This is a genomic window from Desnuesiella massiliensis (genome assembly GCF_001403615.1).
GTDB classification, from domain to species: Bacteria; Bacillota; Clostridia; order Clostridiales; family Clostridiaceae; genus Desnuesiella; species Desnuesiella massiliensis.
The window spans coordinates 115,344-173,014 of record NZ_LN879454.1 but is presented as its reverse complement, the minus strand read 5'-3'; the positions used below and the strand labels follow the sequence as shown (position 1 = coordinate 173,014).

Sequence of the window (57,671 nt, the reverse complement as noted above, 5' to 3'; positions counted from 1 at the left end):
GGCTGCTATATCTAAAAATGGCTCTAAAGCTTCTATTTTCTCCTTAGCCATATCTGACAAGGCATAGCTTTTTAATATTTCCTTTATTTTATTGTATTCTAATAGTTCTATGGTATTTTTATTCAATTTGTTTCCCTCCAAAATATATATTTATATTCTCTCTTTAAAGTTTTGTTGATCTCTAATACACTGCTTACACTTAACATAAACGCACCTCCTTATATTCTTAAATAAGGTGAGCCTTAAAATTAGGACGGATAAAAACAAAAAAACCACAAGCAAACACTAGGTTTACCTGTGGTTCACGGGGAAACAATACGAAAACTCAACTTATACATGTTCCAAAATGGCATCTTCGAGCCATTATGGTGCATGTATAAGTTAAAAGCTTACGTTGTTTCCCCATGGAAATATAATCCTTACATGCACTACAAATCTGATAACTCTAATGCAATGTACATAGTTGAAGCTCTAAAGCCTAATAGAAAATAGAGACAACTATTTTAGGGCATAAAAATACCGTGCCAAAGCACGGTTAATATTTCCATATAAAAGGATATAGTTTTACCCGTGTTCTTATCTAAGTTCGAGCTAAAAACACCAACACAAATAAGCCTACTTTTAGCAGGATTTTTGTAAAAGTTTTTAGACTCTTTATTAAATTACTTAGTTAAGAACAACCTCACTCATAAAACACACTCCTATTTTTTTATAGCTTAATTTTATCATAATAATATTTTGTAATCAATAGCCTTTTAAGATATCATTTAAAAAGCAACTAATCAAAAATAATTAACATATTTATCAATATTTATTCTATGCCAAATCAAAATAGGGATTAACTTTTTTCGTTAATCCCCACTTTTCACTACTCCGCTATTCTATTCATCTCTTCTTTTGAAGCTGTCCTATCTAGCATAAGATTATAGGTCAATCCACCTAACACTAAAATTCCACCAACAATTTTTCCTACGGGAATACTTTTCAAGCTAAAACTATCGATTATAATTCCTACAAATAATTGCCCAATAAACACTATAAGGGCTAAGTAAAAGGAAGATATCTTTGGTGTAATATAGCTGGATAGTACCACTACTATAACCCCTGTAATACCACCTAAGTAGGCCCACCAAGGCACTGCACTAATCTGTAAGCCTACAATACTTTCGCCACTCACAAGCAAAAATATGATAGCAAAAACTAATCCAACTATATAATTAACAAGGGTTCCTTGAAAAAGACCTATTTCCTCTGCTAGTTTATAGTTTATAATTCTTCCAATAACTATGGATGCTCCAGCTAAAACAGCAATTAATATATAAAACATTTAGTGATACCTCCTTAAAAAACAGTCATTATAAATATGCCCAAGCTAATAACTGCAAAACCAATTATTTTCTTTTTATCAAACTTAACTACCTTCATATTAAATAGCCCAAAATGATCGATTACTATAGAGAGAAGAGATTGTCCTAAAAGTCCTAGGGCTAAGGTCAAGGATACTCCAAGATTTGAAAAGCTTAAATTATTAAAAAGCACTGTAAAAACTCCTATGGCGCCAGCACTATACAGGTATAGGGATATGTCCTTATGAATTTTAAACTTACTCTTAGATAATAATATCACTAAAGCTATAGATAAAAGTCCCACTATATGGATAATAACTAATGAGGTATAATTACCTGTGGTTTTTGACAGAGCTCCATTGAACATAATCATTACTGCTATTAGAGCACCTATAAAGGTTGAAATCAAATTATACATACTGCTCCCCCTTTTTAAATATCTATATTTTAAATTTATCATGAGGGGGTTGAAAAGGATTATGCCATATGTCATATTAGATAAAAGAAAGTATATATATTAAGGGTGTTTTATGAAAAAGATAAAGGATATTAAAAAATTAAATAACTTTATAAAAAAATATAATATTGATGAAATCTTTAGTAAGGATATGAGACCTGCCATGGAACTTTTTCTATACGAAAAGAATGAGTACATCTGCAAGGAAGGGGAACCTATCAATTATCTTTATTTCTTTTTAGATGGGAAGGCCAAGGTATATAATAATTTAAGCAATGGTAAGGCCTTATTACTATGCTTTTATCATGGACTTATGCTCCTAGGGGATTTAGAGATGATTAATCCTCAGCCTACCACCTGCAATGTTCAAGTTATAGAAAAAACCTATTGTATTGCCATTTCCACAGATAATATAAAGCTATATCTTATGGAAGATCCAAAGTTTTTGAAATTCATCTGTAAATCCTTAGGAGAAAAGCTCAACAATCTGTCAAAGAATAGCTCCATCAATCTCCTCTACCCCCTTGAAAACAGGTTGGCCAGTTATATTTTAGCTACAGCAGAAACCAGCCTTTCAAATAATAAGACCACCACTATATTCAGAGGTAATCTCACGGAGATATCTGAGCTTTTAGGTGCAAGCTATAGGCATTTACTGAGAACCTTAAACACCCTCTGCGTTAAAGGCTGTATAAGAAAAAAAGGCTCTCACTACGAGGTCATTAATGAAGACTTGTTAAAGGAATTAGCAGCAGATTTATATAGATAATTTCTTTAATTAACAGTAAAAAATAACTATATAAGTTGCAAAGATCTAGATATCTTTCTTTATTGCAACTTATATAGTAAAAACTACTAGCAAAATGACTAGCCATCTTTAGGGAAATTCTTAATAAAAAGTAATTATTATCTGTGTAATATCTAAAGGGTTTGCTTTGCGGATGTAACTGTTATCTCTAACACTCTGCTCAGAAAAGAAAATTTTTCTTTCATCATATCAAATTCTGAACCTGCTTCAAGGAATTTTGCTGTTCCTTCAATTAAGAAACCCGTTCCCAAGCGCTTATATCCCATGACCTCTTTACTTCCTATAGTAACCTTAACTTTATTATTTAGCTCTACGTTATTCTGTGTCTTGCGCATTCCTGCAGCTGGTATTAATAATCTACCATCTTCTCTGACATTAACATATGAATTCCAAGTATTAACTAAGTGAGCTTCATTATTGCTGCAAGATGCAATAGCCACCACTCCCTCATGTGAAAGAACTTCAAGCAATTTTTCATTTAACATTTATATTCCTCCTTAATTAAATCATAAATTATTGCATTTATCATAACACTTATAAGTGCCTTCATTTCTTTTAAATACAGCGCGAAGTGGAAAGTGCTTATCTACAGCTCTGTTCCGAAGGGTATATTACAAGTAAAGCAGGTAGTGGGTTTATAGTTGAAAATTTAGAAAGCAATATAATCTCTAAACTAAAGCGAGAGGACTTTGAGCATATAAAAAAACATAAAAAGACACTGCCTAGAGCTAATTCAGAGGATAATTATAAATATGATTTTCAATATGGAAGCCTAAGCGCTTCTGATTTCCCTTTGAGCCTATGGAAGAAAATCTCAAATAAATGTTTATCAGCTTTGAGCCCTGAAAGTATGACATCATACAATAGCAGCAAAGGTGAGCTAGAATTACGAATAGAAATTATGAAATATCTAAATAGATCAAGAGGTGTTTCCTGTAGTCCTGAACAAATCATTATTTCTTCAGGTATTGAACACTGTTTAAGCTTAATATGCCAGCTGTTTAGACATCATTTTAAGGAAATAGCTTTAGAAGATCCTGGATATATGGGTGCAAGAGATATATTTATCAATAACGGTTATAACATTGTTCCTATTGGATTAGGTTAGAAAAATACTCTAATAATATGGTTCTACTTGGTTTTGGCAGCATGTCCGAAAGTGATATTGTTGAAGCTATAAAGCTGCTTAATGATGCATGGTTTAAACATTAATGATAAATTTGATAAAAGTATTTATTTTAAATTACATAAGGATAGGAAAAATTATAGAAATTAATATGTATTTAAATAATTATGGAGTGCTTTCTACTAAGTTTTACAATAACTCTTTTACACAATAACTCTTTTGTAAGTATTGACCCTAACACCACGTCATAGTGTAATATAAAAATATAGCTTGAATATATTAACAAAAGCCCATAGCCGGCTGAGTATTAGATAATATTGATAGCTGTAAAATCAAACTTTGAGGTGTAGCAATGAGAACAGTAAAACAAGTTTCGGATTTGACAGGAATAAGTGTGCGCGCACTACATTACTATGATGAAATAGGATTATTAAAACCAAGTGAAATTACAGAGGCTGGATATAGACTTTATAACGATGAAGCCCTTAAAACTCTGCAGCAAATTTTATTTTTCAAAGAGCTTGGTATACCTTTAAAAGATGTTAAAGAGATAATGTTGAGTCCGTACTTTGATAAAATGCAAGCACTAAAAAATCAGAAAAAGCTGCTTATGTTAAAACGCAAAAGATTGAGTGGTTTAATAGAGCTTATAAATAAAACATTAAAAGGAGAAAGCACGATGAATTTTAAAGAATTTGATATGAGTGAATATTATAATGTATTGGAAGAATTTAAAACAGAACACAAGGATAAAGTAATTAAATTTTATGGTAGTGTAGATAAATATAATGAACTTATTGAAAAATGTAAATCTAGGGAAGATGAGATTGCTAAAATGGCTATAAAGCAATATGGAAGTATTGAGAAATATGCTAAAGCTGTAAAGGAAAATCTTAATAGTGACATGTTAACTTTAGCAGAACAATATGATAAGTTTAAAAAAGATTGTTTGGAAGATAAGCATCCAAAATTAAAAGAATTATATAAAAAGCTTGTATCTGACTTAAGTAAAGATCCTTCTTCAAAGGAAATTCAACAAATTGCTGAAGAAATAACAAATACAGCTAAAAAAGATTATGAAATTTTCAAAATGGATAATGGAGATGATCATTGGTACTATATGGTGCAAATTTATTTGGTATATCCCCAATGGATAGAAGCAGTGGATAAGAAATATGGAAATGGGGCATCTAAATTTATCGGTGGAGCTCTAAAAAATTATTTAGGAAATAAGCAACCTAAATTAGAAGAACTATATGAAAGGCTTGTATCTGACTTAAGTAAAGATCCTTCTTCAAAGGAGATTCAACAAATTGTTGAAGAAATATCAGACGCAACTAAAAAAAGTCAAGAATTTTACAAAGTGGATGAGGGAGAGAATCATTTGGGTTATACTGCAGAGCTTTATTTGTCAGATTCTATTTTTATAAAAGTAACTGATAAAAAATATGGCAGTGGTGCATCTAAATTTATTGGAGAAGCTTTAAAATTTTATTCTGAAAATAGTAATTCATGAATTAAAAACTATGAACGATTTGACATACAGAACCAAAGTTATAAGTATTAACGTAGATACTCAAAAAATAAGCTGCAATTAAATAATTAGGAATTAAAAATCGCGTAATTCAAGAAAGTGAATTATGCGATTTTTCGTAATACTACTAACGGATGCATTAAAAGTGTTATCAATTGCTGTTGATATGGTGAACTGTACCATAAATAACGTAGACTCTTTTGAAAAACGTTGGTATAACCGCTTTTAGGATATATAATCGCGGCATATATGGTATCACATCTCAAATAAATTACAAAAACATTTTATGTATATCTTTGATATAATATATAGATAATTGTAAATATTGCTTATTAGGGATCTAATACCAATAATTTTAAAGGAGTATGAATATGTGTAAAAGAATTTTACTTATAGAAGATGATGTTAATTTAATAAAATATATAGAAGAATACTTAAATACTTATGATTATTTAGTTGAAACAATTAAAGATTTCAATGATGTTGAGAAGAAAATATTTGAGGGAAAAAATGATTTAATACTTTTGGATATAAATCTTCCAAAGTTTGATGGGTTTTATTTTTTGAAACTAATTAGAAAAAAATTAAACATACCTGTTATTATAGTTTCCTCAAGAAGTGAAGAAGCAGAACAAATTAGAGGGATAGATTTAGGTGCAGATGATTATATAACAAAGCCTTTCAGCATAGGAATACTTTTAGCAAAAATAAATGCGGTATTAAGAAGAACAAGTAGTATTAATGAAAATGTTATTGAGATTAATAAAGTAAAGCTTTATTGTGAGAGCATGGAGATAAGAACTGACAATGGAAGCATGCCATTATCAAAGAATGAGTACAAGCTTCTTAAAATATTCTTTATCAACTATGAAAAAGTGGTCACCAGGGAAGAATTGTTGGAAGAGTTATGGGATGAAGATGAATTTGTAGATGATAATACTTTAACAGTTAACATTACGAGATTAAAGAAGAGGCTTAAAGAAAATAATATACAATTGACTATAGAAACAAAAAGGGGTGTTGGCTATGTCCTTAAGTAAGCTAGTTAGAGTTGTTTTAAAAAAGGAGAAGGTTTCAATTTTTATTTATTTATTTAGCTGCCTTTCTATAATGCTATTTTATTACTTATTATATAATGGGAAATTTATGTTATACCCTGTTTTGTTATGCTTCTTTTGCCTAATGGTATATTTAATTTATAAGTTTTATGTATACAATTCATTTTATGAATCTCTTAAAGAAATAAAGACAAGTCCTTCTTATAATTTAGATAAGGATAGTAATTTTGAAGAAGTCTTTGATGAGATTAGGAAGATACATAACGATTATATTTCAAAGATATACGCTTTAGAGACTAACTATGAAGAAAAGGAAAAATTACTTATACAATGGATTCATAATATGAAAACCTCTGTGGCAGTAATTAATTTAGCCATGGAAAAGCTACCAAATGAAGATGCCGCTAAGGATATAAGGAATGAAAATAGTTTGTTGCAAAAGAATTTAGAAGGCGTATTAAATATATTTAGGCTAGGAGAGTTTTCTAAAGATTATGTACCAGAAGCAATAAATTTAAAAAAGCTGGTGAAGGAAAGTATCAATTCACAAAAAAGAAATTTTATCTATTCTAATATATATCCTGAGGTAAATATACCTGAGGACTATTTTATTTTGTCAGATAAAAAATGGGGCAAATATGTTATTGAGCAAATCATAAGCAATGCAATAAAGTACTCATTATTAGGCGGGAAGGTGTATTTCTATGCTGAAGAAAGTGATTGTAAGATTACACTTTATATACAGGACTTTGGTGTAGGAATAAAAAAAGAAGAGCTTTCTAGAGTATTTGATGTATTTTTTACAGGAAGCAATGGAAGAAAAGAGGAAAAGTCTAGTGGCGTTGGTCTTTATATGTGCAAGTCCATTTGTGATAATCTAAATAATAAAATAGATATAACTTCTGAGCTTTCAAAAGGTACAATTGTTAGTGTAACTTACTTAAAACAAAGATAACCTTACATTGATGCAAGGTTAGGTAAGGAAAATCGATTTGAGAATATAGAAATAGCTAATATACTTTAGATATAGTTTTAAAAAACATAGGAGGTATAAAATGAATAAAATTATTAGCTTTTCTTTAATTGTATTTTTATTATTAAACCCAAGTTACATTAAGACTGGTACTCATATAACTTTTCCTTACATATCTAGTCACCCCTCAGAAATGGGATCTGATAGAGGCAAGCTACTTGACCTTCCAAAATATGATCCTCAAAGACCTAAAACACCATGGCAGGTTGATTTGCGTAGTTATGATTTGACAGAGCTTAAACTTAAAGATAGATATGAGGACTTAATCCACGCTGATTTTGATAGTAACACTAAATGGCCCCTCGAGCTTCCTGAAAACTATAATCCAGATAAAATAATGGAACTTGGTAAAAACCCTGGACTTGGAATCAGGCAATTGCATAAGGATGGTATAACAGGAAAAGGTATAGGTATTGCAATCATTGACTCAGTACTTCTTGTTGATCATGCAGAATATAAGGATAATTTAAAATATTATGATGAAATGCACTGTCTAGATAACAAAGTAGAAATGCATGGTCCAGCTGTTGCATCTATTGCTGTAGGAAAAAGCATTGGTGTTGCTCCAAGTGCAGATTTATATTATATAGCAGCAGATGCTATGGATTGTATAAATGGTGAATATATCGTAGATTTTAAATATTTAGCGCAATCAATAGATAGGATTCTTTATATAAACAAACAGCTTCCTAGTGATAAAAAGATAAGAGTAATTTCAATTTCTATGGGCTGGTCTAACCAAGAGAAAGGTTATGATGAGATCGTTGCTGCAGTAAATAGAGCCAAAGAGGAAGGAATATTTGTTATTTCGTCTTCTGTTGATGAAACCTATGGATTTAATTTTAATGGCCTTGGAAGGCAGCCATACAGCGATCCTGAACTAGCATCATCCTATGAAGCAGGTACCTTTTGGGCAGATTATTTCTTTAAAAAGAAGGATCATACTCAAGATATAAAAAATCTTTATGTTCCTATGGATTCTAGAGCTATCGCAAGTCCAACAGGTGCAAATGATTATACTTTTAGCAAAGATGGCGGATGGAGCTGGTCTATTCCATACATCGCAGGACTTTATGCTCTATCTTGTGAAGTAAAACCAAATATTACTCCAGAAGAATTCTGGAATAAGGCATTAAGCACTGGAGATGCTATTAAAATAAATCATGAAGGAAAAGAATATAAACTTGAGAATGTTATTAATCCTAACCGACTTATTGATGAATTGAAAAAGGAGAAAAAATGAGAAATCGTTAGCAATTTCCTTGATGAATGTTGATTACAAGCGCAATCTTAGATACAAGAACTGCAATAAGGAGGAAGAGTGATGGTAAATAACATCAAAAAATTTAGTCTTAAAAAGAAAATATTTTTTATACTTGTTGCTATTTTAGGAGTATTTTTAATATTTGCTTTTAATTTTCCACTAGGCGAATATGTAGATTCTAAGGTGAATGGAAATAGTGGAATAGCTAGGGTACCTAATGTTGTGGATTATAAAAGAGGAAAGCTTAAAGAGCTCCCTAAATATGATGAAAACTCAAAAAAACAGTGGCAGGTCGATTTAAGAAGCTATGATCTATCAGAACTTAATGTTAAAAATAATTTAAAGGATTTAATGTATGCACATTTTGATAGTAAAACAAAATGGTCTTCTGATATTCCAAAAGAATTTGATAGGCAAGCTATTATGGAATATGGAAAAAACCCGGGATTGAATTTGAGAAAACTTCATGAAAAGGGTATTACAGGAAAAGGAGTGAGCATGGCTATTATTGATCAAACTCTTTTAACCGAGCACGAAGAATATAAAGATAGATTAAAATTTTATGAAGAGATTCATAACAATGAAGAGGGCGGTGCATCTATGCATGGGGCGGCTGTTAGCTCTATTGCAGTAGGAAAGACTGTAGGTGTTGCGCCAGAGGCAGATTTATACTACATTGCAGAAACTCATGGAAAATTCACTTTAAGTAGTATGGTAACTGGTCTTACCTCTGATTATAAGTATTTAGCAAAATCTATAGATAGGATTATAGAGATAAATAAGACTCTACCTAAAGAAAAAAAGATAAGGGTCATTTCTATGTCTATAGGATGGAATAAAGGGGAAAAAGGATTTAATGAGATAGATTCAGCAGTAAAAAGGGCTAAAAATGAAGGGATGTTAGTGGTTTCTACAAGCTTTAATAGATATTATGGAGTCAATTTTTGGGGACTTGGAAGAGAAAGTATGAAAAACCCAGAGGATTTTAAAAGTTATGAACCGGGAGAATTTTGGAAAGATGAATTTTTTAAAAATGACGAAAAATTTCATAATGAAAGATTTGATGTAGGAAAGAACTTTATGGTACCAATGGACAGCAGGTGTACCGCATCACCTACAGGAAAATCAGATTATGTATTTTATAGAGAAGGTGGACTTAGTTGGACTGTTCCTTATATAGCAGCTTTATATACTTTATGCTGCCAGGTAAATCCTGATATAACTCCAGATGAGTTTTTAAAAGCAGTATTAGATGCAGGAGATGTAGTGCAAATAGAGAAAGAAGGTAAAAAATATAATTTAGGCAAAATAGTAAATCCAGAAAAGCTTATAGAAAAAATATCATCTAAGGAGGTATATTCATATGAAGGCTTTAGAATGTAGAAAACTAATAAAAGTTTATGATGCATTTAAAGGTGCACAAGCCGTAAAAGCACTTAATGATGTGTCCTTCAAGGTAGAGGATGGAGAATTTTTAGGAGTTATGGGACCCAGCGGAAGCGGTAAAACAACCTTGCTAAATATTTTAGCCGGAATTGATAAGGCCACTGCAGGTGAAGTTTTTATTGACGGAAAAAATATTCTAACCATGAAAAAAGATGATATGGCTATTTTCAGAAGAAACAATATTGGCTTTATATTTCAGGAGTTTAATCTTTTAGACAGTCTGACTGTCAAAGAAAATATAGGATTCCCATTAACCTTAGACAAGATAAAGCCAAAGGTTATTGAAGACAAGGTTAATGAATTGATAGAATATTTTGGATTAAAAGATGTTGAAAATAGTTATCCCTATAATATTTCAGGAGGCCAGAAGCAAAGAACAGCAGAAGCCAGAGCATTAATAAAGGAACCAAAAATAATATTAGGAGATGAACCTACAGGAAATTTAGATTCGAAATCATCCATGAATATAATGGAAAACTTTAAAAAAATAAACGAAGAAAAAAAGGCTACTATTGTCATGGTAACGCATGATCCTTTTGCAGCATCCTTTTGTAGGAGAATTATATTTATAAAGGATGGAGCTATTAAGCTTGAGATAAACTCTAATGGAAACAGAAAAGAGTTTTTTGATAAGGTAATAGAAGCACAATTGGTTATAGGGGGGCAGGAATAGTGGATTTTTCTTCAATGATTATAAAAAATATTAAGCATAATATTAAAAATTATATGGCATATCTTCTTGGTAATAGTATAATTCAGTGCATATTGTTTATGTTTTTTACTTTAGTTTTTAGTCCTAAGTTTATGGAGAACAAAAAATTCCTAGGCTTAAAGGAATATTTAATCGCTATAGTGATTTTTATGATAGCTTTTTCAGCAGCATTTATAATCTTTACCACAGTTTCATTTACAAAATACAGAGGGAGAGAATTTGGAGTATATTTTACAATAGGATTAACTTCAAAGGAAATAATAAGAATACTTTGCTATGAAAATATTATAATTTCTTTAGCATCATTTCTATTTGCATCTCTCGCAGGAAGTATATTTTCAGAACTCTTCCATATGGCTATAGGAAAAATACTGAAGATTGACAATATAGCAATCCCTTTAAGCCTTAAGGTTTATGGAGCAGTATTATTAATCTCATTTGTAATATTTTTATTTACTACAATGTACCAGATGATATTTTTAAACAGATATTCAGTTGTAAATATATTAAAGTCAAAGTCAAAGAAAGATATAGGAAGTACAAGCACTGTTCTAGGTGCAATAGGGATAACAATTTTTATAGGTTCTTTTGTCCTTTTTAAGATGATGGCTGACAGGAAAATAAATAGCAATGGGAATATATTCTCTGTACTTCCTGTAGTGGGTATAATAGTATCGAGTTACTTATTGATAGGCTTTTCAATGACAGTAGTAGTAAAGGTTATAAAAAAATTTAAGAAAGCCTACAATAATAATATTTTATTTATTAATTCTCTTTCACATAGGTTTATATCTTATAGAATAGTCTTATATGTGGTTACCTTAATGGTTTCTGGAGGAATGATATTTATTTCTTTTGCTTACAGCATGTATAAATCAACCGAGAAGCAAATAAATATACAGTATCCGTATGATATGAGTTTTATAGTTGATAAAAGCGGCATTAAAGATACAAGCATTAAAGATTTTGTTGCCAAGAATTTAGGAGAGGTAAAAAGCTACAGTGAAGTAGAAGGACTAAATATTCCTAATATTAGAGTAAATGATGGCGCTTGCTTATGGCGTAGACCTAATATGCTGGTTATAAGCGAAGACAGCTATAAAGCTTTGGAGAATAATGAGTTAAATTTAAAAAAAGGAGAAATTCTTTATTGTCATGCCGAAAAGACAGGCAGCTTTTATGATGGAGGCTTTATGCTGGATTTATCTAAAAAGGTAATGAATGATGAGGCTATGTCTCTAGCTGAATATAAAACTCAGCGTAATACTGATGAGTACAGATATGTACCTAAAGAGAAAAAAGAGGAGAAAGTAGCTGCTATAGTAAATTCCTCTTTCAATGAGGATTATTTCAGAGGCGACGTTGTGGTTGTTAATAATGAGGATTACAAAATTATGAAGCAAAAGCTGGGGGATGAAGCCATTACTTATGATGTACTTATCAATTTAAAAAAAGGGAAAAAGTATGATGAGCTCTATAAAAAATTAGAAGCTACTTTTGGAAAAAAGGCCCTTAATTCCTTAAGTATTAAGGAATTAATATTAGACAATGGTATAGAATCAAATGGTTTTATGCTATTTATCTGTAGTTTTATGGGAATGATGTTTTTAGTAGGAAGTGCAGCAGCTTTATACTTTAAAACAATAACGTCTATTGAAGAGGATAGAGAAAGAAATAAGCAATTAATGAAAATAGGTTTATACAGAAAGGAAATTAACGCTTTGATTATTAAAGAATTAGGCTCAGTGTTCCTTGTGCCTCCAATTATAGCTTTAATATGTATAGGGCACTATTTATCTGCTGTTTATAATGTGGTAAATGATGGGGAGTATATGTGGAAAAATAGTTTGTTTGTTTTTGGAGTATATTCTGTTATTCAAATCATATTTTATTTAATAACCTCAAATAGATATAAAAAACAGATTGCATTATAAATAGAATGATTAACAAATTAATATTAAGTTTAATATAATGTAATATTAATTTAAGGAGAAAATTATAATGTATAATAGTATAAAAAAAGATTATAAGCCAATAGGTCCAGCCAATTTATATACTTACTTTATTGGAGAAAATCCAGTTACTTCATTTAATCCTATAAGTGTATATCCTAAAATAAGTGAAAGTGCATTTATAGGACCTTTTTCAAGTGTAATAGGTGATGTACTAATAAAAAGTAATGTATTTGTAGGTGCTAATGTAGTGCTAAGAGCAGATGAGGGAACACCATTTTATATAGGTTATAACTCTAATATACAAGATGGAGTGATATTTCATGGGCTAAAAGATGCTAAATACTCTGTAAATGGTATAGGGTATTCAATATATATTGGGAATAAAGTAAGTATAGCGCATGGAGCATTAATTCATGGACCAGCTATTGTAGGAAACAATACATTCGTCGGATTTAATTCAATTGTATTTAACGCTATAGTAGAGGACGATTGCTATATTGATACTGGAGCAATTGTAACAGGAGGAATTAGGATAGCTGCAAATAGATATGTTCCAATTGGTGCAATTATAAATACACAAGCTAAGGCAGATAATCTTTTAGAAGTACCAAAGGAACAATCAGATTTTGCAGAAAAGGTTATTAAAGTTAATGTAGAGCTTTCAGAAGTTTACGACTTGAAATTTGGTGATACAAGTTGTAGTTGCGGTCTTTGTTGTAATCATAATACCTTAATTCACAATTAGACAAAAATCATAATAAATTATAAAAATATAAGCTGGCTTACCTCAAAGAGTGTAAGCCTATATTTATATATTATTTCTAAAATTACCCCTTCTAGCTTATTAAGCAGGATAAAAATTTGTTATTGTAGCTTTTAAAGTTCCCTTTCCACTATTGATATATATATGCTGATTAGATGCTTGAAAACTTATAGAATCATTAGGATTTAATTTATAAGTTTCATTATTTACTTCTAATGTTAATTCCCCTTCCAGCAACATAATATATTCCTCTGACCTTCTAGAATGACCCACAGATTTATATGAGCAGCCTTCATCAAGTTCAATTTGAAAAAATTCAAAATTGCGATATGGTGTGTTATTGTAGTAGCAATATACACGATAATGACCTTCTTCAGAAGTCTGAGCTTCAATATCACTTTTCTTTATAATACAAGTATCATGTTCCTTTTGTTCAAGTAATGAAGTATAAGGAACTTTTAATCCCTTAGCTATTTTCCATAAAGTGTTTATTGTTGGATTAGTATCCCCTTTTTCAATCTGAGATAACATGACCTTGCTAATATCAGATAACTCCGCAAGCTGACCTAAGCTTAAATTTCTTTCAATACGAAGTGCTTTTAGGTTTTCTGCAATAATAGAATTTATATTCATTAGGATAAAACCTCCTATAATCATATTGACAATTATAATTAACAAAAGTAAAATAGAATAAACATTAAGTATACTTAACGTTCGTAAATTATTATATCGTAACCACTTAAAGTATACAATAAGAATGAAAAATATTTAATCGGACTAAGGAGGATACTATTATGATAACAAGAGAAAAAGCATGGAATTTGCTTAATAAATACAATAAAGAGACATTTCACATTCAGCATGCTTTAACCGTTGAAGCTACTATGCGCTATTTTGCAGAAAAATTGGGCTATGGAGATGATGCAGACTTTTGGGCCATGGTTGGTTTGCTACATGATTTAGATTTTGAAATGTATCCAGAACAGCATTGCAGCAAAACTCAAGAGATTATGAGAGAACATGATGTTGATGAAAGGTTAATAAGAGCGGCAGCTAGTCATGGATACGGACTTTGTTCAGAACCTCAGCCTAAGCCAGAGCACGAGATGGAAAAAGTATTATTTGCAGTGGATGAACTTACAGGATTAATTGGTGCAGCTGCAAGAATGCGACCGTCTAACAGTGTTATGGATATGGAACTTTCAAGTCTTAAGAAAAAATTTAAGGATAAGAAATTTGCGGCTGGCTGTTCACGTGATGTAATTAAGCAAGGTGCAGAGATGCTTGGCTGGGAATTAGACAAATTGCTTGAAGAAACAATTCTAGCAATGCGTTCTTGCGAAGCCTATGTTAATGATCAAATGAAAGCCTATAATAATTAGTTGATTCATACATATGACATCTGAGCACAGCAAAAATTATACATTATAAATAAAACCAGTACTTTAATGGCACTGGTTTTACTTACTATATTAAAAATGATTATAGAAAACAGTTTGTAAAATATCCTTCCTCTTCATATGATTAGGATGAGGTTTAGAATCCTCACTTGGATATCCTATTGGAAAAATGCATACTGGTTCAAGATTTGAAGGTATATTAAAAGCATTACGAATAGCAATTGGGTCAAAATGTCCAACCCATGTTGTACCTAATCCAAGCTCAGCAACTTGCAGCATCATATGTGTGGCAACGATACTACCATCTATATCAGTATGAACTTTTCCATCATAACTACGCTTCCAGGCTTCATCTTTGTCAGCGCACACAAGCAAAGCCATAGGTGCATTAAAATGATAAACCGTGCACTCTTTTAGTTTTTTAAGCGCCTCCTCACTTTCAATTACTAAAATTCTTTGAGGCTGATAATTTACAGCGGTAGGCGCTAATTGTCCAGCTTTTAAAATTAAATCTAGTTTTTCTTGTTCAACCTTTCTATTATCAAAACTTCTTAAAGAATACCTTTCTTTTGCTAACTCTATAAAATTCATAAAAATACCATCCTTTCATGTTATAATAAAATATAGTAGATTTATATACTACTTTGTTTAACAAATCTTATTCCCATATCAAAAGCATTATTGCAGTCTTTTGGAAATTGCTCTTCTCTAACTTTTGCTTTTTTCTTTTTATCAAATGCTGTAACAACATATTTTGAATAATCATCAAACTGGTATGTGTCGTTGGCAATTAATGATTCAGAATAGCCAAAGAGTCTTTTCATAGTCATTTCTGAGGACTTAAAACCTTGTTCATATCCTAAATCTTTCATTCGTTCATCAGTCACATTCATAGTATAAATGAATCCAGTTGATACTTTTTTCCCAAAAAGGCTTGAATAATCAGTGTCATAACCTAAATACTGAAACATAAACCTTTCTAAAAAAGATCTCATAGCTCCAGTGACTGATCCAAAATATATTGGAGACCCAAAAATAATGGCATCAGCATTTGCAGCCTTTTCAAGTATAGGTGATAAATCATCCTTTAAAGCACACTTCCCATAACTTTTACCATTTTTCATTTTGCAAGCAAAACAGCTCACGCAACCTTTATAATTTATGTCATAAAGATGGATAAGCTCTGTTTCAGCTCCTTGTGAAGCTGCCCCTTCAAGTGCTTTATTAAGAAGGATAGCAGTATTCTTATTTTTTCTGGGACTTCCGTTAATTGCTATTACTTTCATTAAATATACCTCCATAATTGCTGTTTTTAACCTTAATTGGATTTAAAATTTCCATTATGATTTCATCCCCCTATAAGTTTATGAAGAATATTGGGCATTTATTTTTCTTCTATTTTTTATTATAATAAGCTTGAAACAAAAAGAAAGTATGCACTTTTTTGTAGCATACTTACCATTAGGAGAGTGTAACTTATATGGATGCATTATGTCGTAGTAAACAAGCCCCTTTTGAATATACCCTTGCCATTATCGGTGGTAAATGGAAAATGAAGATAATCTATGAGTTGGCCTGTGGATCTACATTACGCTATAGCGAACTCAAACGTAATATATCTTTAATCACTCATAAAATGTTAAGTTCACAACTCAGAGAATTAGAGAGTGATGGAATAGTTACCCGTAAGGAATATCCTCAAATTCCTCCAAAGGTAGAATATTCTTTATCTGAAAAGGGTTTGTCATTAGTTCCTTTAATGAATGAAATGTGCAATTGGGGTAAGAAGCATAAAGAAAACAGTCAATTCTGTGTTAAGCCATCTCCAAAAAAATAACTAGTCAGTCTACTCGTCTATTTTGCGTAATACTGCGTCCACTATTAATGGAACCTGTGTCCTTGTCTTACGCAAGATATACTTTGCATCTTTGACTAGTTATTTTTTTACGATGCCTAATTAAATAACTCCTGTCTTTGCTCCTCCTTTAAATAGAGAAAATGGAAGCTTAAATTGTGGAGCGCCCGTTGAATATGGAGCAATCTCATAGGGGTCAAAATAAATAATCACATTACCATCTTCTATTCCGAAAGGTTGATCTGATCTAATGGAAGCAAAGCCTTGATCTTTTTCACTAAAATATTCCGTTGGATTTAATTTTATTTGTTTTTGAATTTCTCCATTAATAACAGAGAGATAGTTTTCATTTTCATCAAATAGATCTTTTAAAGCAAGTTGTTTTCCAGTGTTTAAATCAAAGTTAAAAGTTTTTATTTCAGAGTTTCCATGTGCTCCAAGGGTATCTCTATAGTAAGTACAAGCTATACTTACTATATTTTTTTGCTTGTAAGTAACTTTGTAGCTAGTAGAAGCTTCATATGGTCTTACTTTCCAACCTTGCTTCTTTGAATCTATTGCAAATTCAAGCCCTTGAATTTTTATCTCCTCTGCAAAAGCAAGTGCATCTTTTTCTATAAAAGTATTAATAGAAGTTTGAATTTTAGTATCTTGAATTCCTTCTAATACCGGAATCTGCAAATTAATTTTGTAGGCTTCTTTACTGTCTTTTACTTCTTTTGTTGAAACTTTCACTTCAGATTGAACATTGATATGTGCACCTTGTACATATGGATTTGACATAGGCTGAGATGTAGGTTCTACTTTTGTAAATGAGGATGCTCCAAAGCTTAGCATTCCAATTAACCCTAAACAAAATATTTTTTTCATACATATTCACTCCTTAACTTTTACTATTTATAGCTTACTATCATGTTTATACTATAACTCACAAATTATACAGATGTGTTACAAAACACTTACAAATAGTAAAAATTTGGTTAAACGGTTATAGATAAAGGCGCACTAATAAGTAATGCACCTTCTTTCTTTTTAGCCTATGCTTCACGCAATAAAAACTCTAATACCTTAACATTCAGTTCATGGTGGAAGCTTTCTCGATTAAAGCCAGATGGATCTTATGAAAGAGGAAAATCATTCCATCTTAGGAACCTTTTATCTATCAAGACCCTCTTCTAGATATTCAGCTCCAAATTTATGCATCATTTCTAAAATAGGAATCATTTTTTTACCAACCTCTGTTAGACTATACTCCACTTTAGGCGGTACAACAGGATAGACTCTTCTATGTATAAGATTATCTTCTTCTAAACTTTTTAACTGTCGTGAAAGCACTTTTTGAGCAACATTGGGTAGCTTTCTTTGAATATCACTGAACCTAAGTTCCTTATAGCTCAAGTACCACAAAATCAGTATTTTCCATTTACCAGAAATCATATCCTGGATTAGAACCATTGGGCACTTTTCATATTGAACACATTTTTCCCTCATATAGCATTCTTCATGTCTATTTATTAACTGCTCCATTTTAAACACCTCTCTAGGTAGTGGTTACTTTTTTGTCACTACATGACAAAAAAGTGCCTAATTGATAAAAGAATAAATAAATAATATTATAATATCATAGAAACCTCTTAAGAGATAGCTATCAAAATAAATGTATTAATAAATTCATGATTAATTTATAAACATTGTAAATAAATTTTAAAGGAGCAAAAAATATGAGCAAAATATTGTATATTAAAGCAAATTCAAAACCAGAGGGAACATCAAGGACTTTTAAAATCTCTGATAACTTTGTTAAACAATATAAAGAACTCAATCCTAACGATGAAATTATAACTTTAGATTTGTATAAAGAGGGTATAGGATTTTTATCAGAAGAAGACATGAGCCTTCATAAACCAGCTTCTGGGGAAGGTAAAGATCATCCTATTCTAAAATATGCCTATCAATTCGCTGAGGCAGATAAATATATAATTGCAGCACCGCTGTGGAACTTAAGTATCCCTGCCATATTAAAGGCATATATAGACTACATATCTATCACAGGAATCACATTTAAATATACCGCTGAGGGTCCAGTGGGCTTATGTCAAGGAAAAAAAGCCATTCATATTGTTGGAAGAGGTGGAGGATATTCTGAAGGACACGCCTCAGAGTATGAAATGGGTGATAGATATTTAAGAACCATCTTTGGATTTTTTGGAATCACTGATTTTTCTACAGTAGCGGCAGATAAGTTAGATGTTATTGGTGAGGATGTAGAAGCAATTTTAGAAAAGGCCATTGAAAAGGCTAGCCAAGCAGTTAAGAACTTTTAGCCATTACATTAAAACTATAATGTTAAGAAAAAGATAGTTAAGTTTTAATTATCCTTATTAGCCATTAATGCTTAATAAATAATAAATATATTATATCCTTAAGAAAGAGGAAAGTTATGAAACATAATAATGATGCCATTAGTACTTTAGAACAAATATGTTTGGACTGTAAAAATTATCAAACGGTGCACTGCGTTAAATGGAAATGTAATATTGGCTTTGCTTTAGATGCACTAAATTTAACTCCAAAAAACGGGCTGACAATAATAAAGGACGGTTTGCAGCTTATTCCAAAAGATGATATGAAGCATTATGACAGGCTAATGGCAGCAAGATGTATAGCAGCTATATGCAAAACATGTAAACAGTGTATGAAAGGCCATAATGAAAATTGTAATATTTCATTAGCTAGAAGATCTATTGAAAGTATAGTATTAAAAGAAATAATTGATTATCCTGGCAACATACTAACATATATTGTTAAAGTAGCAGAACAAGACCAAGATTTTGCTGATTTAATCCAAAAAGAAATTTTATGATTATTGTGTTATAAGGTATTTGTAGCTCCATAGATTTGGTTTGCCCAAATCTATGGAGGTTCTAAAGAAACCTATATTCATAACTCATGAGCCTATCTCATATATCAGGGCAATGCTTTTTCAAAAATAATATTGGAGTCCTTATCAAATCCAGTGATTTTAGCAGCCTGAAAATTTACTACATCTCCCTCCAAGGTAAATAAAAACATACTATCATAAAGTTCCTTTTGCTCGAAGATTTTCATTTCATCCTTCACATTCAGTGCCAATTTAACAGATTTAATATTAGGATCATTCACTATACCATAAAATTTTCCTAATCTATAGTTGTCTTTAATGCTGCTTATACCCCAGCTATAGTTAATGGCATTTTTAATGTCATTTTCACTGCCATGTACTTGATCTCCCGCATACCATAGTCCCAAAAAACCTCTTTTTACGGTGTTCAATGAGAACCATTTGTCATATTTACACAGATATAACATGCCCCCTTTTATCTTTTGTGATTTTATAATTGTAGAGGGGCCATAATTCGCTGTTCTTTCTGATCTTTTATGGGCAGAGAGAGGAGTAAAAGAAGCACCTAAAAAGCTTGTAGAAATTAGAAGTAGCAACACTAAAATAAGTGTATTTCTTATAAGTTTTTGCTTTTTTATCATACACCATCACCTCCGCTAAGGGGTAACTCAAATCTCATCTTCCTGTTGTAGTAATCATAATCGAGAATTAACTTTTTTGCATCCTTGTTAAAATTATCAATGCGGATTAAATGCCTATTACCGAAAATATTGCCTTTGCCCTCTCCTCCTCCATAATATCTATTTCCTTTATCATCATATATTTGAAAATCCAGCATTGACCATCCCTGAGAAAATAGCTTGCTGTAATCATCATAACGTATATATACGCTGCCATTTTTATCTACCACAAGCTTTTTTACTACCACAGTTCTGTCATCAATTCTATCCTTCTCATTAATGTTCACTGAGTATTTTATATCCTTACCGCTAGGGATTGAACCAAAGGGTTCGAAAATACGAAAAAAGCTAGGAATAATTATTAAAATCGCATAAAAACCTACTAATACTATTAAAGTATTAATAATTGATAGAAACCATCCTACATAAGGTCTGTGAAGCTTGTTTAATTCCTTGCCAATCTCCACAGGATCTCCCATGCTCTCCACTGCTTTTCTGATAGCTGTTTCCTCATCAAAACCCCTGTCAATAAAGTCATGGATGCGATCTTGAATATGATTTTGAAGCTCTTCACTTATGGTATCATGAGCTCCCTTGTATTTTACATTCTTACATACCTCGTTTAAAAACTCGTCTACCTTATACCATGGCATGCCCCTCACCCCCAAGTACCTTATTAATCTTTGAGGTGAAAAAATCCCATTCATTTTTCTTATCAGTCAGAAGCTTCTGTCCCTTCAGGGTTATTCTGTAATACCTTCTTTTCCTTCCATTCTCTGTTTCATGCATGTAGGATTCAACCATACCATCCTTTTCAAGTCCATGTAGAATAGGATATAGTGTGCCTTCTTTTAAGATGAAGGTATTATCTGACCGTTCTTCTAATTTTTTTATCATTTCATAGCCATACTTATCCCCTTCATTCAACAGCATTAATACAAGCATGGTAGTACTGCCGCTAATTAAGCTTTTATCAATCTTCATTATATTCCTCCTCTAACAAATTTCACCTCGGCAATCTATGTATTTATTATACATAGATTGCCGAGGCAATTCAATGAAATTTAAATAATAAAAATTTATATTCAATAATATCGCAATGCATATGTATTCCTTTGCTATATTAAAAAAATAGCAAGTGATCAATAACCACTTGCCATCTTTTAATCAAGTATCCCTTTTAAATGATATATTTCTCTTTCTCTTCCAAAAGCTAATTTTTTTGCCCAGGAGGTATCTAACTCTTTAAGACTATCATTGTTACAAATTTTAATCTTCTTTATTTCTATTCCATAACGACTGTATTGGTATCTTAACTCTGTGTTAATATACTCCAGGGATAACAGAGGAAGTTGCCTTGAGCTAATTTCCTTTGCTTCATACAATGAACTGTAGGTAACAAATATATCTAAATTCGCTTTAGCCTTACCTATTTTTCTTATACCCTGTAGAAGCTTATCTTCCCCTTTAACTACCCCATCTCTAAGACTGCCCCAAGGCAAGTTTATATATATATTATCTGCAGAGCTTGTAAGCTCCTCTGAAATATTTAGGGCATTATCAATAACATACAATACATTGCTCAAGCCGCCTTTTGCAGGCTTTCTGTTAGCCTTCACTGCGCTTTCCATCATGTTATTAGCTACAGCATCCAAGCCTATATAGAAATGTTCTTTATTCTCCTTAGCTTTCTTGTATGGAAAACTACCATCTCCAGTACCAATATCTATTGTTATGCCTTTATAAGCTCTCGTTATATTTCTTAATGTTTCACCATCTAAATTTTCAATTTTATTTCCTTTTAATATTTTCATTTATATCTCCTCCGCTTTCTTTTCTATTTGAAATAAAAAAGAAAACCATGGAGGACCTCGGAGTAAGATAAGTTTTTTACTCCAGTGTTCTATAACTGAAAATATTAATTTGTGGCGTTAACCGTAATCAGTTTTAAATATTAACTGATATTAACAAGGATCACGCATACCTTTCATCCTTTCACTATTTTTTATCACTGTTTCTTTTTATACTAGGAATAAATTGCATTTTTATAAGCATTTGCAAAATACCTTAGTGTACTGATTATACCACTATAATTAATTTTTTCAATATTTTCAGAATATGCTGACATTATAAAAAATGCAGATATTTAAAAGACAATGTAAATTAATGGATAAATATAATTAGATATGCTATAATTGTAAATAATATCATCTCGCCTAGTTAAATGAAGCCATAAAAACACTAGTTAAAAAAGGGGATTTTTATATGAAAGAAAAATACAAAATTGAGATAAAAAATGGAAGTATGCATCTATTTAAGGAAGGATTAATATTTTATGAGGATTGTGGTGAATTACATAAAACATTTACAGGTAAACTTAAAACCAATAATATTATTGCTACTAATTACGAACTGGAAGATATATCGGGCATATTTTCTTCCGGACAAAAATATAAAGTCAAGAAGTCAAATGGAGAGCAAGGAATTATGACAAAATGTACCTTTGGAAATTATTATCATTATGAGTGATGTAATAAAGCTAATTTACTTTCATTTAAGGAGGATAAGCCATGGTTGCAAAAATTGAACCTTATAAGGGAATTTCGGTCATATATGATGAAATAAGACCTTCATATCCAGAAAGATTAATTCAGGATGTTATTTCTAAGACTGGCATAAAAACAAAAGACAAGCTGTTAGAAATTGGTCCAGGAACTGGGAAAGCCACTATACAATTTGCTGAAAAAAACTTTACCATCCACGCCGTAGAACTAGGTGAGGATATGGCGGAAATACTTAGGAATAAATGTACCAATTATCAAAAGGTTACCTTGGACGTAGCTCCATTTGAGCAGTGGAACTGTCCTACCAATGAACAGTATGACATGATTTATTGTGCTCAAGCATTTCACTGGCTTGACGCTAGTGTTAAGTATAAAAAATGCCATAACCTTTTAAAAGATAATGGCCATCTTGTTCTGTTTTGGTATAATCCTTGCCATGATGTCTTGCCTGCCACAATGGAAATAGAGGAAAAGACTAATGCCATAGTTGCGCGTTATGCTTCTGACTATTCTTTTGATAATGGAAAGCCTGAGAGGCGCACAAATGATGGAGTATCAAAAGGAGATGAAAGAAGAGCAGAAATAGAAGCATCGGGCTTATTTGAGTTAGTTGAAAAAATAGAGTACACAGAAGAAGTAAGAAACAATGCCAGTCAATATTTAAAAGTAAAAAAGACAATACCTGCCTTTGCTTCTATTCTTGATAAGCTAAATGATAAAATTATTGAAAAAATGGATAGCGAAATTGAAGAAGTTATCAATGATTATGGTGGATATGTAAGTACAAGATTTATCTTTTCTTTGTACATAACTAAAAAAATAAATTAAGATTATAGGGAAACAGGTTCTTTATATTTTCATAATATCATGACGTACCTATGTGTTCCTTCGCTATATCAATAAAACTTTTAAGACTATCCTCAAGTTTTCTGCTTCTATTTACTACAAATTTAATTGTTAATGTCTTAAAATCATAAACATAAAAATTATGATCTTTAGGCAAAACGCTTCTAGGTATGAGAGAGGCTCCAAGCCCTTCTGTTACTCCTTTAAGAATAGCTTCTAAGGTATCAAATTCAATAATAGCTGTAGATTTAAAGCTATTATCATTAACCCATTTTCCTACAAGGCTGCGATAAGGACAGCTATTATCAGTATTTACTATTATTGCCTTGGTAGCATAGTCAATATCTTTAGAGGATATTATTACAACTTCTTCTTTAAAAGAAAAAACCTCTTTAAATTTTGAATTTATATGCTCTCCATGTATAAAGGCACCATCTATGTAATCCTCAGAGAGGCGCTCTAAAAGCACCTCTTGTTTTTCTGTTTTCAATACTAAAGATACCCCAGGATTCTTTTCATAAAATAAAGCAAATAATTTAGGTATCCTAGAGGCAGAAATAGTTTGAGTGGCTCCAATCTTTAGTGAAGGCTTAATTTTAGAAACATTAAATTCTTCAGTGGCTTCATCCACTAGCTTAATAATTTTTTCTGTATATTCAAGCAGCTTCTTCCCCTCAGAATTAATAGTAATACCTTTATTATTTCTTATAAATAAAGGAGTTTTTAGCTCATTTTCTAGCACTTTAATTCTCATGCTTATATTTGATTGTGCATAGCCAAGTTTTAGAGCCGCTTTTGATATGGATTCTTCCTTAGCAACCATTTGAAATATTCTTAAATCATTAATCTCCATTTCTAAAAACCTTCCACCAGTGTAAATTTATTTGGATATCATTTTTAGTGATATCCATTATTACTTATAGGTATTATACATTTTTTCAGCCAAGAGTTAAACTGTTAGTAATAAAAGTTATAAAAAATTTACTATATGAAAAGGGAGGTAGTATTTATGGACTTTAAAGATAAGGTTGCAATTGTTACAGGCGGAGGTACTGGAATAGGAAGAGCAACTAGCATAAAGCTAGCAAAACAAGGCGTAAGCGTGGTAGTTAATTTTTCAAAATCTAAAGTAGATGCAGAAGAAACAGTAAAGATCATAAGAGAGAATGGCGGAAGTGCCATAGCTATACAAGCTGATGTATCTATGGATGAAGAAGTACGTAAAATGGTTGAGGAAACCTTAAAAGCCTTTGGCACCGTTAACTTTCTTGTAAATAACGCAAGCATCACTAGACAACTACCTATAAATGACTTAGAAAGTGTAAATGATGATACCTGGAATACTCTATTTGATATAAATGTAAAAGGGATGTTTAACTGCGCTAGAGCTGTTGCCCCAATATTAAAGAAAAATAAACAGGGTGCTATAGTCAATTTAGGAAGCATAGCTGGCTTAACTGGTTTAGGCTCCTCTCTACCCTATGCTGTATCTAAAGCAGCTGTTCATGGACTGACTAAATCCTTAGCCTATGCCTTAGCTCCAGAGATAAGAGTAAATAGTGTGGCTCCAGGAGCAGTAGATACAAGATGGTGGAAAGGCAATGAAGAAAAGATGTATGCATTAAGTGGTAACATTCTACTAAAGAGAATATCTACGCCAGAGGACATTGCAGATATCATATGCGCCATTTTAGTTCAAGATTCAATGACAGGACAAATTATTACTGTTGATAACGGACAAACAATGTAGATAAAATAATGAGCAAAACTTTTTTAGTTTTGCTCATTATTTTTATATAGTTAATTAAATTTCTAGAAATTTAGCTTTTTATTGATTATATTATACATTGAAAACATGAAACTGCAAAGATATTCCACAAACTAGTAAGGTTGTATGGAAATACAATAATTTATCGATCTAAAGGGCTTCTAAGTATACCCTAAGGACTTTGGAATATATAAAAAAAGAAGCTACACTATTACCTATAAAAACATGTTAGTTAAAAAATAAATTCATTATAGGAAGGATAGTGAACGCAATGAAGGCTGATAAAAATATACAATCAGCACTCTATAGGCATCTTGTACTTGAAGGCACATCATATGATGTAGGTAAGAAGCTAGGTAAATATATTAAAGCAGAAACCGATCCTATTAGAGAATTTACTCTTAAACCCTCAACTCTAGAGAAAACAGAAAAAGCACATATTCAAAAGTGCATAGATCTCTTTCAAAAGTATTGTCCAGGAATTAATGATGAGATTAAAGGTCTCGCAGAAGGATTAGGGGTAGAGGTAGAGCAATTGCTTTACTATATTAGTTCATATAGAAGTAAAGGTTGCTGCAGTCAGATGGTGGTGCTCCCTAAAATAACTAATGGCGGTGGTATTTATCTTGCAAGAAATTATGAATATAGGCCTCAGGAATCAGACTTATGCCTTATTACAACAAAGGTAAAAGGAAAGGCTAGTCACATCGGTTTCTCGGAATTAGGATTAGGACGTAATGATGGTATCAATGAACACGGATTGTGTATTAGCATGCCTAACGCTGCACCTGGAATAACATCAAATAGTATTGGTTTTGAGTTTTGGTTCATAATTAGAGCAGTATTAGATCTCTGTACTAATGTTAATGAAGCCATAGATCTAATCAAGAATGTACCTACATCCACCTATAGTAATTTTATTATTGTAGATAAAAATGCAAATTCAGCTTTAATTGAGGTAGCTGGTTCAAAAAAATCAGTTGTAAGAATTAATACCTCTCATTCTAAACAATATCTATGCGCTGCCAACCATTTCAGCAGCAAACAAATGTTAAGCTATGGCAAAGCCAGGTATTGGGATTCTGTAGCTAGATATATAGCAATGGAGTTACGTATTAATGACGCTATTCCGTGCGTCGATAAAAATACGCTAAAAGACATCCAATCAGATTTTATACCCCTGGGAATATGTTGTCATAATTACTCAAGTGGCTTTGGAACCCTCTGGTCAGTGATATATGATCCTATAGGTGTTAATATGGAAGTGTGTTTTGGATCTCCTAAGATAAATGAATGGCATACATTTAATTTGAAAAACTCATTAAATGAAACTAAATATTGGGTAATATTACCTAATGATAACAAAAAACCATTGTGGAAGAAACTCCCTAGTGGTTCTAATATTTGTTTAGATTTTGAGATTGTTTAATATAAACTTAGGCTGTTTTAGACAATAATGTTGATATGTGTATATATAGATACTGACACTATCGTATGTAAATTTTATGGCAAATATTTTAAAAAATGTTGTATAATTAGTATATAAACTCGCAAATAGCTACTATATAGGAGGATGTGAAAAAAGGTGTTCTATAGGTTTCCCTACACCGCGCGTGGAGACCCACGAGCGGCCCGTGAAAAATAAGACCTACGTTTTTCACATCCTCCTATAGTTATGCATTAGTTTTTTTATTCTGCTAATATATAAATAGTAATTTGTCGGGCAAGTTTGAACTGTGGATTATTTATGTTTTCTTCGTCTTTGGACGAGAAGATGACAGTAATGGAGGTAGGAAGATGAATATTGAGATACGTAAATTGACGCCGAATCTTGTGGATGATTATGTGCACTTTTTTGATACGACGTCACATGCTACTAATAAAGATGAACACAAATGCTATTGTGTTTGGTGGTGCAATGATGATTATGAAGGGAAAGACCTTACATCATCCGTAGAGAAAAGAAGGGACTATGCCATCCAATGTGTCAAAGGTGATAACATACAAGGCTATCTTGCTTATTGTGATAACAAGGTTGTTGGGTGGTGCAATGCCAATACAAAATCGGATTGCCTGAAATGCTACTGCTGGCGACGGTTTATGGGTTCTGTACCAACTGAGGAATCCGTCCAAGGCATAAAGGTGAAATCTATATTCTGCTATGCTATTGCACCAGAAATGAAAAGAAAGGGTATTGCTAAGCGGTTTTTAGAACGTGTTTGCCAAGATGCGGTTCAAGACGGTTTTGATTTTGTGGAGGCTTATCCGAATAAAGAATTTATTGATGAAGCCAAGGACTTTATGGGGCCTATCACATTGTATGAAAGAAGTGGATTTGCCGTATATTATGAAACTGAACAGAAACTTGTTATGAGGAAGCAACTAAAATAAATCAGTGTTTCATATGGTTTTTAGCAGTTCATTTTAGGGCTCCAATACATAGTAAGTATAACACGAAGCAGTCAAATTCCAATTTATATTATTGAGATTAAAATCTTTAAATAGAAAAAATTATATAGGTTTATTTTTTATGAAAATTTGATATAATATAAATAAGAAATACAGATAATAAAAAAGTAGAGTGCGTCAACACTCTACTGATATACAATTCTAGTTGCTTAGGCAACTGGTATCACTATATTTTATAGGAATAAAAATAGTAGCATCCAATTGCGAGTCGGGGCTACTATTTTTTTGATATTTTATCTATAAGTAACACTATAAATGTTAGTAGTGCTAAAAAAAATAAACCACCAGTAAATAGTAACATTAAAACGTCATTACTCATTAAGTATCACCTCCCTTCATAGAAGAGGTAAGTGATACCAGTAGCCCACGATTAACTATTAAATTGTACTTTAGAATTATACCATATTTATGTAGAATATATACACAAGAATAAAATGGAAAACCCTCATTTGAAGTAGTTACGGAGAACCGTATCATAAGTGAATGCCAAAATAGCCCGGAAGTAATATGTATCAATACTCCGGGTTGTTTAGTTATGAAGTGAAATAAGCTGATAAACTGATAGACTAGTACTCAAACCTTCAAGAAAAGCAGACTACATCAATCTCAATCAATATTTCTTTGTGCGCGCTGATATATTTTTGAGAGAAATGAAGCACACAGGAATATAATAAAGCAAAGAAAAAGTCTAGCACTTTTCTTTAGAAAGCATTATAATTACCTTTGATTTAACAAAGGAGGGGTAGTAAGTCAATGTTGAATAGGACAGAGAAAGATGAAAGACAGTATCTCCATGAGATATTGAAAAAACTGAAATTAGCATACCAAGCTATTGACCAAAAGATATCAGACTATGCCAATGCGATTCAAGAAACGAAGAAATATATTTGGGAAAACCTTGCGCAGATGGATCAAGCTGAAAAAGCGGTGAACCGTATTGCTGTCCATGAAACCATTGACTTCGGAGAAAAAGCCATTGTGCAAAAACAAAAAATAGCTAAACTGATGGATTCTCCATATTTTGGGAGAATTGATTTTCGTGAGAATGATAAAATACAAGAAGTACCTTTTTATATTGGAGTACATTCCTTCGGAGAGGAAAGTGGGGATAAGGTGCTGATATATGACTGGCGTGCACCGGTTTCCAGTATGTTTTATGATTTTGAAATAGGCAAAGCATATTACACTGCACCCATGGGAAGGATTTGCGGCGATATTTGCTTGAAAAGACAATACAAGATTAAAAATAGTCATATGGAGTATATGCTGGAAAGTGCACTGAATATAGGAGATGATGTTTTACAAAAGGAGCTTAGCCGCACCTCTGATGAGAAGATGAAGAACATTGTAGCTACAATACAAAGAGAACAAAACAGTATTATCCGAAATGAAAGATCAGAGATCTTAATCATTCAGGGGGTGGCTGGCTCAGGAAAGACGTCCATCGCGCTGCATAGGGTTGCGTTTTTGTTATACCGTTTCAAAGAGAAGCTGACTTCGAAAGATATCTTGATCATTTCACCAAATAAAGTCTTCTCTGATTATATTTCAAACGTCCTGCCAGAGCTGGGCGAAGAAGAAATCATGGAAATGTCCATGGAGGAATTTGCAACGGACGAATTTGCAGGAAGGTTGGATTTTCAATCCTTCAATCAGCAAGTGGCGGACTTGATGCGCCTAGAGGATAGTAGAGCCATTGAGCGTATCAGATACAAAGCTACTTTGGATTTTGTAAGAGATCTTAATTCCTATCTAGAGAAAGCAAACACTGGATACTTTTCTCCCAGGGATATTTGCATTGAAAATATCAACATATCAAAAGAATATTTGATGCTAAGCTTTATAGTCCTAAAAAGGATACCTGTTAAAAAACGGCTGGAGAAAATAGCAAAAGATATTATAGAAAATAAAAAAACAAATAATGGTAAAAGAATGAAATCCACCATTGCAAAAAAGGTTAAGACTGCTGTCTTAAAAATGTTCAAATTCAAGGATGCACTTTCGTTATATAAGAATTTCTATGATCATATTGAAAAGCCAGAGTTATTCCAGCTGATACAGAATGATAAACTTGAGTATGCTGATGTATTCCCTTATATATATACAAAGATGTTTTTTGAAGGATTGGAAACAGGCTTTAAGCATGTAAGGCATTTGCTGGTGGATGAAATGCAAGACTATACGCCTATACAATATGAGGTTATAAAGAAGTTATTTAACTGTAAAATGACGATTTTAGGTGACAGCTTTCAATCGGTTAATCCACATAGCGCATCCTCCCTTGAGATTCTAAAAAGTGTTTTTGGGGATGCTGACTGCATGGAATTACGCAACAGCTACCGTTCAACGATTGAAATCACAAATTTTGCACAAAAAATCAAAAGCAACAGCAAGCTGGTTCCAATCCAGCGACATGGTGAGGAACCTACAATAAGGAATTGCGCAACTTTAGAGAATCAATCAGAAGAGATTAAGCATTTGATTAATGATTATTTAAAATCATGTTACAATTCCCTAGGGATCCTATGCAAAACACAGGAGCATGCAGCTGAGATTTATAAGCAGGTCAAAGATAAATACAACGATGTTTTTTTGCTGGATTTTGACAGCACTGAGATTAAGGAGGGAATAATTATTACAACGGCCCATATGGCCAAGGGGCTAGAGTTTGACCAAGTAATAGTACCTTACGTTTGTTCTAGCACCTATTATACTGATTTGGATAGAAGCATGTTGTATGTTGCCTGTACCCGAGCTATGCATCGATTGGATCTGACTTATTGTGGAGAATTGACGCACTTCCTATGATAAAATACAATCAGCTGTTTATAAAACAGATATTTTTTATTAATTAGTATTTACTAAGATTATTGAGGTTCTGAGCTACCTTCATTTTGCTTAAATAGCCTATACGTTTAAAAACATAGTTTTAAAGCAATCTATAATTATCATAACACAAGTATTCATTCTTACATCAACCCTTTGCTAAAAAAACTCCTCAATTGTAAAACAAAAACTATCCTTGGCTAAACAATAAATAATTATTACCTAGGATAGTCTTGTTTATGCTATTCAAAAATTTTCTATACTTTTATAGATATTTAGTAACTATAAAAATTTAGTAATATTTTAATTGCTTATCTACTGATTATTATGTAGATTTTTATTTAATTTCTTATTTAATACTTCCTTCTCGATTTCATTATCTTTGTTGAAACCGTTTACCGTATAGTAGCTTTCGCTATCTTTACTATTGACATTTAATATTCCTTGATATGCCCCCATAGGAGTATATACGCAATCTCCTACCTTTTCAGGAAATGTTCGATGAAGAGCAAATAAATAAGTATTATTTAAATCTAGTTGTTTAATATTTTCTGAAACCTGCTCTACCCCATTGAGCTTTCCTCCAGTCAATCTTACAACTATTTTCTCTGTATTATGATTATTTGAATTTTTTAGAACTTCCTGTGTTTGGATTTCATAATCTGTAAAAATTATATTACCATACTCAAAGGTATTAATTTTTATAGGCTTTCCAATAACTATTAATCCAGAATCATTAATGATCTCCTTCATATTTGCTTTAAGATTCATGTAATTTCCTTCCAAATGAATTCTGGTAGGAAATTTGATGAGGTTTGATAAAGCTATACTTGATAGAATAACAGTAAAAGTTAAAGTTAAATTTAAGATTAATTTTTTCATACTTGTTCTCCTTACTTAGTATTCATTATTGTTAATAAGAATATAAAAAGGTAATACCATCAATATCGTCTTGATGAGGTTTTGTTATTAATTCCGGATTATTTAGATATGCTGATATAGCTTCACCACCAACTGATGTTCCATACATGATAGATTTATTATTGGAGTTATGAGCTAGCCCAAGAACATGTCCAAATTCATGCATAGCTACAATTTGACGCTTGGCTTGATCCATTGAATCACAAGCGTACCTATTTAAATGGATATTACCTGAAGTATAAGTACCTGAATCAAAGCCTGGATTAACAAAGGCTTTTCCAGCCCAATCCATATTGCCATAATCATAAGCATACGCTGTTATCAAAGCACTAGATGTATTTTTCGATAAATATACGTTAGTATAATTATGCCAAGTCATTGCACCAGCATCGACAGCAGATGTATAATATGATGGTAAATCTGAACTTGGCTTATAATATATATCTCGTTGCAAACCTACCACCAAATATTTCATATGCATAAGCCTTTACCCACGATATACTAATAGCTCCTACAATTGAAAGGCATAGCATGATTATAAATTTTTTTAAAATTGTAGATTTTTGTGTCATATATTTCCCTCCTACTTATTAAAAAATGGTTGTTATTGTTTCAATGAAAGAAACATTATTTAGCAAATAACATTACTTATCGTTTTAATCAATTATAGCCGTTGAGAGCCCCCTTACCACTCTAAGTTATGCTTTATTTTAGAAAAACGATTACAGTAACGCTAAATGCAAAAAGTAACAATTCATTACATTAGGGTACCTAATTATTTACAACCACTTACATCCTAATACATAATATGTAAAAAATCAACATTCTTTTTTATAATTTATTCCATTTATACAATATATAATCAATATATCAATACATTTGTATAAAATGCATAAAGTTGCATATATATGCAATAAATGCTATACTTAAATATAACCTTGCAAATAACTATTAATACTGGGGGGAATTACTATGAAAAATAAGATCAATATCACCTTTGCTCTAATAGCAATTTTAATTGCCACACTAACAGCTTGTTCTAACTCTAAAATAAAATATACTGTAGGTGAGGGTAAATTTGAGAAATCTAGCAAAGACATAATAGAAACTGAGTATAATAATAAATCAGACCATGGTTTTTTTGCGTTGATTGATTTCGATTTAACTGAAGGGAAAGTTGATTGGGAAATAGTCCAACCCAATGGTGAAATTACTCATAAAGGTTACGTTGTATATGAAAACGGTAAAATCTATCGAGAATTAACCTATCCTAAAATAACTGACTCTATCACAAATTGGGGTAAAGTAGAAATAGATAAAGATGAGATAGATTTCAAAGGATTACTATTTGTAGAAAACAAATCAAAAGGTTCGTATAAACTAATTCTAAAACCTCTTAATGCTGAGGGAAAATATATAATCAAGTGGAGTAATCGGCTTCCTGATGTTTAATATAATATAACATAATATAAAATGACATATGAATTTCTACTTATGAGCCAACCTAAATTTAAATCAACTATTTCAATAAAACAATGTAGTTCATTTTAATGGACAACCTAATTTTATGTAGCAAATCAACCATTTAGCCTAACAAATCCTAACTTAAAATTTATCCTTTATTTCGTAGAAAAAGAGTGTAAATAGATTTATTCTACACAAACCTATTTACACTTCTTAATAATCTCAGCTAAATACCTTTTTTCACAGCCTCCTATAATGCTATTACTTCAAAATCCATACATCTCTTATAGATTTCTTCATGCACTAGGACTTTAATGTGAGTTCCTTCTTCAGTATAATCCTCATTGATGACCTTGGAATTTTCATGAAGTATGGAAATTAGCTTTTGCTCAGTATAAGGGATTATAAATTCTTTTTCTATTAATTTGGTTGGAATTTCTCTGCCTATGGCATTGAGTAATCCATGCAAATTTATCTCCTTTACAGCACTGACTTCTATTGTCTTTTCACCTTTTAAGAAAGCTCTTAATTCCTTTAAATTTTCGTCAGAAGCCTTATCCACCTTATTCAAAACCACTATGATGTTTTTATCTCTAGCATTAAGCTCATGGAGAACTAGATTTACTGCTTCTATTTGCTTTATGGCCTCTTCATTGGCACCATCCACCACATGTAGAAGCAAATCTGCTTCAAGCACCTCTTCTAAGGTTGATTTAAAGGCTTCAACCAGCTCATGAGGAAGCTTGCTGATAAATCCAACAGTATCGGATAAAGAAATTTTTCTGTTATCACTTAAAGTCACAGCTCTAACAGTGGTGTCTAGCGTTGCGAAAAGCATATCCGCTTCTAGAACTCCTTCTTTATCTATATTATTTGCTGCAGAGATTTCACAAAGCTTGTTTCTTAAAGTTGATTTACCTGCATTAGTATATCCCACAATAGCTACCTTACTGATATTATTTTTAGTTCTTCTCACCTTTTGCACAGCTCTTTGCTCTATTACTTTAGATAGCTCATTTTTTATTTCTTCAATCCTGCGTTCTATGTGTCTTCTATCCGTTTCAAGCTTTTTCTCTCCAGGTCCTCTTGATCCAACGCCGCCTTTAACTCCAACTCCACCTTTAATTCTGGCAAGATTTGCATTTGCATCTCTTAATCTAGGAAGCTTATGACTAAGCATAGCAAGCTCAACCTGTAATATACCCTCCTTGCTCTTAGCTCGTCTTGCAAAGATATCTAGAATTAAGGTAGTTCTATCTATTACTTTACAGTTAATTATCTCCTCTAAATTTCTAACCTGTGAACCAGATAATTCATCATCAAATATTACTACATTGGCATTTTTTAGCTGCCTTAAATGTGCTATTTCCTGAACCTTCCCCTGCCCCGTATAGTAAGCGGAGTGTACTTTGTTTTTCTTTTGAAGCACCTTATATACAGGAAGAACATTGCAAGCTTCTGCAAGCTTAACAAGCTCCTCAAGACTTTCCTCGCTGTCGGTGCTCACTAAAATGGCTCTTTCTGTGTCATCTTCCCATTGGTTGACTTCACTAATTATCTTTTCAACATAAGTTATCTTATCTCTAAAGTTCAATTCTAATGAAGCTTCTAAGGTTAAATCTTCAAGCTCTTTAAAGGTTATGCTATTATTATAAACATCGCAAAAACCTATATTTATTTTAGCCTCTTCTATATTTTCTCTAATGCCAATGGCAGCAATAGCATCTAGTTTTAAATCTACTAAAGCAGAAATGTCCATTGAAGACAGTGTGCTGTCCCCTGTAGGATGGGTATGAATTACCCTAAAGCCGTTTAGTCCTTTTCCTGTGACATCCATAGAGGGTATTTCAGCGCTATTGACTTTACCCACTGAAATGCCAGTGATTTTACCTTTTCTATTAATAACTACACATAGTTCTTTTTTTATTGTTCTACTTATATCATTTATTTCTTTCACTAGTTCATAAGAAAAAATGCTAGCATTATCTATTGTTAATTCATACAAGTTTTCTAGTCTTTCTAGTGTTATTTTTTTTACTCCATTAATATTTCCTGTTATCATAAAAGATCCTCCAATCAAATATATAAATATAATTCTCTTAATCTATCTCCATCTATAAAAATCTTAACCTCATTTTTATGGCCTCCTATTTAAAATTCTAACTTTAGCGTTGTCAGAGCTTTTTATCGTAGTCTCATTTTTAACTCCCCCTAAGGTGATTTCTCTAGCTATTTTTAAGCTAGGTAAATATATAAAAGCCGCAGAAACAATGTACTACATTGCACTGCGGCTAAAATATCAATAAAGAATAAAATCAAAAAAACCGCAGATTTTCCCTGCGGTGATTAAATACAAATTTATGTAGAAATAAAAGCCAAAAATCAACTTTTAAGCTTAAGTTCCATAAAATATAACAAAACCGCAGGCAAGAAGTCTGCGGTCAATTTTTATTCATTAAACAATATAGCATATTAAACTTAATATACTTAATTTACTGACAGCAGACTGTATATTTTATTGTTGAAGTTTTGTCTAATCTTATCTTTGTAAATTAACATTTTACAGTCCCCTTTCAGAATCTTTAGCATATTTATGTATTCATTGTAAACCAAATTTTCTCAGTTGTAAATACTTTTTCTAAAAGGAGTTTTAAAAAACTATGTGAATTTTTATAACAGTCTGATATAATATAAGTAAAAATATGGTGTTGATATATCTATTTTGTAAAATAGTTTTAGGCAATTACATAGATAATCCACTCATTTAACTAAAGATAGTAGCTGCGTATAGAAAACAAAGGCAGGCATACTATCTTTTTGTTTTTCTCCAGATATATCTATTACCCTATGTGTTTATAAAATTTATCAAAGGAGTTGTTTCTGTTGAAAAAATATATTATGGTTCTAGCCTTGGCCGCATTATTACTATTGGCTGGGTGTAGTGAGGATAAAAAGCAAAATCCCGAAAACCCTCAAGTAAAACCTACTGTAGGTAACCCAAAATTCTCTAAGGAGACCTTTCCTAAAATAGATGGCTCTACAGCAACTATTCCATTATCAGAAGCCTTAGCTTCATCATTACTATCAATGTCTAAGGATGAAGCAACAAAATTCATTAAGCATAATACCACTCATAATGCTTATGTAAATCTAATCGATGACAAGGCCGAAATAATATTTGTCACTGAGCCCTCTGAGGAAGAGCTAAAACTTGCTAAGGATGCAAATATAGAGCTTGAAGTTATCCCTGTAGTAAAAGAAGCCTTTGTTTTTTTAGTAAACAGTAAGAATCCTATAAAGTCCTTATCTACAAAGCAAATACAGGATATTTATCAAGGAAAAATAAATAACTGGAAAGAGGTAGGTGGAAGTGATACTGAGATTATAGCCTATCAACGAACCCCTAACTCTGGAAGCCAAACCCTTATGGAGCAGAAGGTTATGAAAGGACTAAAAATGATGGATGCACCTAAAAATGTAGTTCCTGACATGGCTGGTCTCATAGATACAGTGGCTAATTATGACAATTCAGATAAAGCTCTAGGATATTCTGTTTATTACTACGCTAATTCTATGTATAACAAAAATAATATCAAACTAATCGCTGTGGATGGTATAGAACCTAATAATGCCTCCATTTCCACTGACAAGTATCCCTTTACCAGTGCTTACTATGCAGTTATAAAAAAATCCACCCCTCAGGATTCATCCTCAAGAAAGCTTTTGAACTGGCTGCTTAGCGGCGAAGGACAAAAGGTAGCTGAAGCTGCTGGCTATGTTCCTATGAAGTTGAGGTAGCACAATGAAAAGAGCTATTAAATTATTTATAGTGCTTTTAATACTGGCTTCTTTTATTGCTTGTGATAAACCTCAGGATAATGTTAAAACTAACCCTGATATACCAAGCTCTAGCACTAATGATAGTTCTTCCCCCCCTACAAAACTTGTAAAGAAAACTCAAAAGTTGCCCTATCTTCTTACTAATGGTGTTAATGAAAACCACATAGAAACTAAAGTTGCAACAGATATAGGTGTTTTTTCCTTACACCTGCCTCAAATATATGGGCTAAAGGATAAAAGCCTTGAAAGCAAAATTAACGAGACCATAAAAGAAGATGTTAATAAAGAAATTACGAAATATGTACCGGAGGATTCCTCTATTCCCGTAACTCTTCACTGTGCTAACAGATTAAATGCAAATAATTTATATTCCATATGTTTATATGACAACTATAATCCTATTGCTGGCTTTCTTTATAGGCTTACTGATGGTAAAAGCCTGAACTTAAAAGATATATTCACAGAGGGGACAGATTATATATCTTTATTAAATCAAACCATAATAGAACGTATCATATCCAGCGGATTAAATGAGGAAGACTGTTTGGATAGACCCTTCTCTACCATAAGAGAAAATCAAAGTTTCTCTATTTCTGGATCCATCTTATATATAATTTTCGATAAAGGGGAAAGTGGGTTTATAAAAAGAACTTCTGTAGAAATTCCACTTTACCTTATAGATGATTATGTTCAGGTACTTGATTTATATTCTGGAAATGAAAGAGAAACTCAAGAATTCTCAAATCAAATGGTGAGAGCTAATAATATATTCTTCATCAGCAAGGGAGAAGTTATAAAGAATGCTTCCAAAAGCGTTTGGGCTTACTACCCCCAATTGGCTGGATATAAGGATTTAGGCTTTCAAAATAAGATTAATGATATTATAATAAAAGCCGTTAAAGAAGCAGCTAACAGTAAGGAGGTTGAAAATTTACCTAAGGGTAAAAATAAAGCCTCTGATCAATCAGCCACAGTACAGCTATGGGTTACCTTTAATCAATATGGAATAATTACAATAGCCAGGAATGTATATACTGCTGATCTAAGTAAAAGTATAGATTCTCTGTATTCAATATACTCATTTAAATTGAAAAATAAAGAGGTGTTAGATTGTAAAGAGCTCATCACTGATTATCTTAAAAATCATAAGGAAGGAATAGATATAGTAGTAGATAGAACCGTTTCCCAGCTAAGTCCCCCTAGTTCCTCGCTTCAAGCTAATAATGATGGCATAGATGTTTCAAAAGTGGATTATAACTTTATATTAAAAGAAGGAAAGTTCTTATTTAGGGACGGCTATGGAAGCAAACCTAATTTAATTATTTCCTTTGGAGAAAATAAAATCAAAGGGATTAATTTTAGAATTGAAGTAAGTATCCCCTTTGATGATGTTATAAAAGAAAGTCCCGAGGAGTTTTTTAAATAGAAAAAATTTAAAATTTTAACTGCTAAATAAACATTATCACTTTTATTAAAGGATAATGTTTATTTTATTTTCTCCACAGCATTTCTATATATAAGGCATCTCCAAAAAAATAACTAGTCAGTCTACTCGTCTATTTTGCGTAATACTGCGTCCACTACTAATTTGCATTAAAAGAGTTACTATAAAGTTGCGCTCTTTCCGCAGGACACCTGCATTCCGCGCAAAAGTAACTCTATATTAATGCAAATTAATATTAGAACCCATTAATAGCCCCCCACTATTAATGGAACCTGTGTCCTTGTCTTACGCAAAATATACGACCCATCTTTGACTAGTTATTTTTTTACGATGCCTAAAACAATTTATAATTCTGATATTTTTCATATCAAAAATCCTCTAAAAAAATATTATAAAGTATAAATAATCTTTAAGGTATAAAAAATGTATACAAAAGGAGATTTTCATATTCACTCCACAGCATCAGATGGAGATTTAAAACCTAGAGAAATTGTACTTTTAGCTAAGGAGAGGAATTTAGATATAATCGCTTTAACTGATCATAATACTGTAGCTGGCAATAAAGAAGCTGTTAAGGTTGGCAAGATTCATGGGATTAAAGTCATTCCCGGCATAGAGCTATCCACTAGATTTAAAGGTGTTAGAGTCCATATATTAGGATACTTTACTGATAACAGCTATAAAAGCCATAAATTTAAAACGACTCTTAATAATATAAACAAAAGAAGGTCTAGAGATTGTAAAACTTACCTTGAGGAAAAATTAGGTTTTACATTTGAAGGAAGAAAGTTAAACACTGTATCGGGCATTGATTTTTTACACCGCTATAATGCAAAAGTAGTTTTAGCTCATCCTACATTGCTTAACAGAGAACTCTTCAAAGACATAATCAATTTAAATTTTGACGGAATTGAAGCAAAATATTATATGAATAGTGACGAAGATACTGAATATTTTATAAAACTAGCTAAGGAAAAAGGATTAATATATACAGCTGGCTCAGATTTTCACTTTAATAAAAGACTGGATTTAAAGCATGGAACCTTGGGGAAGATTTATTTAGAAGAGGATGAAATAAAAGATTTTTTAAGTATATTAGGGTAGTTTGAATTAAGAGGAATTATTATGCATGCAGAACATTGACCACATGGTTTGTTTTTGATATAATAAAAACAGACTATGTGGTTTGAAAGGTGATAAGTATGAATAGAGAAGAGAAAAATGAACTAAGTAAAGAAAAAATTATTAATGCATGCATTAAAGAATTTGGTACTAACGAATATGCCGCCGCCTCATTAAATAATATATGTAAAAATAATAACATATCAAAAGGCCTGCTATTTCATTATTACAAGAACAAAGAAGAGTTATTTTTAATATGTGTTGAAAAGTGCTTTAATGAATTAAGTAAATATTTAGAGGAGAATTTTCAATGGGAGGATAAGTCCATAAGTGAGGATATAAATAATTATTTAAATAAGCGGTTTGAGTTTTTTAAAAAATATGGTCATTATAATCAAATCTTTATATCAGCAGTACTTAATCCACCAGAGGGTTTAGAGAATAGTATAAAAATCTTAAAAAAGACACTAGATGATACGAATAAAAAATTCTTAAATAAGCTTCTTAAGTATAACCACTTGAAGGAGAATATTAATAAGGATGATGCGCTATCTATGATTTTTGATTTAGGCAGCTATTTGCAGCTAAAGTTTAAATCCATATATACAGAAAAGAAAGATGGATATGTTGATCTTATAGCTGAACATGATAAAGCCTTTAGTAATATGTTAAACATAATTTTATATGGAATTATCAAATAATCTACGGAGGAATAAGTATGTTTAAGGAATTAATTTTGTTAATATTATTTGTTTTTATAGCAACATATATAGGTAAGCTTGTAGCCAAAGTTAAATTGCCTGCAATTTTAGGTTGGTTAATAACTGGGATGATTATAGGGCCTTATGCTCTAGGACTCATGAGCAATGATATGATAAACAGTTCTTGGTTCCATATTGTAATCAATGTGGGAGAAGTTGCAGTAGGTCTTCTCATAGGAACTGAGCTCATATGGGAGGATTTAAGGAGTTCCGGTAAACAGCTATTAATTCTCTGCTTTACAGAAGCTTTTGGAGCCTTTATTGCAGTAACTCTTGCTTTTGGTATAGTCTTTGCATTTATGGACATACCAGTTTATTTAGCCTTTGTATTTGGTGCAATAGCCTTAGCCACAGCTCCGGCTCCATCCCTATCCATCATAAATGAATATAAGGCAAAGGGACCTGTAACTAAGACTTTAATCCCCTTAGCTGTTTTAGATGATGTCATAGGATTAGTGGTATTCTTTATTGTAATTGGTATAGTTACTAATCTAGTTTCTAGTACAAGCATTCCTATGTACTTCATACCATTAATGATTATAATACCTGTGGTGCTAGGATCAGTCACTGGATTTATAGCAGGAAAGGTTCTTAAAAAAGAAACAGATAAAAAAAGCACTGCCCTAATTACTATATGCTGCATATTAGGTACAGCTGCAATTGGCATATATATAAATAATCATGTTTTGCCTTCCCCTGTTATGAACCTTATGCTGGTTGGGGTAACCTTCTCCGCAGTATTTGCTAATATAATTTCTAAGGAGAGATTAGACCAAGTAATGGATGCTATTAATCCAATTTTAGGAATAACTATGATTATAGTTATATTAAATCTAGGAGCTCCCTTAGACTTTCATTTAATACTAGGAGCTGGAACATTCACAGCAATCTATATAATTGCTCGAGCCATAGGAAAAATTGGAGGATCTTACTTTGGAGCTGTTGTAAGCAAAGCTCCTGATACAGTGAAAAAGTATTTAGGATTAACCCTTCTACCTCATTCAGGAGTATCATTAATTTTTACAGGAATAGCTGTAAATACATTAATAGGCTCTGCCCCAGAATATGCTCAAATCATTCAAGGAACCATAGCAGCAGCTGCGGTTATAAATGAAATTTTTGCTGTTATCATAGCAAAACAGGGATTTAAGTATGCAGGAGAACTGGGTGCCAATGAAATAGCTTGCAATAGTTAATATAGTAGTTATTGAAGAATTTAAAAAGCAGCCCATTAAGAATATAGAATATTTCTTAATGGGCTGTCCACTTTTTTGCTATTCACTTAAGCTATCAAATATAAAGCTAGCTAGATATCCATAAAAAATACTTACAATGCATGAAGCAAAAATTTTGAACTCGAAGGTATTATTACTCATAGTTGAAAAATAAGCTATAATTCCAAAAAAGAAAATAATCCAACCGCTATACACGCTGTATCTTTTTAGTCTTATATAAATATCCTTTTGGCTATAGCCTTCTTTAAGGTTAATGAGAGTAAAGCCTGATGTAAGTAATGCAATCATGATTAAGGAAGGCATATCTATAAAATTCTTTATTCCTCCACTTAGAAATAAACTTCCTCCCAAAGCTATTAGTAAAATTACAAAACCTAGTACTTTTTTCATTTAAAGCACTCCCTTCAATATTTTGATTTACAATTAAAGCTTAAACCAAAATACTTAAGGAATATATTACCCACTGGTACCAAAATCATCATACTTTAGTGTAAAAAAGGGTACCATTAGGTGTTATTTTTAATACTACACAAAAGTTCATGCCTATTTTTCACCCCAGCTTTATTGTATATGCTAGATATATGTTTTTTAACAGTATTTTCTGTAATAAATAATTCTTCTGCAATCTCTTTATTAGTCATACCCTTTAATAACTTATCCAATACTGCCTTTTCTCGCTCTGTAAGATTATATATATCAACGCCCTCTTCAACCGCTATCTCTTCTGCAACAATATTTAAATTATCTTTTTTCAGTTTACTTGATTTATACCAATCCAATATACAATAAAAAATCATAGCATCAAATAGCGTTACAGTACTAGCAGCTATGTTTCTAGGCAAATATTCCATAGATTTTGTTGTGGTCATAGCTTGATAAAACCCTATAAAAAATACAATAATACCTACTATAATTAAATTTTTCTTTAACTTATTTAATATCATTTCTTTAGTCATATGTTTTTTATATTCTAGTATGGTGATAAGCGGTGTGCCTATGATTAAAAATGCTATAGAGGGAATATCTATAAGCTCCATAATACTAAAACCAGTTACTAAAAATAGAGCTAAAAATATTATAATCATTATTAAAAATTTCAAGTACTTATTTTCTAAGATACTAATATAAATCACTTCCTTAACAGGCTTTATGATAACTTTAAAAATCAAGATAATGAAATGTAATAAATAGCTATTTCTAGTAAATATCTATTTATATAACATTATAGCATGTTTTTCAACTCTATAAAATTTTTACCTTATAAAATCCTTAGTTGCTTTTAATTTACAAATTATTCACTTTACAAATATAGGTATGTTATGATATTATACTTACATAAAGTAATTTAATAATTAAAAGTAATAAAATTTCAACTTACTACATAAAATATTATAATTTAGAATACTTTATATAGAGAAACAAGCTAAGTTTCACCTTTGTTCCCCTATAAATAGCAAGGAATTTCTCGAGGCATGGAGGTATAAATATGTCTGATTTTAAGCAACTTATAAAAGAAAGACGTTCTGCAAATAATTTTATAAAGGGAGTTAAAATTCCTAAGGAAGATTTTATTGAGATATTTGAACTATTAAAATTAGCACCTTCCTGTTTTAATATACAACATGCTAATTACATAGTTATAACTGATGAAGCTAAAAAAGAAGCTTTAAGAGAAGCGGCTTTCAACCAGTACAAGGTTCATACAGCTTCTGCTGCAATCCTTGTACTTGGAGATAAAGAAGCTTACAAAACAGCAGATAAAATCTACTCTGGAATGCTTAATTTAAAAATGATTTCCCAATTTGATTATGATCAAATGCTGCTAGACGTCAACAATCTCTATGAAGGTAGAGGACAGGACTTTCAAAGGGATGAAGCTATAAGAAATGCTGCTTTATCAGCCATGATGTTCATGCTTATTGCAAAGGATAAAGGCTGGGATACCTGTCCCATGATAGGCTTCGATCCTGATAGGGTTAAAGAACTATTGAATATTCCAGAAAACCTTGAACCAGTTGTATTAATTACTATGGGAAAAGAAGATACTAGTAAGAGAAGACTAAGAGGTTATAGAAAACCTATAGGAGAATTTGTAAAATTTGAAGAATAAACTATATTTAAAAGTAAATTTTAGGAGGTATTAATTATGAACAAAGATTTTTATGAAGTTATAAAAAACAGAAGAACAATATACGGAATTAGTAAGGAATCAGTAATTTCTGATGAAAGAATAGAGGAAATTGTAAACTATGCAGTAAAGCATGTTCCCTCTGCCTTCAATTCCCAAAGCGCTAGAGTAGTACTATTATTAGGTGAAAATCACAATAAGCTATGGGATATAACTAAAGAAACCCTACGTAAAATCGTTCCTGAAGACAGTTTCGCTCAAACTGAGGCTAGAATAGACTCCTTCCGCAGCGGATATGGCTCAATATTATACTTTGAAGACCAAAGTGTAATAAAAAGCCTTCAAGAGAAATTTGCTCTTTATAAGGATAACTTCCCAGTTTGGTCCCAGCAATCCTCTGGAATGCTTCAATTCGCCATTTGGTCAGCCATAGAAGCAGAAGGACTTGGAGCTTCATTACAGCACTACAACCCACTAATTGATGACGAGGTTAAAAACCAATGGAATATTCCTAGCAACTGGAAGCTAATTGCACAGATGCCTTTTGGAAAACCAACAGCTCCAGCAGGAGAAAAAGAATTTATGTCTTTAGAAGAAAGAGTAAAAATATTTAAATAAGTATAAAAAATATAAAAGCTATGAAACATTTCATAGCTTTTTTATATCATTATTATATTATTTCCTCTATATAATCTTCTAGCTCCATATTCTTGCAATAAAAAACTATATCTTCCCCTAGACCCTCTACCTTCTTTAAAGTTAACTGCCAGGTCCCCTTTTGTTTTCCAGAAGTTAATGTTATATTTCCATCTCCGTAAAGCTTCTTGCTTAGCCTTAAACGAATAATGGTAGCATCCTCAGCAACTTCCCAAATCTCATTTCCCTGAGCTTTTAAAAATGTACTTTGTTGCACCTTATTAACAAATTCATAAATTCTAGACTTTTTATGCAAAGAGTAAAAGGGTTTTAAACCATAGCCCTTTGAAGTTTTATAGGACTTATCAATATCTATACGCTTTACAATGTCCTCAGACAATAATAAATCATCTATGGATAACTGATACTTAGATACTATTCCAACAACACGTGAATTTATCTCAAATCTTTCTTCATGCTTCTCAGAATAAAGATCTACGATAATCCCCATAATCATAGGTGATATAACAAGTAATAAAATTATTATAATAATAGGAACTCTTTTTTTATAGCTCATAACCCTCACCCTTTAAAAATATTTCTTGTTTCCCTATAGGAGGCTGTGAAAAAAGGTACTCTATAGGTTTCGCTACACCGTACATAGAGCCCCACGAGCGGCCCGCGAAAAAGAGCACCTATGTTTTTCACATCCTCCTATATATACGAGTGAAGGTTATAAAAGTTACCATTATTTTTCCTATTTTCTCTTTAATTTCATAAAGGCATATACAGGAACTCCAGCCATCATAAGCAAGAAGCCATACATTACCACTTCTGCTCCAGAACCATATATTGTCCACATGGCATAAGCAAAAGCTATTAATGGAACTATAGAATTAATTAATACATGCTTCCACTGAAAGGCCTTTTCCTTCTTAGCCATTAGTATGATCTCAGCTACAGCTGTAAAAGCATATATAGGTAAGAAGGATAAAGTAGCTAATAAGGCAATAAAATTAAATGCAGCACTTAATCCTTTAGTGTAATTCATGAATAAAAGTATGTTGACTAAAACAGAACCTATTATCAAAGCCATATGCGGTGTATGATATTTTGGATGTACCTTTGAGAAGAAAGCTGGAAATATTCCATCCTCCCCAGCAGCATAAGCCACCCGAGCTGTAGATAACAACCATCCAATAGTAGTTCCTAATATGCTAAGCACTACCCCTAAGGTTATAAAGGTTGATACTCCGCTTCCAAAGTATTGCGATAGAATCTCTGCAATAGGCGCAGTGCTTTGAGCTAAAGCATTCTGTGGCATTGCTCCCATAGCTGCTAGATTTATAAGCATATACATAAGTGCTACAATTATTATTCCAAGAATAGTGCTCTTTTTAACATTCTTTTCAGGGTTCTTTATTTCTCCTGCGGTTATAGCTGCAGTTTCTAAGCCTATAAAGCCCCAAAGGGTTGCCGTAGCGGCTGCTGGTAATGTTTCTATACCTTTCCCCTCTGGAAATAATGGTAATACATTATCTAGATTAAAATGAAAGCCTGCTACTAGTATAAAGAATATAAATAACAAAACTTCGAAAACCGTAATTGTCGTTTGAATCTTGCCTGCTAATTTAACCCCTCTAATATTAATCAAGGTAAATATCCATAACACTGCACTGCAGAATAAAAATGAATTTATTGGACTATTAGCTATCCCTGGTATAAGCTTTCCTGCATAACTTGCTACGGCAATTACAACTGCTGCATTGCCTATCCAAGAACCATTCCAATATAACCAAGCATTTATAAAGCCCATGAAATCTCCAAAAGCAACCTTTGAATATTCGTAGGGTCCTCCGGTTTTAGGTATTTTTGATCCTAATTTTGCAAAGGATAGTGCTAATAATATAGATCCTAACCCCGTTATAAGCCAAGCTAATATTATAGAACCTGTCCCAGCTTTATTAGCTAAAGTAGCTGGAAGCATAAAAATTCCTGAGCCCATCATATTACCTACCACTAGCGCAGTAGCTATAAACAAACCTAATTCTTTTTTTAATTGACCTTTGTTGTTATTATCCTTCATGAAAGTTCCTCCTTATGGATATTTAATATTTTACCCATAAGCAAATATTCTAAAACAATATAAGGCATCTCCAAAAAATAACTAAAAAGCCTTGAGCATAACACTCAAGGCAATAAAATACTGTAATTAGCTAAATTAAAAGCCCATACAAATATATCCCAGAATGATAGCTCTCCACAAATGTTTTTGTGACAGTACTGTATATGTTTTATACAATCCCAGCGCTATAGCTTTAAAGCATCAGCTATAGACTTCGGCGGCAATTCCTTTCCTAAAACATCATCGTGCTTTTCTCCGTCTTAGTACTCTTAATATGTGGAAACAAGTTAAGTTTCACCTTTGTTTCCCTTTACCGCACCTCTATCTTAAATATTTACTTATAGAAATCTTCTACGCTTTAAAATTATGCAATATAGAAGCAAAATAGTCAATGGTTTTTTGATTACATAATAGCTAATTTTATAAATTAATTACATTATTTCCCCTTGACTCTTCTTTCCCGTGATTTCTTTATTTTAACACTGCTAGTTGAGGGCTGCTTTCTTATCCACCCTAAGTATCGATTTATTTTCTCGTCATTTCTCAATCTCTCCATAGTATATAATTTCACCGCTAACTCTCTGTTAGTATACAAGGCATGAATCTGCTTATGGCAAGGTATACAAAGCATTGCTACCGGCCCATTCTTACCGCCCTCTTCCCTGGGTATCAAATGGTGCTCTGTAGTAACCACTCCTGATCTACCACATAATTCGCAAACTTCTTCCATAGGTTCCTCCTAAGAAGCAAAATTGTAATATAGTTTTTTATTTTCATAAATGATATTATAATTTATTTTACCCTAAAAATTAATTTTAAAAAATGCTATAATTATACTAAATATACTCCTACTGTAAGGGGGGGTTCATATGAAAAAGAAATGCATATTTATAGCTGCGCTTCTATTAATATTGTCTCTGCTATTCTATTTTAGAAATATTATTTCTGCAATTATCATCCATAGCGAAAATATTGATAAGCATACACTAAGTGTAATGCTACAGAGTAGAATAAATCCAGTGAAGGAGCATGTATTAATAATCAATAATATATCCTATAAGATTCCTTTACCTAAGGGTGCAGCGGAATTAGATAAGAATGAGTACTTAATTCCTAGTTCCTCATGGAAAAGCTATAAGTATGCTCTTGAGGCAAATCAATGGGATTCTTTTGATCAAATAGGCACATTGATTAGAGTTAAAAACAAAACAGAGTATGAGTTTAATATAAGCATAACACCATTTACAGCAAGGTATTTTGTGCTGAAATATTCTCCTTAAAAAGACTTGTTTTTCAAGTCTTTTTTTATTTTTCCACTTGCATATGTAACAAACCTGGTTTATAATTTAATTAATAATAAATATTAAATAATTTATATTATTAATTAGTTGTTTTTAAATTTATTATTACTTAATGTTGGAGGATATGGATATGAATATGAAAAAGCTTAATTATACTTCTTTTTTCTATTTAATTTTAGGCCTTGTGGCAGGCGTATTTTATAGAGAATATACAAAAATGAATAACTTTCTTGGAACTACTGTGCTAAGCTCAGTACATTCTCATATATTAGTACTAGGATTTTTCTTTTTCTTAATAGTAACTATATTAGCATATTTATTTAAACTCAATGAAGATAAGGGTTTTAGCGCTTGGTATATAGTTTATAATTTAGGATTATTAATAACTATAGGCACTTTTGTAGCTAGAGGAATGTTACAAGTTAATGGAGCAGACTTTAAAGGCTTAAGCCATATAGCCGGAACTGGACATGCAATTCTTGGAATAGCCTTAGTATGGTTTATGCTTTTACTACAAAAATCCCTTAAAGTTGTAGCTTTAAAGGCTTCAAAGACAAATTAATTCAGCAATTATCTATTATTTGATTATATATACTTATTGCTTACCTCCTAAGATTCTCTCTGATAATGAGATATCTTAGTTCCCTCTGTAAAACCCCGTGAATTACTTCACGGGGTTTACATTTTTACTCATTTATATTTTTTATATTTAGGTCTTCATTGAAGGTACTTACATTATAGAGCAATAACACATCTTCTATTCCCTTATCCTTTATTAAGGTATTTAAGCTATCACTATAATATCTCAAATCCACCATATATATTTCGCTAAAATGTGAAGTTAAAAATGGTACCAAACTATTAGCATAGGAATCCTTCACTACTAAAAGCTTTTTACCCTCGTTATTTTCAGTAGTTATTTTAACCAAGGGATGATTGCTATCTAAAAATACTGTATATTTATCTTTTTTATTTAAATTGTCCAAGTTGTATAAAGAATTAGTTTGTTTATTCTCTTCTATATAATCTACCTGTATCTGCTCTTTAGCTTTAGGCATATATAAATCTATACTGTCTGGCTTTAGGTTTCTAAAACCGCCCTTAGAGTATAGAGAACCATAAAAATCCTCTGTTACTCTATTTATATTGAAATATGCCTCATCCTTAGCTGTAAAATCCATAGTCTCTCCAAGAGCCTTATAAGCATAGTATGCTCCCTTTGAAGTCCAATGATGATCTGTTCTATAAAATATATACTCCTGGCTTTTATCAGCTAAAGCCTTATAAACATCCACAAATTTTATGTCCTTATTAAGTCCATCTTTCACTTTCTCAATATATGCTAGTTCATCATCATTATAAGCATACTTAGGCAGCTTTTCTTCAAGTATCTTACCAGAGTTAGGAGCCAGAAGCATATAAGTATTCACCTTATTTGCGGAGGAAAAGGAATTTATGGCTTCAAGCTTTTCTTCTAGATCCTTATCATCATTCTTTTTGAACCTCTCTAGGAGGAAACCGTCCTTACCATAATAAACTCCGTTGCTCTCTTTTTTCCCTATAAGCTTTTCGTAGTCCCACTTAAAAGATATCCAAAAATCTCTCATTAAAAATTGATCTGATATATATTTTTCATATTGGGAGGTATACTTATCAAATATCAACTTTTTCATAGAAAACGCAGGTTTTTGTTCTAGCCTTCTGTTCTCACTTTCAGAAAAAGTCTTATCTTTAATTAAGCCGTTAAATATAAAAACCAAGCTTAAAAATATTATAAAAATAATACCATTTATATTTTTTAATAGCTTATCCAAATTATCACCTCTTTTACCCTTTGTTAAAATCTAAAGTAAAGGAAAGGATTATAACTTTCATTTACCAGATAGGTCGTAGATAGTATTAAAAGTGCTAAATACATCATAGAAATAGCTATGGCCTTTAATCCCTTTCTCTTATTCTTTATGCTTTCAAAAAGGCCCTTTAAAAGAGGCAAGGAGCAAAGACTTACTGCTATAAATAATAATAAATTAGTTTTTATAAAGTATAAAGACTGTTTATCGTAAAGCCCATTGCTTCCAAAGCCAAACATTATTCCAATGTATTTAAAAGCGCCCCATAAACTCTCAAACTCAAAGAATACCCAACCTACTATAACCACTAAAAGAGTATAAACATGAAATAATACTCTTGGTAGCTTATCTAACCAAGACTTTAAGAACATTTTTTCTAGGGTTATGAAGAAGCCAAAATATAATCCCCAAAATATAAAGTTCCAATTGGCTCCATGCCATAATCCCGTTAAAAACCATACTATAAAAAGATTTCTATACTGCTTTGTTCTTTCGCATCTATTTCCTCCAAGAGGTATGTACACATATTCACGAAACCAGTCTCCTAAGGAAATATGCCATCTTCTCCAAAATTCAGAAACGCTTTTAGATATATAGGGATAGTTAAAATTCTTCATTAATTCAAAGCCGAACATTTTTCCAAGGCCTATAGCCATATCGGAATATCCACTAAAATCGAAATATATCTGAAAGGTAAAGGCAATTATACCAAGCCAAGCTGATAATACAGTAATCTCTCCAAAGGAGGTAGCTTTTACAGTTGTCCAAAGTAGTCCTATATTATTGGCTAAAACAACCTTCTTAGCTAATCCTATAATAAATATCTCTACGCCTTCAGAAAACTTTTCTAGGCTTTCCTCTCTGTGCTTTAGCTGTTTTTCCACATCCCCATATTTTACTATAGGCCCTGCTACCAGCTGTGGAAACATGGTTACATAAGTTCCAAAGGATATTATATTTCTTTGAACCTGAACCTTCTTTAAGTAAACATCTATAACATAGGACATGGTTTGGAAAGTATAAAAGGATATTCCTACAGGCAGAGGAAGCTTTGATGCTACTATGTTCAAACCGAACACGCTATTAATATTATCCACTAGGAACCCGTAATATTTGAAAAAAGATAGTATTCCTAGGTTTATAATAACAGATAGTATAAAAATTATTTTCTTTTTGATAATATGTTCATCATATTTGTGTATAAGCAATCCACATATATAATCAAAAACCGTAGTGAATATCATTAAAACTATGTATAAGGGCTCTCCCCAGCCATAGAAAACTAGACTAGCTATGAGAAGTACTAAATTCCTTAAGGGCTTAGGCGATATGTAATATAATAGTAAAGTTAAGGGCAAAAATTTAAATATAAATATTAAACTGCTGAAAACCACGCTAGTCCACCTCTTCTCTATATAGCCAGAATTTATTTAAAGCATTCATCAAAGGCACTGCTTATCTTATCCACATCCTTTGAAATTGCAAATAAAATATAATTGTCCTTAGTCTTTAAAATACGCTTTTCTATTAAAAAGTATTCGTCAGGTAAGTAATCCTTAAAGGCCTTACTCTGAGCCTCTATTCTTTTTTCTATTTTCTCTTTAATAGTGTTTAAGCTTTTCTCATCTTTAAGCTTTAATATAGCGATTTCCTCTGCTTTAAGGTTTGAAGGTGCTGTAAAAAGTACAAACTCTGCCATCTCATCGCTGCCTATGTCATATAGCTTTTTTAGTTTATTTTCATCTCCCACCTTCATATTGGATAAGTCTGTGGAAGCTTTTATCTTTTCGCTTATATCCTTTACGGAAGGATTTTTTCCTTGGGGCTTTTCAGTTTTTCCACAGCCCCCGAAAATCCCCACAGCCATAATTAATGATAATAAAAGCAATATAATTTTTTTCATGTTTTTTTCTTCCTTTCCTCTATAACTACTTTATTGTAATGAACTTTCTAGATAGTCCATCCATTTTTTATAAAAATTAAATTTGGGGTGTATACCGTCTGGTTCGAACAGCTTAGCATCGTTTTTTAATATGGTTGCTATATTTAAATAGCTCACTTCTTTTTCTATGCACAACTCCATTAAAGCCTTGTTGAATTCATCTATTCTTGAATTAATTAGATTGGGTCTGCTAGCTTCCTTATTTTTATCTATAGGTAATATAGATTGTATAAATATATCACTCTGGGGCAAATTTTCTTTTATATGGTCTATGAAATCAGCATATTGCTTTATAAAAGTAACCTTGTCCATACCGGATTCTAAATCATTGGTACCTAGTAGAATAAATATATTTTTAACCTTAGCAGACTTTAGCTTATCTATACTTTTTTCTGCTTTGGCTATGGTTAAGCCCTTTTGTCCTATAACTCTAGATTCATCTATAAATTCATAAAAGCCTATGCTCTCTGTAACAGAATCTCCTAAAAATAAAGCTTTTGTTTGAATATCTTCATCTTTAAGCTTTTTTAATATGATATTTCCTCTATCATCAGGAGTTTTGTTTATGCTTTCTTGCTGCTTGTCCTTTGAAGGAGCGTCTTGAGATGCTTCAATACTCTTATCCACTTCTTTTGCTATTGTTTCTTTAGATGGTTCATTTTGTTCACTACTGCTATTTTCCTTACTGTGAGCATTAGTACTAGAAAAAATATAATTTTTTAAAAACAAGATTGAAGACACAGTAATTATTAGGGCTATAAATACAACTAAAGCTCTACCATAAATTTTTATTTTTCTTCTTTTGCTACCTTTTCTCATATTTTCCCTCCAAAGTATGACATAATGCATGATTTACATCTTTTTTCTACTAAAAAATTATATTACTTTTTGCTGATTTGTAGGTTACATTTAGATTACAAAAACGGGACCTTATTTAATTCTCATCTTATAACCTTTCTCTACAAGTTGTAGTATAATTATACTACAACTTGTAGAATAAAAAGTCAATGCATAAGTACTATTTTTGCTATAGTAAACATATAGTTTCCTATAGAGAAAAATATGAGGATAATATAGCTTCCTTGCTACATTATCCTCATATTTCCCTTTGCTTATATTAAACGATTTCATATTTTGCTTTTTTAAAAATGACACAAAATTTATTATTCTTTAGAAAATTAAACTATAAATTAGATGAGCTGATATCCCTGCCATTAATCCCCCAATAGTGTGGCTTAATATAGCCTTTCCTGTGAGCTCTCTGCATTTTAAAGCATCCATCATAGCTACATGAGTGCTTAAATAGCCGCTCCAGCACATTCCCATAGCAGTAAATACCGCAATTTCGTTACCACCAATGAGTCCTTTAGATAAGAAGTTTGGAACTAAGCTTATGGCTGCTCCTACAGCTCCTAGAGAAGTTATAGGGAAGGCTATTGCTTCTGCACTCTTAAAGCCTAAAAGCGGCTCTATGATAAAGGATATCTTGCTTCCTATCCAAGGCAGCACAGGTACACCCTCAAAGGCCGCTCCTGTATAAACTCCTTTAGCGCTAGGTCCATTAGTAAGCATTAAAACCAAGGTACATATGATAAGCACTCCTGGTATTATGGACATCCCCATATCCACTCCGGTCTTACCACCTTCTAAAAGAGAAGCTAGAATTCTAGAACCTACTCCCCCTTCTCTTATCTCCCTATAATTTAATATATCTATATCCTCATCTTCTATATCTATAGCAAGTTGGTTTTTACCATAAACTTTTTTTGTAAACCTAAGCATAAGTCTAACACTTATTATGCTGCCTATAATCGCTCCTAAGTTTCCTATTAAGGCTGCTAATACAAAGTTTTCATTATTATTAGGCTTTTGAGCCATCATAAAGGTGGTGACTATAAGTCCCATACCAAAGGCTGTACCTAAATTTGTAAGGGCAGGAATCTGGTATTTCTTAAAGTATCTTTTAAAGCCTTTATCCTCTGCCAAGGTTATAATGGCTGGATTATCTGATAGATAAGTAGTAACCATCCCTAAAGCTGAAGCTCCTGGAAGGTCGTATAAAGGCTTCATTAGAGGAGACAATATTTTATTTATTATAGCTATTACCCCAAATTCTGATAAAACTCCTGCTAAGGCCCCTGCTATTACAGCTATGGCCATTATAAAAAATACAGTGTTTAAAAGCAAGTCATGGCCAGTTTTCATGATGGTATTAAACATATTAACTGCGCCCATTTTGCTTCCCATGAAAATAAAAAATACTAAAAAGAAAGTCAATGATAGTAATCCTTCTAAACTAATAGCTTTTTTTACTCTTTTGCCATTATTCATGTTTTAAATCCCCCAAAAAATAATATTAAACCATTCCAATGTTCCCCTCTAAAAATATATCCCCCAAAAATCGACCTCCTCAAACAATATATGATACCATATTATTCTTTAAAACTTTAAATATTCCTCCTGTGAAAAACAAATTTTATTTTTTGTTTTTGGATATACGCAAAATATTTCAATTAGTTCATCTAGAAAGCATAAAATTAAAATCCTCAGATGGCAATCATCTGAGGATTTTATTAAATCAACCTACTTATTTCTTATTATAAATATAAAAGCTATGTTCATATTTATTTTTTTCATCCACTATGCCTTTGCTGCTATATACGATTTCCCATTGGCTCTCGTCATAGCTTGGAAAGTATGCATCTCCTTCAAAGTCTTCATTTATCTTAGTTATATATAATTTTGATGTATAGGGTAGAAGGAATTTATATATTTGAGCTCCCCCTATTACAAAATGTTCTTTTTCATCATCTATTAAATGTTTTAGCTCATGAATTGACCTTACTACTTCTACTCCCGGTAAATCTACCTTGTAGTTTTCATCCCTAGTTAAAACTATGTGCTTTCTATCCTCCAATAATTTAGGAAGAGATTCAAAGGTCTTTCTGCCCATTATAACGGTATGCCCTAGAGTTCTTTCCTTAAACCACTTCATATCATTAGGTAATTTCCAAATCAATTGATTATCCTTACCTATAACATTATTATTAGCCACTGCCACAATTGCACTTAACATTTATACAGCCACCTCCATTTTTATTGAGGGGTGATGCTTATAATCTACAAGCTTTATATCCTCAATAGTAAAATCATAGAAATTCTTAATATCAGGATTAATCCAAAGCTTTGGAGCCTCATAAGCTTCATTTTCCCTAGTAAGCTGAAGCTTCATCCCCTCTATTTGATTCTCATAGATATGTGCATTATTTATAACATGGGTAAATAATCCTGGCTTATAGCCTGTAACTTGAGCTATAAGATGGGTAAGTACCGCATATTGGGCCATATTAAAAGGGCAGCCTAAAGGCATATCTGCAGACCTTTGCACCAACATACAATTAAGCCTTCCATCGGTCACATCCCAAAGAGTCATAAAAGCACAAGGATGAAGGGTTCCACCATCTAGGTGTGGAATTTGCCATAAACTCATAATATGCCTTCTACCCTGTGGATCTTTTCTAAGGCCTTCTATTAATTTATTCACCTGATCATATTTATTAACCACCCAGCCGTAGGCTGTGCCTATGGTTCCATCTTCTTTCACCCACTGATCCCATATGTGCACATTTTGCTCTTGAAGCTTTTTTACGTCGTTAGATTGATCTTTATATATCCATAAAAGCTCTTTTACTGCAGTTTTAAAAGCCACAAATTTAGTAGTCAATATAGGAAATTCTTGCTCTAAGTTGAACTGCATTATCTTATGTGGAAGCTTATAGGTAGGTGTGCCTGTTCTGTTTTCTGCTTCATAAAATCCATGATCTAAAATATCCTTTATTATCTGTAAATATTGTTTATCTGCATTACTCACACTTATCCACTCCTTTTTTTAATTTTATCCACAAAAATGTGGACAATGTTAGTTAATATGTTGATAACTTTTAATGCTGGTGACAAAAAAGCTGAGCATCTGAGGTGTTAAAAGTAGTTTTTTGTCAACATAAGAACTTTAATATTACATGTTATCATTACTTGTCCTATCGATTTATCCACATTTTTTGAAAGTTATGCACAATTTCTGTGTACAACTTGTTAGTATCGTTGTTAATTTACGTTAATAACCTGTTAAGATTGTAAAAGATACATTTTTATTTTGTATTAAGCTTTATTTTACAAACATAATTTATTAACAAAGTACTCTTATGCTAAAATAATTATATCATAAATTGAAACTTTTAACTTTAGAAAGGATTTCCTATTATCATATAGAATAAAATCTTTTAAGGGGTGATAAATTTGAATTTAAATACTTTAAGCCATATAGCGAAACACATAAATGAAAATAATATATCCTGGTGCATAGGTGCATCATTGCTCCTAAACTTTCATGGCCTTGTGGATAACCCCCAAGACATGGATATAATTGTGGATAAGTTTCAAGCAGAACAACTTACTTCCCTCTTAAGCTCTTTGGGAAAGATAGGCCCCAAAGGAAGTCTTTATCCCTATGCCACAGAGCATTTTTATCAATATATAGTAGAAGATTTATCTGTTGACATTATGGGAGGCTTTAAAATCCTTCATGAGAAAGGTGTATACGAATTTATTTTAGACTCACAGTCTATAGTAGATTACAAGGATATAAATGATGTTTCAATTCCGCTTTCCTCCTTAGAAGACTGGTTCGTATTATATCAACTAATGCCCAATAGGGAACCTAAAGTAGCTTTAATTGAAGATTATCTAAAATCTAAGGGAGTTAAGCACAGAAAACTTCTAGAAAGAGCCCTAACTCAACCTCTACCTGAAAAAGTTGAAGCTAGAATTATTAAGCTTCTTAAGGAGGCTTGCCAATAATGATAAGAGGCTTTGAATGCATCGGTGGCGGATTATTCCAAAACAGACTTTATATTTTAAAGTATAACGATAATATTATTTATAGATTAAATGATGGAATCTATAAGAAAAATGCGTTAACTGGTACTATAGAAAAAATTTATGAGGAAGCTGTAAATTCCTTAACATTAGCGAATAATAAGCTTTACTTTATAAAAAATGGTGAAGTATATATGATGGACTTAGATGGAAATAACATTGAAAACTTACACCTTGAACTTGGTTTTTATAACGACCTTTGTACTATGAATGATAAGCTTTATATTAATAACATAGCCTCTGAAAGAACTTACAACATAAATCTTAAAGACCATAGCCTAGATACAATATTGAATAGAGTGACCTTATGTTTTACTGTAGACGAACATAACGATAAATACTTTGTAGATGATCAAAAGGCTTATCTTATAAAAAAACCTTTTTCCACAATTATCTGTGAAACTAACGGGGCTAATCAGCTTTTTGTGGATAACTCTTGTGTATACTTTACCCAACCTGATAAATACTTTAGAGACTATGATATGGAAGAAGAGGTGAATAACTATATATACAAGGTTAAAATAAAGAAAAATTCTACCCCTACAGAACTATGCCAAGATAACGTAAGAGAAATGTGTTTATATAAAGATTGGATTTACTATTCTAATAAAGATGACGGCTATGCTTTATACAAAATTAAAACTGATGGCAGCTTAAAAACAAAATTGAATGATGAAAACACCTTATTTATAAATATTTTTGAAGATGAACTATACTATTTTCATAATATACCCCCAAAGGACATAGCTGAAAAAGAGGACGAGCTAGTAAGATTTTTAAGTGGAGAACAAATAGAGCAATATACTTCTCTAAACCTTCCTGAGGATGAAGCACCTACAGCTTGGAATGATCACAATGATATTATGAACCTAGCAGTAAATAAATACCTAGAGTATCTAAAAAAAGAAAATAAATTTATATTGAAAAGTATAAAAATATAGATGCCAGGTACCTGTAGACTTCAAGACCCTACAGGTACCTGGCATTATTGATTTTATTTTAAATAAAGAACTTCAAAAGAAACAAAGCTCCTATAATATATGTGGCTAAAGAAACATCCTTAAACTTTCCTGTGGCAACCTTTATGAGCACATAAGATATCATTCCAAAGGCAATACCATCAGAAATGCTGTAAGCCAAAGGCATTATTATTATTGTAAAGAAAGCTGGTATAGC

64 protein-coding genes and 1 riboswitch (2 of these 65 cut by a window edge) are annotated in these 57,671 nt (G+C 31.8%); of the genes, 32 read left to right on the top strand and 32 right to left on the bottom strand.

Annotated elements, in window-relative coordinates; translation table 11 throughout:
• The 3 genes from BN2665_RS04625 to BN2665_RS04615 all read right to left on the bottom strand — a co-directional run.
• Positions 1-126, bottom strand: the 5' portion of a protein-coding gene (locus tag BN2665_RS04625) for an endonuclease MutS2 (RefSeq protein WP_055665952.1). 1,845 nt of this gene lie to the left of the window's left edge; the window shows 126 of its 1,971 coding nt (coding positions 1-126); it begins with the start codon at positions 124-126; its stop codon lies beyond the left edge, outside the window.
• Between the two features lie 742 nt (positions 127-868).
• On the bottom strand, positions 869-1,327 hold the full coding sequence (locus tag BN2665_RS04620; protein ID WP_055665951.1) for a DMT family transporter: 459 nt from the start codon (positions 1,325-1,327) through the stop codon (positions 869-871).
• 14 nt (positions 1,328-1,341) lie between these two features.
• A complete protein-coding gene (locus tag BN2665_RS04615; protein WP_055665950.1) occupies positions 1,342-1,764 on the bottom strand; it encodes a DMT family transporter in 423 nt (140 codons plus the stop codon).
• 112 nt (positions 1,765-1,876) lie between these two features.
• Here BN2665_RS04615 and yeiL point away from each other — a divergent pair, with 112 nt between their 5' ends.
• A complete protein-coding gene (gene yeiL / locus BN2665_RS04610) occupies positions 1,877-2,572 on the top strand; it encodes a transcriptional regulator YeiL (protein ID WP_055665949.1) in 696 nt (231 codons plus the stop codon).
• A gap of 152 nt (positions 2,573-2,724) precedes the next feature.
• On the opposite strand, the gene BN2665_RS04605 is transcribed toward yeiL, so the two are convergent.
• Complete coding sequence (locus tag BN2665_RS04605) at positions 2,725-3,096, bottom strand: pyridoxamine 5'-phosphate oxidase family protein (protein ID WP_055665948.1); 372 nt, start codon at positions 3,094-3,096, stop codon at positions 2,725-2,727.
• Between the two features lie 86 nt (positions 3,097-3,182).
• Between BN2665_RS04605 and BN2665_RS04600 the strand changes: the two genes are divergently transcribed.
• The 9 genes from BN2665_RS04600 to BN2665_RS04560 all read left to right on the top strand — a co-directional run bounded on the left by BN2665_RS04600 (position 3,183) and on the right by BN2665_RS04560 (position 13,484).
• On the top strand, positions 3,183-3,719 hold the full coding sequence (locus BN2665_RS04600; RefSeq protein ID WP_055665947.1) for an aminotransferase class I/II-fold pyridoxal phosphate-dependent enzyme: 537 nt from the start codon (positions 3,183-3,185) through the stop codon (positions 3,717-3,719).
• Between the two features lie 370 nt (positions 3,720-4,089).
• Positions 4,090-5,253: a MerR family transcriptional regulator gene (locus BN2665_RS04595; RefSeq protein ID WP_055665946.1), complete on the top strand. Its 1,164-nt coding sequence runs from the start codon at positions 4,090-4,092 to the stop codon at positions 5,251-5,253.
• Positions 5,254-5,642: 389 nt separating this feature from the next.
• Positions 5,643-6,311 carry a response regulator transcription factor gene (locus BN2665_RS04590; protein WP_055665945.1) on the top strand — a complete coding sequence of 223 codons (669 nt, stop codon included), beginning with the start codon at positions 5,643-5,645 and terminating at the stop codon, positions 6,309-6,311.
• Entirely contained in the window at positions 6,298-7,284 is a 987-nt protein-coding gene (locus tag BN2665_RS04585; protein ID WP_055665944.1) for a sensor histidine kinase, read from the top strand. Before BN2665_RS04590 ends, BN2665_RS04585 begins: the two co-directional genes overlap by 14 nt.
• A gap of 100 nt (positions 7,285-7,384) precedes the next feature.
• On the top strand, positions 7,385-8,605 hold the full coding sequence (locus tag BN2665_RS26880; RefSeq protein ID WP_195892659.1) for a S8/S53 family peptidase: 1,221 nt from the start codon (positions 7,385-7,387) through the stop codon (positions 8,603-8,605).
• 81 nt (positions 8,606-8,686) lie between these two features.
• The gene (locus tag BN2665_RS26875; protein ID WP_154674861.1) at positions 8,687-10,009 is read left to right on the top strand and encodes a S8 family serine peptidase; all 1,323 of its coding nucleotides are present in this window, start codon (positions 8,687-8,689) and stop codon (positions 10,007-10,009) included.
• Positions 9,990-10,745, top strand: coding sequence for an ABC transporter ATP-binding protein (locus tag BN2665_RS04570; protein WP_055665943.1), 756 nt, complete (start codon positions 9,990-9,992; stop codon positions 10,743-10,745). The genes BN2665_RS26875 and BN2665_RS04570 overlap by 20 nt, the downstream gene beginning before the upstream one ends.
• A complete protein-coding gene (locus BN2665_RS04565; RefSeq protein ID WP_055665942.1) occupies positions 10,745-12,718 on the top strand; it encodes an ABC transporter permease in 1,974 nt (657 codons plus the stop codon). Before BN2665_RS04570 ends, BN2665_RS04565 begins: the two co-directional genes overlap by 1 nt.
• A 67-nt stretch (positions 12,719-12,785) precedes the next feature.
• Positions 12,786-13,484, top strand: coding sequence for an LbetaH domain-containing protein (locus BN2665_RS04560; protein WP_055665941.1), 699 nt, complete (start codon positions 12,786-12,788; stop codon positions 13,482-13,484).
• Between the two features lie 99 nt (positions 13,485-13,583).
• Here the strand turns inward: BN2665_RS04560 and BN2665_RS04555 are convergent, their stop codons facing one another.
• On the bottom strand, positions 13,584-14,135 hold the full coding sequence (locus BN2665_RS04555; RefSeq protein ID WP_055665940.1) for a helix-turn-helix domain-containing protein: 552 nt from the start codon (positions 14,133-14,135) through the stop codon (positions 13,584-13,586).
• A gap of 161 nt (positions 14,136-14,296) precedes the next feature.
• Between BN2665_RS04555 and BN2665_RS04550 the strand changes: the two genes are divergently transcribed.
• Entirely contained in the window at positions 14,297-14,884 is a 588-nt protein-coding gene (locus BN2665_RS04550; protein WP_055665939.1) for an HDIG domain-containing metalloprotein, read from the top strand.
• 90 nt (positions 14,885-14,974) lie between these two features.
• Here BN2665_RS04550 and BN2665_RS04545 read toward each other — a convergent pair whose 3' ends face one another.
• Both BN2665_RS04545 and BN2665_RS04540 read right to left on the bottom strand, forming a co-directional pair.
• Positions 14,975-15,493 (bottom strand): nitroreductase family protein, encoded by a 519-nt coding sequence (locus BN2665_RS04545; RefSeq protein ID WP_055665938.1) that lies wholly within the window; start codon positions 15,491-15,493, stop codon positions 14,975-14,977.
• Between the two features lie 41 nt (positions 15,494-15,534).
• The gene (locus BN2665_RS04540; RefSeq protein ID WP_055665937.1) at positions 15,535-16,188 is read right to left on the bottom strand and encodes a flavodoxin family protein; all 654 of its coding nucleotides are present in this window, start codon (positions 16,186-16,188) and stop codon (positions 15,535-15,537) included.
• Between the two features lie 194 nt (positions 16,189-16,382).
• Here BN2665_RS04540 and BN2665_RS04535 point away from each other — a divergent pair, with 194 nt between their 5' ends.
• Positions 16,383-16,739, top strand: a complete 357-nt coding sequence (locus tag BN2665_RS04535; RefSeq protein WP_055665936.1) for a winged helix-turn-helix transcriptional regulator — start codon at positions 16,383-16,385, stop codon at positions 16,737-16,739.
• A gap of 120 nt (positions 16,740-16,859) precedes the next feature.
• Here BN2665_RS04535 and BN2665_RS04530 read toward each other — a convergent pair whose 3' ends face one another.
• Positions 16,860-17,627 carry a DUF3298 and DUF4163 domain-containing protein gene (locus BN2665_RS04530; protein ID WP_055665935.1) on the bottom strand — a complete coding sequence of 256 codons (768 nt, stop codon included), beginning with the start codon at positions 17,625-17,627 and terminating at the stop codon, positions 16,860-16,862.
• 285 nt (positions 17,628-17,912) lie between these two features.
• The gene (locus BN2665_RS04525) at positions 17,913-18,284 is read right to left on the bottom strand and encodes a winged helix-turn-helix transcriptional regulator (RefSeq protein ID WP_055665934.1); all 372 of its coding nucleotides are present in this window, start codon (positions 18,282-18,284) and stop codon (positions 17,913-17,915) included.
• Between the two features lie 194 nt (positions 18,285-18,478).
• On the opposite strand from BN2665_RS04525, the gene BN2665_RS04520 reads away from it, so the two are divergent.
• Together BN2665_RS04520 and BN2665_RS04515 are read left to right on the top strand one after the other, a co-directional pair.
• Positions 18,479-19,081: an FMN-dependent NADH-azoreductase gene (locus BN2665_RS04520; protein WP_055665933.1), complete on the top strand. Its 603-nt coding sequence runs from the start codon at positions 18,479-18,481 to the stop codon at positions 19,079-19,081.
• 116 nt (positions 19,082-19,197) lie between these two features.
• Positions 19,198-19,620, top strand: coding sequence for a hypothetical protein (locus tag BN2665_RS04515; RefSeq protein ID WP_055665932.1), 423 nt, complete (start codon positions 19,198-19,200; stop codon positions 19,618-19,620).
• Positions 19,621-19,724: 104 nt separating this feature from the next.
• Here BN2665_RS04515 and BN2665_RS04510 read toward each other — a convergent pair whose 3' ends face one another.
• From BN2665_RS04510 to BN2665_RS04495, 4 genes are all read right to left on the bottom strand, one after another.
• Entirely contained in the window at positions 19,725-20,279 is a 555-nt protein-coding gene (locus BN2665_RS04510; protein WP_055665931.1) for a hypothetical protein, read from the bottom strand.
• Positions 20,276-20,971, bottom strand: a complete 696-nt coding sequence (locus BN2665_RS04505; RefSeq protein WP_055665930.1) for a permease prefix domain 1-containing protein — start codon at positions 20,969-20,971, stop codon at positions 20,276-20,278. The genes BN2665_RS04510 and BN2665_RS04505 overlap by 4 nt, the downstream gene beginning before the upstream one ends.
• Positions 20,958-21,302, bottom strand: coding sequence for a PadR family transcriptional regulator (locus BN2665_RS04500; protein WP_055665929.1), 345 nt, complete (start codon positions 21,300-21,302; stop codon positions 20,958-20,960). The genes BN2665_RS04505 and BN2665_RS04500 overlap by 14 nt, the downstream gene beginning before the upstream one ends.
• Before the next feature lie 179 nt (positions 21,303-21,481).
• Positions 21,482-22,132, bottom strand: coding sequence for a class I SAM-dependent methyltransferase (locus tag BN2665_RS04495; protein WP_055665928.1), 651 nt, complete (start codon positions 22,130-22,132; stop codon positions 21,482-21,484).
• Positions 22,133-22,583: 451 nt separating this feature from the next.
• Between BN2665_RS04495 and BN2665_RS04490 the strand changes: the two genes are divergently transcribed.
• The gene (locus BN2665_RS04490) at positions 22,584-22,847 is read left to right on the top strand and encodes a hypothetical protein (RefSeq protein ID WP_055665927.1); all 264 of its coding nucleotides are present in this window, start codon (positions 22,584-22,586) and stop codon (positions 22,845-22,847) included.
• 41 nt (positions 22,848-22,888) lie between these two features.
• Positions 22,889-23,710, top strand: coding sequence for a class I SAM-dependent methyltransferase (locus BN2665_RS04485; protein ID WP_055665926.1), 822 nt, complete (start codon positions 22,889-22,891; stop codon positions 23,708-23,710).
• 37 nt (positions 23,711-23,747) lie between these two features.
• Here the strand turns inward: BN2665_RS04485 and BN2665_RS04480 are convergent, their stop codons facing one another.
• Complete coding sequence (locus tag BN2665_RS04480) at positions 23,748-24,581, bottom strand: LysR family transcriptional regulator (protein ID WP_055665925.1); 834 nt, start codon at positions 24,579-24,581, stop codon at positions 23,748-23,750.
• Positions 24,582-24,737: 156 nt separating this feature from the next.
• Between BN2665_RS04480 and BN2665_RS04475 the strand changes: the two genes are divergently transcribed.
• The 3 genes from BN2665_RS04475 to BN2665_RS04465 all read left to right on the top strand — a co-directional run bounded on the left by BN2665_RS04475 (position 24,738) and on the right by BN2665_RS04465 (position 27,887).
• Positions 24,738-25,478, top strand: a complete 741-nt coding sequence (locus BN2665_RS04475) for an SDR family NAD(P)-dependent oxidoreductase (protein WP_055665924.1) — start codon at positions 24,738-24,740, stop codon at positions 25,476-25,478.
• A gap of 289 nt (positions 25,479-25,767) precedes the next feature.
• Positions 25,768-26,925: a C45 family autoproteolytic acyltransferase/hydrolase gene (locus BN2665_RS04470; protein ID WP_055665923.1), complete on the top strand. Its 1,158-nt coding sequence runs from the start codon at positions 25,768-25,770 to the stop codon at positions 26,923-26,925.
• Between the two features lie 368 nt (positions 26,926-27,293).
• Positions 27,294-27,887, top strand: a complete 594-nt coding sequence (locus BN2665_RS04465) for a GNAT family N-acetyltransferase (RefSeq protein WP_055665922.1) — start codon at positions 27,294-27,296, stop codon at positions 27,885-27,887.
• A 295-nt stretch (positions 27,888-28,182) separates the two neighbouring features.
• On the opposite strand, the gene BN2665_RS04460 is transcribed toward BN2665_RS04465, so the two are convergent.
• Positions 28,183-28,266 carry a putative holin-like toxin gene (locus BN2665_RS04460; protein ID WP_242865908.1) on the bottom strand — a complete coding sequence of 28 codons (84 nt, stop codon included), beginning with the start codon at positions 28,264-28,266 and terminating at the stop codon, positions 28,183-28,185.
• A 452-nt stretch (positions 28,267-28,718) separates the two neighbouring features.
• Between BN2665_RS04460 and BN2665_RS04455 the strand changes: the two genes are divergently transcribed.
• Positions 28,719-30,773 (top strand): HelD family protein, encoded by a 2,055-nt coding sequence (locus BN2665_RS04455; protein WP_055665920.1) that lies wholly within the window; start codon positions 28,719-28,721, stop codon positions 30,771-30,773.
• A gap of 333 nt (positions 30,774-31,106) precedes the next feature.
• On the opposite strand, the gene BN2665_RS04450 is transcribed toward BN2665_RS04455, so the two are convergent.
• The 3 genes from BN2665_RS04450 to BN2665_RS27285 are packed head-to-tail and all read right to left on the bottom strand — an operon-like array spanning position 31,107 to position 32,284.
• Entirely contained in the window at positions 31,107-31,673 is a 567-nt protein-coding gene (locus BN2665_RS04450) for a hypothetical protein (RefSeq protein WP_055665919.1), read from the bottom strand.
• 31 nt (positions 31,674-31,704) lie between these two features.
• Positions 31,705-32,166: a matrixin family metalloprotease gene (locus BN2665_RS04445; protein ID WP_055665918.1), complete on the bottom strand. Its 462-nt coding sequence runs from the start codon at positions 32,164-32,166 to the stop codon at positions 31,705-31,707.
• Positions 32,144-32,284, bottom strand: coding sequence for a hypothetical protein (locus tag BN2665_RS27285; RefSeq protein WP_195892657.1), 141 nt, complete (start codon positions 32,282-32,284; stop codon positions 32,144-32,146). The genes BN2665_RS04445 and BN2665_RS27285 overlap by 23 nt, the downstream gene beginning before the upstream one ends.
• Positions 32,285-32,684: 400 nt before the next feature.
• On the opposite strand from BN2665_RS27285, the gene BN2665_RS04440 reads away from it, so the two are divergent.
• Positions 32,685-33,164 carry a hypothetical protein gene (locus BN2665_RS04440; RefSeq protein WP_055665917.1) on the top strand — a complete coding sequence of 160 codons (480 nt, stop codon included), beginning with the start codon at positions 32,685-32,687 and terminating at the stop codon, positions 33,162-33,164.
• A gap of 262 nt (positions 33,165-33,426) precedes the next feature.
• Here the strand turns inward: BN2665_RS04440 and hflX are convergent, their stop codons facing one another.
• On the bottom strand, positions 33,427-35,238 hold the full coding sequence (hflX, locus tag BN2665_RS04435) for a GTPase HflX (RefSeq protein ID WP_055665916.1): 1,812 nt from the start codon (positions 35,236-35,238) through the stop codon (positions 33,427-33,429).
• An 821-nt stretch (positions 35,239-36,059) separates the two neighbouring features.
• Between hflX and BN2665_RS04430 the strand changes: the two genes are divergently transcribed.
• From BN2665_RS04430 to BN2665_RS04410, 5 genes are all read left to right on the top strand, one after another.
• Positions 36,060-36,974, top strand: coding sequence for a PstS family phosphate ABC transporter substrate-binding protein (locus tag BN2665_RS04430; protein ID WP_055665915.1), 915 nt, complete (start codon positions 36,060-36,062; stop codon positions 36,972-36,974).
• Between the two features lie 4 nt (positions 36,975-36,978).
• The gene (locus BN2665_RS04425; RefSeq protein WP_055665914.1) at positions 36,979-38,442 is read left to right on the top strand and encodes a hypothetical protein; all 1,464 of its coding nucleotides are present in this window, start codon (positions 36,979-36,981) and stop codon (positions 38,440-38,442) included.
• Between the two features lie 441 nt (positions 38,443-38,883).
• Complete coding sequence (locus BN2665_RS04420) at positions 38,884-39,564, top strand: PHP domain-containing protein (RefSeq protein WP_055665913.1); 681 nt, start codon at positions 38,884-38,886, stop codon at positions 39,562-39,564.
• Positions 39,565-39,662: 98 nt separating this feature from the next.
• Positions 39,663-40,283: a TetR/AcrR family transcriptional regulator gene (locus tag BN2665_RS04415; RefSeq protein ID WP_055665912.1), complete on the top strand. Its 621-nt coding sequence runs from the start codon at positions 39,663-39,665 to the stop codon at positions 40,281-40,283.
• A gap of 17 nt (positions 40,284-40,300) precedes the next feature.
• Positions 40,301-41,539: a cation:proton antiporter gene (locus BN2665_RS04410; RefSeq protein WP_055665911.1), complete on the top strand. Its 1,239-nt coding sequence runs from the start codon at positions 40,301-40,303 to the stop codon at positions 41,537-41,539.
• A 78-nt stretch (positions 41,540-41,617) separates the two neighbouring features.
• Here BN2665_RS04410 and BN2665_RS04405 read toward each other — a convergent pair whose 3' ends face one another.
• Positions 41,618-41,968 (bottom strand): hypothetical protein, encoded by a 351-nt coding sequence (locus tag BN2665_RS04405; protein ID WP_055665910.1) that lies wholly within the window; start codon positions 41,966-41,968, stop codon positions 41,618-41,620.
• A 116-nt stretch (positions 41,969-42,084) separates the two neighbouring features.
• Positions 42,085-42,678 (bottom strand): helix-turn-helix domain-containing protein, encoded by a 594-nt coding sequence (locus BN2665_RS27710; RefSeq protein WP_055665909.1) that lies wholly within the window; start codon positions 42,676-42,678, stop codon positions 42,085-42,087.
• 386 nt (positions 42,679-43,064) lie between these two features.
• Between BN2665_RS27710 and BN2665_RS04395 the strand changes: the two genes are divergently transcribed.
• Positions 43,065-43,688, top strand: coding sequence for a nitroreductase family protein (locus tag BN2665_RS04395; protein WP_055665908.1), 624 nt, complete (start codon positions 43,065-43,067; stop codon positions 43,686-43,688).
• A 36-nt stretch (positions 43,689-43,724) separates the two neighbouring features.
• Positions 43,725-44,324, top strand: a complete 600-nt coding sequence (locus BN2665_RS04390; protein ID WP_055665907.1) for a nitroreductase family protein — start codon at positions 43,725-43,727, stop codon at positions 44,322-44,324.
• Between the two features lie 52 nt (positions 44,325-44,376).
• Here the strand turns inward: BN2665_RS04390 and BN2665_RS04385 are convergent, their stop codons facing one another.
• The 3 genes from BN2665_RS04385 to BN2665_RS04375 form a co-directional block, all read right to left on the bottom strand.
• Entirely contained in the window at positions 44,377-44,919 is a 543-nt protein-coding gene (locus BN2665_RS04385) for a hypothetical protein (protein WP_055665906.1), read from the bottom strand.
• A 180-nt stretch (positions 44,920-45,099) separates the two neighbouring features.
• On the bottom strand, positions 45,100-46,428 hold the full coding sequence (locus BN2665_RS04380; protein WP_055665905.1) for an APC family permease: 1,329 nt from the start codon (positions 46,426-46,428) through the stop codon (positions 45,100-45,102).
• A 159-nt stretch (positions 46,429-46,587) separates the two neighbouring features.
• Positions 46,588-46,799, bottom strand: a riboswitch (Lysine riboswitch).
• A 104-nt stretch (positions 46,800-46,903) separates the two neighbouring features.
• Positions 46,904-47,197 carry an HNH endonuclease gene (locus tag BN2665_RS04375; protein ID WP_055665904.1) on the bottom strand — a complete coding sequence of 98 codons (294 nt, stop codon included), beginning with the start codon at positions 47,195-47,197 and terminating at the stop codon, positions 46,904-46,906.
• A gap of 139 nt (positions 47,198-47,336) precedes the next feature.
• On the opposite strand from BN2665_RS04375, the gene BN2665_RS04370 reads away from it, so the two are divergent.
• Together BN2665_RS04370 and BN2665_RS04365 are read left to right on the top strand one after the other, a co-directional pair.
• Positions 47,337-47,747 carry a hypothetical protein gene (locus tag BN2665_RS04370; protein ID WP_055665903.1) on the top strand — a complete coding sequence of 137 codons (411 nt, stop codon included), beginning with the start codon at positions 47,337-47,339 and terminating at the stop codon, positions 47,745-47,747.
• Positions 47,748-47,898: 151 nt separating this feature from the next.
• Positions 47,899-48,330: a DUF2871 domain-containing protein gene (locus BN2665_RS04365; RefSeq protein ID WP_242865896.1), complete on the top strand. Its 432-nt coding sequence runs from the start codon at positions 47,899-47,901 to the stop codon at positions 48,328-48,330.
• Positions 48,331-48,454: 124 nt separating this feature from the next.
• Here BN2665_RS04365 and BN2665_RS04360 read toward each other — a convergent pair whose 3' ends face one another.
• From BN2665_RS04360 to BN2665_RS04330, 7 genes are all read right to left on the bottom strand, one after another.
• On the bottom strand, positions 48,455-49,582 hold the full coding sequence (locus BN2665_RS04360) for a DHHW family protein (protein WP_055665902.1): 1,128 nt from the start codon (positions 49,580-49,582) through the stop codon (positions 48,455-48,457).
• 23 nt (positions 49,583-49,605) lie between these two features.
• Positions 49,606-51,012: an MBOAT family O-acyltransferase gene (locus BN2665_RS04355; RefSeq protein WP_055665901.1), complete on the bottom strand. Its 1,407-nt coding sequence runs from the start codon at positions 51,010-51,012 to the stop codon at positions 49,606-49,608.
• Positions 51,013-51,044: 32 nt separating this feature from the next.
• Positions 51,045-51,521, bottom strand: coding sequence for a DUF4358 domain-containing protein (locus BN2665_RS04350; protein WP_055665900.1), 477 nt, complete (start codon positions 51,519-51,521; stop codon positions 51,045-51,047).
• Between the two features lie 30 nt (positions 51,522-51,551).
• Entirely contained in the window at positions 51,552-52,379 is an 828-nt protein-coding gene (locus BN2665_RS04345; protein WP_055665899.1) for a GDSL-type esterase/lipase family protein, read from the bottom strand.
• A 351-nt stretch (positions 52,380-52,730) separates the two neighbouring features.
• Positions 52,731-53,891: a CD0519/CD1768 family membrane protein gene (locus BN2665_RS04340; protein WP_055665898.1), complete on the bottom strand. Its 1,161-nt coding sequence runs from the start codon at positions 53,889-53,891 to the stop codon at positions 52,731-52,733.
• 256 nt (positions 53,892-54,147) lie between these two features.
• The gene (locus tag BN2665_RS04335) at positions 54,148-54,636 is read right to left on the bottom strand and encodes a dihydrofolate reductase (RefSeq protein ID WP_055665897.1); all 489 of its coding nucleotides are present in this window, start codon (positions 54,634-54,636) and stop codon (positions 54,148-54,150) included.
• On the bottom strand, positions 54,637-55,431 hold the full coding sequence (locus BN2665_RS04330) for a thymidylate synthase (protein ID WP_055665896.1): 795 nt from the start codon (positions 55,429-55,431) through the stop codon (positions 54,637-54,639).
• A gap of 425 nt (positions 55,432-55,856) precedes the next feature.
• On the opposite strand from BN2665_RS04330, the gene BN2665_RS04325 reads away from it, so the two are divergent.
• Both BN2665_RS04325 and BN2665_RS04320 read left to right on the top strand, forming a co-directional pair.
• Positions 55,857-56,417, top strand: a complete 561-nt coding sequence (locus tag BN2665_RS04325) for a nucleotidyltransferase family protein (RefSeq protein WP_055665895.1) — start codon at positions 55,857-55,859, stop codon at positions 56,415-56,417.
• Positions 56,417-57,436, top strand: coding sequence for a DUF5050 domain-containing protein (locus tag BN2665_RS04320; RefSeq protein WP_055665894.1), 1,020 nt, complete (start codon positions 56,417-56,419; stop codon positions 57,434-57,436). The genes BN2665_RS04325 and BN2665_RS04320 overlap by 1 nt, the downstream gene beginning before the upstream one ends.
• Before the next feature lie 58 nt (positions 57,437-57,494).
• Here BN2665_RS04320 and BN2665_RS04315 read toward each other — a convergent pair whose 3' ends face one another.
• Positions 57,495-57,671, bottom strand: the end of a protein-coding gene (locus BN2665_RS04315; protein ID WP_055665893.1) for an NCS2 family permease. It continues 1,116 nt past the right edge of the window; 177 of the gene's 1,293 nt are visible here — the last part of the coding sequence; its start codon lies off the right edge, out of view; the stop codon is at positions 57,495-57,497.

Excerpts from the sequence above, each read along its gene's own strand:
- BN2665_RS04620 (WP_055665951.1), bottom strand. The coding sequence starts at position 1,327 with ATGTTTTATATATTAATTGCTGTTTTAGCTGGAGCATCCATAGTTATT.
- BN2665_RS04615 (WP_055665950.1), bottom strand. The coding sequence starts at position 1,764 with ATGTATAATTTGATTTCAACCTTTATAGGTGCTCTAATAGCAGTAATG.
- yeiL (WP_055665949.1), top strand. The coding sequence starts at position 1,877 with ATGAAAAAGATAAAGGATATTAAAAAATTAAATAACTTTATAAAAAAA.
- BN2665_RS04605 (WP_055665948.1), bottom strand. The coding sequence starts at position 3,096 with ATGTTAAATGAAAAATTGCTTGAAGTTCTTTCACATGAGGGAGTGGTG.
- BN2665_RS04595 (WP_055665946.1), top strand. The coding sequence starts at position 4,090 with ATGAGAACAGTAAAACAAGTTTCGGATTTGACAGGAATAAGTGTGCGC.
- BN2665_RS04590 (WP_055665945.1), top strand. The coding sequence starts at position 5,643 with ATGTGTAAAAGAATTTTACTTATAGAAGATGATGTTAATTTAATAAAA.
- BN2665_RS04585 (WP_055665944.1), top strand. The coding sequence starts at position 6,298 with ATGTCCTTAAGTAAGCTAGTTAGAGTTGTTTTAAAAAAGGAGAAGGTT.
- BN2665_RS26880 (WP_195892659.1), top strand. The coding sequence starts at position 7,385 with ATGAATAAAATTATTAGCTTTTCTTTAATTGTATTTTTATTATTAAAC.
- BN2665_RS26875 (WP_154674861.1), top strand. The coding sequence starts at position 8,687 with ATGGTAAATAACATCAAAAAATTTAGTCTTAAAAAGAAAATATTTTTT.
- BN2665_RS04570 (WP_055665943.1), top strand. The coding sequence starts at position 9,990 with ATGAAGGCTTTAGAATGTAGAAAACTAATAAAAGTTTATGATGCATTT.
- BN2665_RS04560 (WP_055665941.1), top strand. The coding sequence starts at position 12,786 with ATGTATAATAGTATAAAAAAAGATTATAAGCCAATAGGTCCAGCCAAT.
- BN2665_RS04555 (WP_055665940.1), bottom strand. The coding sequence starts at position 14,135 with ATGAATATAAATTCTATTATTGCAGAAAACCTAAAAGCACTTCGTATT.
- BN2665_RS04550 (WP_055665939.1), top strand. The coding sequence starts at position 14,297 with ATGATAACAAGAGAAAAAGCATGGAATTTGCTTAATAAATACAATAAA.
- BN2665_RS04545 (WP_055665938.1), bottom strand. The coding sequence starts at position 15,493 with ATGAATTTTATAGAGTTAGCAAAAGAAAGGTATTCTTTAAGAAGTTTT.
- BN2665_RS04540 (WP_055665937.1), bottom strand. The coding sequence starts at position 16,188 with ATGAAAGTAATAGCAATTAACGGAAGTCCCAGAAAAAATAAGAATACT.
- BN2665_RS04535 (WP_055665936.1), top strand. The coding sequence starts at position 16,383 with ATGGATGCATTATGTCGTAGTAAACAAGCCCCTTTTGAATATACCCTT.
- BN2665_RS04530 (WP_055665935.1), bottom strand. The coding sequence starts at position 17,627 with ATGAAAAAAATATTTTGTTTAGGGTTAATTGGAATGCTAAGCTTTGGA.
- BN2665_RS04525 (WP_055665934.1), bottom strand. The coding sequence starts at position 18,284 with ATGGAGCAGTTAATAAATAGACATGAAGAATGCTATATGAGGGAAAAA.
- BN2665_RS04520 (WP_055665933.1), top strand. The coding sequence starts at position 18,479 with ATGAGCAAAATATTGTATATTAAAGCAAATTCAAAACCAGAGGGAACA.
- BN2665_RS04515 (WP_055665932.1), top strand. The coding sequence starts at position 19,198 with ATGAAACATAATAATGATGCCATTAGTACTTTAGAACAAATATGTTTG.
- BN2665_RS04510 (WP_055665931.1), bottom strand. The coding sequence starts at position 20,279 with ATGATAAAAAAGCAAAAACTTATAAGAAATACACTTATTTTAGTGTTG.
- BN2665_RS04505 (WP_055665930.1), bottom strand. The coding sequence starts at position 20,971 with ATGCCATGGTATAAGGTAGACGAGTTTTTAAACGAGGTATGTAAGAAT.
- BN2665_RS04500 (WP_055665929.1), bottom strand. The coding sequence starts at position 21,302 with ATGAAGATTGATAAAAGCTTAATTAGCGGCAGTACTACCATGCTTGTA.
- BN2665_RS04495 (WP_055665928.1), bottom strand. The coding sequence starts at position 22,132 with ATGAAAATATTAAAAGGAAATAAAATTGAAAATTTAGATGGTGAAACA.
- BN2665_RS04490 (WP_055665927.1), top strand. The coding sequence starts at position 22,584 with ATGAAAGAAAAATACAAAATTGAGATAAAAAATGGAAGTATGCATCTA.
- BN2665_RS04485 (WP_055665926.1), top strand. The coding sequence starts at position 22,889 with ATGGTTGCAAAAATTGAACCTTATAAGGGAATTTCGGTCATATATGAT.
- BN2665_RS04480 (WP_055665925.1), bottom strand. The coding sequence starts at position 24,581 with ATGGAGATTAATGATTTAAGAATATTTCAAATGGTTGCTAAGGAAGAA.
- BN2665_RS04475 (WP_055665924.1), top strand. The coding sequence starts at position 24,738 with ATGGACTTTAAAGATAAGGTTGCAATTGTTACAGGCGGAGGTACTGGA.
- BN2665_RS04470 (WP_055665923.1), top strand. The coding sequence starts at position 25,768 with ATGAAGGCTGATAAAAATATACAATCAGCACTCTATAGGCATCTTGTA.
- BN2665_RS04465 (WP_055665922.1), top strand. The coding sequence starts at position 27,294 with ATGAATATTGAGATACGTAAATTGACGCCGAATCTTGTGGATGATTAT.
- BN2665_RS04460 (WP_242865908.1), bottom strand. The coding sequence starts at position 28,266 with ATGTTACTATTTACTGGTGGTTTATTTTTTTTAGCACTACTAACATTT.
- BN2665_RS04455 (WP_055665920.1), top strand. The coding sequence starts at position 28,719 with ATGTTGAATAGGACAGAGAAAGATGAAAGACAGTATCTCCATGAGATA.
- BN2665_RS04450 (WP_055665919.1), bottom strand. The coding sequence starts at position 31,673 with ATGAAAAAATTAATCTTAAATTTAACTTTAACTTTTACTGTTATTCTA.
- BN2665_RS27285 (WP_195892657.1), bottom strand. The coding sequence starts at position 32,284 with ATGACACAAAAATCTACAATTTTAAAAAAATTTATAATCATGCTATGC.
- BN2665_RS04440 (WP_055665917.1), top strand. The coding sequence starts at position 32,685 with ATGAAAAATAAGATCAATATCACCTTTGCTCTAATAGCAATTTTAATT.
- hflX (WP_055665916.1), bottom strand. The coding sequence starts at position 35,238 with ATGATAACAGGAAATATTAATGGAGTAAAAAAAATAACACTAGAAAGA.
- BN2665_RS04425 (WP_055665914.1), top strand. The coding sequence starts at position 36,979 with ATGAAAAGAGCTATTAAATTATTTATAGTGCTTTTAATACTGGCTTCT.
- BN2665_RS04420 (WP_055665913.1), top strand. The coding sequence starts at position 38,884 with ATGTATACAAAAGGAGATTTTCATATTCACTCCACAGCATCAGATGGA.
- BN2665_RS04415 (WP_055665912.1), top strand. The coding sequence starts at position 39,663 with ATGAATAGAGAAGAGAAAAATGAACTAAGTAAAGAAAAAATTATTAAT.
- BN2665_RS04410 (WP_055665911.1), top strand. The coding sequence starts at position 40,301 with ATGTTTAAGGAATTAATTTTGTTAATATTATTTGTTTTTATAGCAACA.
- BN2665_RS04405 (WP_055665910.1), bottom strand. The coding sequence starts at position 41,968 with ATGAAAAAAGTACTAGGTTTTGTAATTTTACTAATAGCTTTGGGAGGA.
- BN2665_RS04395 (WP_055665908.1), top strand. The coding sequence starts at position 43,065 with ATGTCTGATTTTAAGCAACTTATAAAAGAAAGACGTTCTGCAAATAAT.
- BN2665_RS04390 (WP_055665907.1), top strand. The coding sequence starts at position 43,725 with ATGAACAAAGATTTTTATGAAGTTATAAAAAACAGAAGAACAATATAC.
- BN2665_RS04385 (WP_055665906.1), bottom strand. The coding sequence starts at position 44,919 with ATGAGCTATAAAAAAAGAGTTCCTATTATTATAATAATTTTATTACTT.
- BN2665_RS04380 (WP_055665905.1), bottom strand. The coding sequence starts at position 46,428 with ATGAAGGATAATAACAACAAAGGTCAATTAAAAAAAGAATTAGGTTTG.
- BN2665_RS04375 (WP_055665904.1), bottom strand. The coding sequence starts at position 47,197 with ATGGAAGAAGTTTGCGAATTATGTGGTAGATCAGGAGTGGTTACTACA.
- BN2665_RS04370 (WP_055665903.1), top strand. The coding sequence starts at position 47,337 with ATGAAAAAGAAATGCATATTTATAGCTGCGCTTCTATTAATATTGTCT.
- BN2665_RS04365 (WP_242865896.1), top strand. The coding sequence starts at position 47,899 with ATGAATATGAAAAAGCTTAATTATACTTCTTTTTTCTATTTAATTTTA.
- BN2665_RS04350 (WP_055665900.1), bottom strand. The coding sequence starts at position 51,521 with ATGAAAAAAATTATATTGCTTTTATTATCATTAATTATGGCTGTGGGG.
- BN2665_RS04345 (WP_055665899.1), bottom strand. The coding sequence starts at position 52,379 with ATGAGAAAAGGTAGCAAAAGAAGAAAAATAAAAATTTATGGTAGAGCT.
- BN2665_RS04340 (WP_055665898.1), bottom strand. The coding sequence starts at position 53,891 with ATGAATAATGGCAAAAGAGTAAAAAAAGCTATTAGTTTAGAAGGATTA.
- BN2665_RS04335 (WP_055665897.1), bottom strand. The coding sequence starts at position 54,636 with ATGTTAAGTGCAATTGTGGCAGTGGCTAATAATAATGTTATAGGTAAG.
- BN2665_RS04320 (WP_055665894.1), top strand. The coding sequence starts at position 56,417 with ATGATAAGAGGCTTTGAATGCATCGGTGGCGGATTATTCCAAAACAGA.